Below are 55232 nucleotides of genomic sequence, written 5' to 3' on the forward strand. Positions count from 1 at the left end.
TCGAACAGCGCCCGGACGTCGTCGGCGTCGATGGCTCCGTCGCCCGCGCCGCCGCCGTCGAGGACCCGGGCGAACAGCGCCGCCTTGCGCTCCTTGAGCGCGACGACCTTCTCCTCGATCGTGTCGGTGGCCACCAGTCGGTAGACCATCACCGGCCGCTGCTGGCCGATCCGGTGGGTGCGGTCGACCGCCTGCGCCTCGACCGCGGGGTTCCACCATGGGTCGAGCACGTAGACGTAGTCGGCCTCGGTGAGGGTGAGCCCGACACCGCCGGCCTTGAGGCTGATCAGGAAGGCGGGCGCAGCGCCGGTACGGAACCCCTCGATGACCCGCTGTCGGTCCCGAGTCCTGCCGTCGAGGTAGCAGGTCTCGATGCCCTCACGGTCGAGCCGCTCGCGCACCCGCTTGAGGAACGACGTGAACTGGCTGAACACCAGGGCCCGGTGCCCTTCGGCCGCGAGCTCGGTGAGGTGCTCGACGAGCAGGTCCACCTTGGCCGAGGCGACCTTGTCATGGGCCGGGTCGAGCAGCGCGGCGTCGAGGCTGAGCTGACGCAGCCGGGTCAGCGAACGGAAGATCGCGATCCGGTGCCGGTCGAACTCCTCGACGAGTCCGAGCACGGTCTGCCGCTCGCGCTGGAGGTGGGTGTCATAGATCCGGCGGTGCCGCGGCCCCAGGGTGACCTCCAGCAGCTGTTCCTGCTTGGGCGGCATGTCGGCGGCGACCAGGTCCTTGGTGCGGCGCAGCAGGAACGGCCGGATCCGGCGACGGAACCGGTCCAGTGCCGCCGCGTCGCCGGCCTCCACGGGCCGGACCACCAGGTCGCGGAACCGCTGCGGGGACGGGTAGAGCCCGGGCGCCACCACGGACAGCAGCGCCCACAGCTCCATCAGCCTGTTCTCGAACGGAGTGCCGGTGAGCGCTACCCGGAACGGCGCGTCGATCCCGCGGACGGCTCGGTAGGTCTTCGCCTGATGGTTCTTGATCTGCTGTGCCTCGTCGAGGACCAGGCCGCCCCACGCGAGTCCGGCGTACGCCTCGGCTTCCAGCCGCAGCAGTGTGTACGACGTCAGCACCAGGTCTGCACCCTCGGCGAGCTCGGCCACCGACTCGGCGCGCCGCGCACCGGTCCCCTCGACCGTCCTGACCACCAGATCCGGGGCGTGCTGAGCGGCCTCGGCGCGCCACGCGGTCACCACGCTGGTGGGCGCGACGACCAGGAACGGTGCTGCCCCCTTGGCGCGGGCGTGCGCCACCAGTGCGAGCGCCTGCAGTGTCTTGCCCAGGCCCATGTCGTCGGCGAGGATCCCGCCGAGGCCGGCCTGCCACAGGAACGCCAGCCAGCGGAAGCCGTCGTACTGGTAGCTGCGCAGGGTGCACGTCAGACCGGTGGTGGCGACCTCGGGCAGCCGCTCAGCCGACTGCAGCGCTCGGGCGGAGGCGACCCAGGCGGCCGCCTGCTCGTCGACCACCCCGAGCTCGTCGAGCTCGGCCCACGCACCGAGGTCGTGGCTGCCCACCCGCAGCCGCTCGCTCGGCTGGTCGGCCAGCTCGCCGGCGGCGGCGACGAGCTCGGCCAGCCGGTCGAACGCAGGATGGTCGGCGCGAACGTGCAGCCCGCTGGGCAGGAAGATCCGCTCCGCCCGGCGGGTCAAGGCGGTGAGCACGCTGGCCAGCGGCACCTGCTCGCCGTCGACGCGGATCATCACCTCGAGATCGAGCCAGTCGGTACGGCGGTCAGCCTCCTGCCCGTCCGGGCCCGCCTCGGGTCCGGCCAGGCTGAAGCTGATCTCCGGTGCGCCGACCGCGGGCCGGTAGTCGGGCTGGGTGCCCGTCTCCTCGACGTCGATGGCATCGTCGGCGCGGAGTCCGGGCAGCACGTCGTCGACGAACCGGAGCAGGTCGGCGCCGGTCCAGCGATGCTCGCCCCGCAGTCGTCCTCCAGCGTCGCAGAGCAGGTCGCGCGCGGCGTCGTCCAGCGTGAGCCGGGAGAGGTGTGAATCCTCGGCGTCGGTGCGGCGGACGTCGAGCATCCCGGCGCCGGAGTCGAGCGCGTAGCGGCTCTCCGCGCCGGCCACCGGGTAGGACCAGCCGAAGCTGGCCGCCGCCTGCCCCGGCGAGAGCCACTCCAGCTCGAGCACCAGCCTCGGCTCCGGCTCCTCCGGGAGCGGCACCGAGCCATCTGTCGACGTGGTCGCGAGCTGGCGTCGCAGCCGCGGCAAGAACGCGTCCTCGAACCGCTGTCGCGCCTCGTCCGGCACCACCAGCGGCTCGGTCCGACGCAGCAGCGCCTGCACCCTCTCGGGCAGCAGCCGCACCAGCGGCGCGAGGGTCAGCATCGAGGGCGCGGCTCGGCCGCCGCCCGCCGCGGTGAGCAGTGCGACCCCGTGGGCGGGGTTGCCGATCGGCTCGATCGCGTCGGCACTCCACGACCGGTCACCGACGCCGACGCCGAGACGCACCGACAGTCCGGTCTCGGTCGAGCGCAGGTCGGCGGTCACCGCGACCGGCTCCTCGAGGAGCTCGACCTCGGCGATCCCCTCGCCGGGGACGAGCTCGATCCCGGCAGCACACACCCGCGTCAGCATCGGCCACAGCGCGGGCCCGACCCGGGCGAGATCCGCCGGACCGCCGTACGCCGGCCCCAGCACGGTGGCCAGCTCCGCGAGGATCTCGACCTGCATCGGGTCGTGCGCGCCGCCGTAGCGCAGGCCGTTGACCTGATGCCAGTCGGCGCCGGTCTTGATCCAGCGACCCAGCTTGCCGCGCTGCAGCGGGCGGAGCCGGATGGTGCGCACCGGGTGGTCGCTCCAGCGGTAGCGCGCGACCTTGAGGTCCACCTGGAGCGCGAGCGGGACGGCCCCGGTGCCCTCGGCCGAGCTGCGAGCCTCGAGCTCGAGAAGGGCGTCCTCCAGCTCGCCCGCCCACCGGTCGGGATCGGGTCCACCCTCCAGGAGGGCGAGGTCCCGGCGGGCCCCCAGGATCAGCGCGACGCCGTGCTTGCAGCCCAGCCCCACCGGGCAGTCGCAGACCGACCAGATCTCGGTGCCGTGCCGCATCGTCGCCGCCCGGACCGTGACGCGGTACGGCTCCGGCCGGGTGCCCCGGACACTGCCGATCAGCTCGACGTCCCCGCCGCGGGTGGTGGCGACGTCGAAGCCCAGCACGCGCCCCTGGGCGACGTACGCCTGCGCACGCCGAACGGTCTCGCGACCGAACTCCTTGTCCAGAGCCGACTCCGGGATGTCGAGCATTCGGCGAGGCTATCCCCGGCCGCCGACAGCCCCGCATGCCGCCACCCCATGGGACCGACCGTTGCCGACAGTCCTCGGCGTCTGGCTGGAACACTGGGTTGGCTGGCACGCTGGGTCGGTGCCGTCCCCGAGCATCACCCACCTGGCCTGGCCGCTGCTGGATCGGCTCGCGCTGCGCGACCGACTCGTGTCGGCCTACGCCACCGACCGTGGCTACCACGACCTGCGCCACCTCGCCGAGGTGCTGGCCCGGCTCGACGAGCTCGGCGTCCGCTCGGGGGCGGACCCGCAGCGCGACGACCTCGTCGTCCTGCTCGCTGCCTGGTTCCACGACGCCGTCTACGCCGGGGCGGCAGACGACGAGGAGCGTTCCGCACGGCTCGCCGAGGAGACCCTCGCCGACGTCGGGCCACCGGTCACCGGGGACGACGTCGAGGAGGTGGCTCGGCTCGTCCGCCTCACCGCCGGCCACGACCCGGCTCCCGGCGACCGCAACGGCGAGCTGCTCTGCGACGCCGACCTGGCGATCCTGGCGGCCACCCCGGACCGGTACGCCGAGTACGTCGCCGACGTCCGCCGTGACTTCGCCGACATCGACGACACCGCCTTCCGAGCCGGTCGTGCCGCGGTGCTGTCCGAGCTGGCCGGACGAACCACGATCTTCCGTACCGCCCACGCGCGACGGCATTGGGAGCAGCGAGCGCAGACGAACCTCGCCGCCGAGCTGTCCTCGCTGGGCGGGCAGCTCTGAGGCTCTCAAGCAGGAGAGCTCAGACGGGCGGCTGCTTGCGTCGACGCAGGCCGGCAGCGTCGAGCCGGCGGACCAGCTCTCGACTCCGCACCGGGCGGGCACCGGCGTCGAGGGCCGCCTGATAGTGCTCCGACGGCAGGTCGTAGTGGTCCCGGTCGAAGCCGCACGCAGGCAGTCCGAGCGCGCCCGCGAACGCGTGCAGCTCGTCGTACGACGTGTCCGAGGCCAGATGCGACCACAGCCGGCCGCGCCACGGAACCGACGGCGGGTCGATGAGGATGGTCACGGCTCCATTGTGCCGACTCCGAGCGCTGCCCGGATCCGGGCGGCTCAGGCGGCTCAGGCGGCTCAGGCGGTCTGGGAGGCCTCGGGGAGGGTGACCACGAAGGCCGAGCCTGTCGGCTCCACGTCGCGATAGCCGACGTCGCCGCCGTTCGCACGAGCCAGCTCTCGGGTGATGAACAGCCCGAGCCCGGTGCCCATCACCCGCTGGGCGGTGTCGGCGTCCCGGGCGAACCGCTGGAAGAGGTGCTCCCGGAAGGCACCGTGCACGCCCGGGCCGGCGTCCTCCACGATGATCTGCACCAGGCCGTCGCTGGTCGCCGAGGCGGACAGCCCGGTCGCGCCGCCGGCGTACTTCTCGGCGTTGTTCACCAGGTTGGCCAGGATCTGGTCGAGGTGGCCGGGCTGCACCACCGCGGTGAGCGTCTCCGCGCACGCGATCGGCGGCCGGGACTCCTCGGGCACGGACGCGACAGCCGCGTGCAGCCGCGGAGCGAGCCGGCACGGCTGCGGTACGGCGGTGAGTGCGCCGCGGTCGCTGCTCACCATGGTGAGGATGTCGTGCAGGACGGCCCTGATCTGCAGCGCGTTGCGCTCGACGACTGCCAGGGCGTTGCGTGCCACCTCGACCTCGTCGCCTGCCAGCCCGTCGAGGGAGTCCGCGCCGACCTCGGCGTACCCCTGGATCGCGGTCATCGGATTGCCGATCTCGTGTCCGAGCATCCCGATCACGTCGATCTTGAACTGGTTCGCCAGCTCGAGCTCGTCGTTCTTCTCGGCGAGCCTGGCCGCGGCGGCGGCGCGCTCCCGCAGTGGTTCGTGCAGGGCGGCGCGCTGGGCCAGGCCATAGATCGGCACCAGCAGCAGCGAGAACCATGCACCGCCGGTCCACACCGCCGCCAACAGGCCTCCGATCAGCAGGACCGCTGCCTCGGTGCCGTAGAACGACCAGGTCCGCAACGTGGCCCGCAGCCAGACCTCGTCGGCGGCGTCGTTGAGCAGCGCCGTTCCGGTGAACAGCACGGTCTCGGTGGCGAGGAAGGCACCTGCGGCGGCCACGACGCCGACCAGTCCGCGGCCTCCGTCACCGGCCATCCAGTTCGCCTGGGTGCCGACGACGGCGGCGCGTACCGCCACGGCTGCGAGTCCGCTCAGGACCAGGAACCCGGCCGACCCGACCCATTTCCACAGCGGGATGCGCAGACCGCGCCAGCCGGCGTGCAGGTAGGTGACCACGACGATGAGCAGCAGCCACGGCGACGGGAGCAACAGCGCGGTGGCGAACGCCCAGGCCGACAGCGCCTTGTGCGGCTGCTGGGTGCGGGAAAGACCGCCTGCGAGGATCCGGCTGAATTCGACGTTGAGCACCGACACGATCACCAGCGCGAGCGCTGTCATCCATGCAGGCCGGCTGGCGTGCACCGGGCCATGCACCACGAAGGGCAGCGCGAGGGCCGCAACGATCACGGCCAGGATGTAGGCCCGCTCGATGGCAGGCACCCGCCAGAACTGCCGCCACGCAGCACCGATCGGCGAGGGCGGAATGATCGGCCGCAGCCCGACCTTCCCGGCCCTCCCGGCCCGCGGCATCGGACCCGCGCCGTCAGCAGCCATCACTCGTCCCTTCCCCCGCATCCTCTCCCGTCCCCACGAGCTCTGTACATCGGGATGCCGTGACCAACCGTAGGTGGCGGACGCGACGGGCCGCAGACAAAGCCCGAAACCGCTCGAAGCGTCGTACCGTCGGCGGATGGACGTCGAACCGATCAGCGACCACTGCCTCGCCGCGACCCGCGCCTGGCCCGCGTGCTGTCCCGACCACGAGCTGCCGAAGGAGCGCCGGCCATGGTTCCGGCCGGCCGGATCCCGGCCGGCCGGAACCATGGCACGGTGAGACAACGCAGGCTGGTCGTGGGCGGCATCATCGTGGACGACCTGAGCGCGCCGACCTCGGTCCTGGGCGCGAGACGCTCCGCGCCCGAGGAGCTCCGCGGGCTGTGGGAGTTTCCCGGCGGCAAGGTCGAGGAGGACGAGTCCGCTCGACACGCGCTTGCCCGTGAGCTCCGCGAGGAGCTCGCGGTCTCGGTGACCGTCGGCGCGGAGCTCCGGCACCCCGACGGCGCCTGGCCGATCTCGGACACCCACGAGCTGCGGCTGTTCTGGGTCGAGGTCAGTGACGGCGTACCCGTAGCGGGCGTCGCGCACGACGAGCTGCGCAGGTTGGACTCCGCCACCTTGACGTCGGTGCCGTGGCTGCCCGCCGACGCGGCCGCGGTGGATGCGGTCGCCGATGTCCTGCGGGGCGGAGCACGGAACCTCATCGACTGACCGGCACTGACCGGCACCCTCACCATCGCCGCATAGCGGTCGTCGTCAGCACCAGCTCACCGAGTTCATCGGAGGCGTCGAGGTCGACCTCGGCATCGATCATCCAGTCGTGGTGCCCGGCCGGGTCGGCGAGGGTCTGGCGCACCGGCCACCGCCGTCCGACCCGTTCGACCACGAACAGGTCCGGGCCGCGGGCGTCCCCGCTGGTCCCGATCGCACCGTGCTCGGCGTAGTACTCCTCGAGCGCGGCGTCCCAGGCCTCGCGCGTCATCACGACCTCGCGCGGCGGATCGCATCGGGAGGCCTCATCCTCCGACAGCGCTGCCAGGCCGCCGACATCGTCGCGGGCCGCCAGCTCCACCCTTCTCCACATCGCATTGCGAATCATCACGGTGAACGCACGCTCCTGCTGCGACAGCGGGCGCGGCGGAGGTGCAGCCGCGTCGACGAGGGTGCGCGGCTTGTGGTCCGGGTCCGACAACGCCTCCCACTCGTCGAGCAGTGAGGAGTCCACCTGCCGCACGGTCTCCCCCAGCCACTCGACGAGGTCCTCGAGCTCGGCCGGCCGGTGCGCGTCGGGGACGGTCTGCCGCAGGGTTCGGTAGGCGTCGGAGAGGTAGCGCAGCAGCAGCCCCTCGGACCTGGCGATCCGGTAGCGCCCGACGAAGTCGGTGAAGCTCATCCCCTGCTCGAACATCTCCCGGACCACCGACTTCGGATCGAGCGCGTCTACCGGCAGCCACGGGTGCGTCTCCCGGTAGATCTCGAACACCGGCACCAGCAGGTCGGCAAGCGGGCGCGGCCAGGTCACCTCGTCGAGCAGCGCCATCCGCTCGTCGTACTCCAGGCCGTCGGCCTTCATCTCGGCGATCGCCTCACCGCGCGCCGCGTGCTGCTGGGCGAGAAGGATCTGTCTCGGCGGGTCGAGCACGGCCTCGACCACCGACACGATGTCGAGGGCGTACGACGGGGCCTCGGGGTCGAGCAGGTCCAGTGCCGCGATCGCGAACAGCGAAAGCGGCTGGTTGAGCGCGAAGTCCGGCGGCAGCTCGACGGTGAGCACGTACCGCCGGCCGAGCTCGTCGGGCTCGTCCAGCCGGGTCAACACCCCCGAGTGCACGAGGCTCCTGGCCAGTCGCAGCGCCCGGCGCGCCAGTGCCAGCTGGGTACGCCGATCCTCGTGGTTGTCGGTCATCAGCCGCCGCATCACCGAGAACGCGTCCTCGTCACGGGCCGCGACGTTGACCAGCATCGCGTTGTCGACCTTCATGCGTGACCGCAGCTGCTCCGGGGTGCCGGCGACCAGCTTGTCGAAGGTCGCCTCGGTCCACACCACGGTGCCCTCGAGCGGCTTCTTCAGCTGGGCCTTGGACCTCCGCTTCGCCAGCTTGGCCTCGCTCATCGCGGCGTTCTTCGCGGCCGCCTTGGCTTTGGCCCTCTCGTTCGCGATGACGTGCTCGGGCGCCTGGACGACGACATATCCGGAGGTGTCGAAGCCCGGGCGCCCGGCCCGACCGGCGATCTGCTGGAACTCTCGGACCCGAAGCACTCGCTGGCGCCGGCCGTCGTACTTCGCGAGCGCGGAGAACAGCACGGTGCGGATCGGCACGTTGATGCCCACGCCGAGCGTGTCAGTGCCGCAGATGACGGTGAGCAGGCCCTCCTGGGCGAGCTGCTCCACCAGCCGGCGGTAGCGCGGCAGCATGCCGGCGTGGTGGACGCCGATGCCACGACGCAGCAACTTCGACAGCGACTTTCCGAAGCCGGCCCCGAACCTGACCTCGGCCAGCCGCTCCTTGATCAGCTCACGGTTCGGGCCTCGCGTGAGCTTGTCGAAGGCGGGATTGAGCAGCGAGGTCGCCTGCTCGACGGCCGCCGCCTGGGTGAAGTGCACGACGTAGACCGGCGCCTGGCCGGTCTCCACCAGCTCCTGCAGCGTGTCGGCCAACGGCTCCAGCGACCAGTTGAAGTGCAACGGCACCGGCCGCTCGGCCTTGTCGATGGTCGCGGTCTCACGACCGTTGCGCAGAGTCAGGTCGGCCGCGATCTCGCTGACGTCGCCCAGCGTGGCCGACATCAGCACGAACTGCGCCTGGGGAACCTCGAGCAGCGGCACCTGCCACGCCCAGCCGCGCTGGGGATCGGCGTAGTAGTGGAACTCGTCCATGATCACCAGGCCGACGTCCGCGCTCGCCCCCTCGCGGAGCGCGATGTTGGCCAGCACCTCCGCCGTGCAGCAGATGATCGGCGCCTCCGGGTTCACCGAGGCGTCGCCGGTCAGCAGCCCGACGTCCGCGGCCCCGAAGACGTCGCAGAGGGCGAAGAACTTCTCGCTCACCAGCGCCTTGATCGGTGCGGTGTAGAAGGACACCCGCCCGTCGGCGATCGCCGCCATGTGCGCCGCGGTCGCGACCAGGGACTTCCCCGAGCCCGTCGGCGTGGCGAGCACGACGTTGTTGCCCGCGAGCAGCTCGATGATCGCCTCCTCCTGGTGCGGGTAGAGCTCGAGGCCCTGTTCCTCTGCGAACCCGAGGATCCGCTCGTACGCCACCTCGCTCACCGCGCTGCTGTCCCGACACGGCTCCCTGCCATTCCCCCATCCTCACGCACTCGGGCACGACGACCGACCGGCACCCGCCCGGAACTCACCTGTGAAGGTGCGACCGCTCGCCATCGGGGTCGAGCATGGCGATGATCTCGGCGGGCCCCCGATCAGCGCCGAACGCGTGCGGCACCATCGTGGAGAACTCGGCCGCCTGCCCGGCCTCGACCCTGATGGTGCGCTCCCCCAGCAGCAGGATCACCGTGCCGGTCAGCACGGTGAACCAGTCGCGCCCCGGATGTACCGGCAGCTCGCCGTCCCTACGCCGCGGCGGCGGTTGGGTGAGCCGGATCTTGGCGACCTTGATGCCATGGGGAGCAGGATCGCGGGACAGCAACCAGGTGGTCATCCCGCGGGCCTCGTCCCGGTGCGGTCGGATCACCACGTCCTGGTCGTCCTCGGCCTCGACAAGATGGTCGATGGAGGTGTCGAGCACGCGCGCGATCGCGGTCAGCTGGTCGAGGCCGATCCGCCGTTGACCCGTCTCGATCCGGCTCAACGTCGAGGCGCTGAGGAAGCAACGGGCAGCCAGGTCGTCGAGCGACCACCCGCGGGCGACCCGCAGGCCGCGGATGCGCTGGCGGACCAGTGCATCGAGATCCCGATCTTGCGTCATACGCAAGATCGTATGCCTCTAACGCAATCCGCGCCTACCCTGGACCTCATGAGCCACGCACACTCCGACCACCAGGCCTCTCACCACCAGGCCTCTCACCACCAGGCCTCTCACCACCAGGCATCCCAGGGCGGGGTCGACCTGCTCGACCTCGATGCCGAGGTCATCGCCGAACAGCTCCACGCGGTGCGGACCGACCTCGGCAGGCTGGTCGACGAGCCGGTGCGCCGGATCGTCGACCTCGGCGCGGGAACCGGCACCGGCACCTTCGGGCTCCTGGAGCACTTCCCCGACGCCCAGGTCGTGGCGATCGACTCCTCTGAGGAGGCCCTCGACCGACTACGCCGCCGCGCCGAGCAGCTCGGACTGTCCGATCGGGTCAGCAGCTTGTGCGCCGATCTTGACGAAGGGGTCCCCCCGCTGGAGCCGGTCGATCTGGCCTGGGCGTCAGCCTCCCTGCACCACCTCTCCGATCCAGACCGCACGCTGGCCGGGGTGGCCGCCGCCATCCGCCCGCGAGGCCTCCTCTCGGTCGTCGAGCTGGCAGGGTTCCCCCGCTTCCTGCCGGACGGCACCCCCGGCAGCGCAGCAGAGGCGCGCGCCCACGAGCTCCTCGCTGCCGACCGCGCCATCGACGCACCCACCATGGGCAGCGACTGGGGACCGCGGCTGGTCCGAGCCGGACTCGTCCTCGAGATCGACCGGGCGATCGCCATCGACCTCACCCCGCCACAGCCGCCCGTGGTCGGCGAGTACGCCGCCGGCGCACTCGAGCGCATCCGCGGCGCGGTCGCCGATCGGCTCGGGGCCGACGACCTCGGCGCGCTCGACGAGCTGCTCACCGGCGGGCCCAACGACGTACGACGCCGCAACGACCTGCAGGTCCGCACCGAGCGATGGCTGTGGATCGCTCGCCGACCTGCCGACCCGGCCGCGTAGCCGCGGCTCAGCGGATGCAGGTCAGGCAGGTGGTCGCCGTCGGCCGCGCCTCGAGCCGCGCCGGGTCGATGGACCCACCGCAGCGGCTGCAGACGCCGTACCTGCCCGCGTCCCACCGCTCGAGCGCGCGGTCGACCTCCCGCAGACGCTCCTGTGCCTGCCTGATCAGCGCCTCCAGCTGGGACCGCTCGAACGCGATCGTGGCGCCCTCGGGATCGTGCTCGTCGTCAGCGTTCGACCCGCGCGACGCGGCCACCATGCCGGCGAAGTCGCCCTGGAGCGCCGCGAGGCGCTCGGCGGTCCGCCGTCGCTCGGCGAGCAGCCGGTCGGCATCGGCAGACCTCTTCGCGGCACGCGCGTTTGCAGGGGGCTCGGTCATCGGGTGCCGGCGCTGTACTGACACTCGTCGTAGCCCGCGTCGTACTGCGCCCGGGTCACCGGGATGACGAGGTCGAAGGTGTGGCTGCGGGCATGGCGGCCGAAGGTGAGGACGGTGGAGACGTACCCGGGCAGGACGTCGTCGAGACTGCCCCGCTGAACGTAGAACGACAGGTCGAGCACGCCATTCGACGTCGATGCGACGGTGAGACCCCGATAGACCAGCCCACCACGTGCCTGGTCGAAGGTGCAGCCGTCACGAGCGGCATGGATCGAGAAGCTCGTCACCTTCGCCAGGCCGCCCACCGCTTCCGCCGCCGGGTCGCTCGCACCATCGTTGCGTGCCGAGAGGACCAGGACGGCGGCAATGATCACGAGAACTGCAGCCGCCGAGGCCGCCCCCATCACCACCCGCTGAGCCATGACAGAACGCTACGGGACCAGCGCAGCGCCGGACGTGGAATGGCGATCCGGGACGGCGCGATCGTGAGACGCCGCCCGGAGGGCATATCCGCACATCCGCGATGGTTGACCTGACAACTACATCTTCTCCAGGAGGCACCATGTCCCAGCTCGTCATCTTCGGCGGAACGGGCTATGCCGGTTCCCACATCGCCCGCGAAGCGGTCCGGCGCGGCCACGTGGTCGTCTCCTACTCGCGGCACGAGCCGGCCCGACCGGACGAGGGCGTGGACTACCGCATCAGTTCGATCACCGACCCGACATCGGTGCGCGCGGCCGCCGACGAAGCCGACGAGCTGGTGGTGGCGGTGCACGGCGCGGACGTGGACGGCCAGCCGCTGCTCGCCGTACTCCCGTCGCTGGTCGAGGCGGCACGGGCCGCTGGCACCCGGCTGTCGTTCGTCGGCGGTGCCGGGAGCTCGTACGTCGCGGAGGGCGGTCCGCTGCTGCTCGACACCCCCGACTTCAACGAGGAGTGGAAGCCCGAGGCGAGGGCACACGCCGCCGTGCTCGACGCCTTGCGTGAGGCGCCCGAGGACCTCGACTGGTTCTACGTCAGCCCGGCGGCGCTGTTCGGCGCCTGGGCACCCGGCGACGACACCGGCAGCTACCGCACCGGCGGAGACCTGCTGGTCACCAAGGACGACGGGTCGTCGGAGATCTCCGGGGTGGACTTCGCCCGGGCGTACGTCGACGAGATCGAGCAGCGCAACCACCTGCGCCGTCGCTTCACCGTCGGCCACTGAGCCGCGACGCGACGACTCGGCACCATGGGTCGTTCGTGGCGATGTCACAGATCGGTGCGGGCCGGCGTCTTCATGTCGTGGCCACTCACCACGGACTCACCATGGAGGACGACATGACCGGAACGACCCGTATCCCCGCAGCCGAGGTCTCCGGACCCAAGGGCTGGCTCGTGGAGCGGTTCGCCAGGAGGACCCTGGGTCAGGTGCCGAGCTCGATCGGCGTCTACTGGCACAACCAGAAGGTGCTGATGGACATGGCCTCGGTCGGGGGCAAGGTCAAGAAGTGGGACGCCTGCGACGAACAGCTCAAGTCGTTCGCGCACATGGCGGTTGCCTCGAGGGTCGGCTGCACCTGGTGCCTGGACTTCAACTACTTCGAAGCCCACAACGTGGGCCTCGATCTGACCAAGGCGCGAGAGATCCCGCGGTGGCGCGAATCCGAGGTCTTCACGGCACTGGAGCGCGAGGTATTGACCTATGCCGAGGCCATGACCGAGACCGAGCCCACCGTGACCGACGAGATGGTCAGCTCACTGCGGTCCCAGCTCGGCGACTCCGCATTGGTCGAGCTCACGGCGGTGATCGCGTTCGCGAACTTCACGACCCGTCCGAACGTCGCGCTCGGCATCGAGTCCGACGGCTTCGCCGCGGCGTGCGGCCTCAAACCGCTCGCGGACCGCGTTGCCGCAGCGTCGTGACCAGACCGACAACCTGCCTTAGGACAACGTCGTCGGATCTGTGTTCGCGCCGCAGACGACGACCGCGACCCGTTCGCCCGCAGCAGGGGCGTATCGGCCGGAGAGCAGCGCTGCGTACGCCGTGGCGGCGCCGAACTCGGACGCGATGCGATACTCGGTCCACAGCTCCTGCCGGGCCTGCACGATCTCGTCGTCGGTGACCAGGACCGAGATGGGCTTCTCAGCCTTCTGCGCGGCGAATGCCAGGCCGCCGATCCGGCGAGCTCCGAGAGAATCGGCGGCGACACCGGAGACGCTGACGTCGACGGGCTGATCCGCCGCCATGGCGTTGTGCAGGGTGGGAATCCTCTCCGGCTCCACCGCGACCACACGGACCCGTCCCAGCGCCGATGCGGCGATGCCGGCGTAAAGGCCGCCTCCCCCTACCGCGACGACGATGGTGTCGATGGAGGGCTCGTCCTCCATGATCTCCTCGGCGATCGTGCCCGCACCCGCAGCGATCTCCGCTTGGTCGTAGGCGTGGACGAGACTGGCGCCGCTGGAGTCGGCGAAGGCGACGGCGGCCTCGTAGGCCTCGGCGTACTCGGCGCCGCCGCGGACCACCTCGGCTCCGTAGCGTCGGATCCGGGCGACCTTGACCTCGGGCGCGGCCTGCGGAACGAACACGGTGGCCCTGATCCCGAGCCGGCCGGCGGCGTACGCGTGGGCAAGGCCCGCGTTCCCTCCGGACGCGACCACGATGCCCGCCGCGCCGAGCTCTCCGGTCTCGGAGGCAGCCAGCTGGCGGTTGAACGCCCCGCGGGTCTTGAAGACGCCGCAGTGCTGCAGGAACTCGCACTTGAGCCACATCCCATCCTGCGGTGCGGGTGCCAGCAGCGGGGTGCGCCTGATCCGGCCCTCGATACGTCGGGCTGCGGCCAACACGTCCTCACGAGTGATGCTCACGAGTTCAGTATCGGTCTCCATGGGGCGACCACCGGGGATCGGGTGTCAGGTGCGCCGGACGAAGCGGACGTCGCCGTTGGGCAGTCGACAGGCGGTGAAGCGAGGATCGTGGGCGAGGTGGTGATGGTGGCTGCACAACAGCACCCCGTCCTCGAGATTGGTGCTGCCTCCGGCCGCCCACGGCTTGTCGTGGTGGGCCTCGGTCCAGGCGGCCGGGATCGTGCAGTCCTCGGCACGGCAGCCGCGGTCGCGAAGCCGCAGCGCCTTGTGTTGGGACCGTGTGAACAGGCGGCTGCTGCGGCCGAGGTCGAGCACCTCGGACCTGCTGCCGAGGACGACCGGGACGAGTCGGGCGTTGCAGGCGAGCCGGCGTACCTCGCCGGCACTGAGCCGGTCGCTGTCGCCGTCGCCGGCGCCGAGCAGGTCGGCTGCCGCCAGCTCGGCGCGCAGCTGGTCGAGGGACAGGGTGATCAGCACCGTGGTGGCATCACCACCGTGGTCGGGGAGCTTCTCCGGGTCGAGGTGCTCGAGCAGGGAACAGAACGCCTCGCCGAGTCGACGCGGGTAGGGAACCCGGTCGATCGGCGGCTGGGGGTTGTCGGCCTCGCTGCCCAGGTGTCGAGGTGAGGCGAACGACTCGAGGTAGGTACACAGCCGCCTCGCCGCAGACTCCGGGAGGCGCCCGGAGATGCGAGTGGTGCCGTCGCCGAGGGGTCGGAGGCTCATCTGGGTCTTCTCCCGAGCATGCCGCTCCTCGTCGGCCAGCCGGCGACCTTCCTCCTCCTCGGCGACCTCGGGGGCAACGAGGTCGAGGATCCGACGTCCCACTCGGCGCAGCTGGCCGGGAGTCAGCTCCGCGGCGTAGCCGACGAGGGTCGCCTCGGCTCGCTCGAGGAGCTCGCGGCCGAGGCGGTCCGGCAGGGCGTCGAGCGCGCGGTCGATCACGCGGGCCTGGGCCACGTTGCAGCGACCACCAGCCAGCGCGTCGGCAAGTGTGAGTCGGTCTCGATCGAGGCTGCGCGCCAGCCGGGCGTCGGCGCGGGAGCTGTCGGCCTCGTTGCGGGTGTGGTGGGCGTACCAGGCGCCCACGTCCCGAGCGGCGTCGATCTCGGCCACGTCGGCTGCGGCGGCCATCACCTTCAACCGAAGCCCGGCCACCCGAGACTCGACCACGGCCAGCTCACGCAGCGCTGCCGCCTTCTCCTCGGTCGACAGGTACGTCGCCTGGACGTCGACCACCTCATCGAGCCCGTTCCTGAGCCGGCTGACGCAAGCGAGGATCGGATGCTTCGGGAGTGGCGGTGCGGTCATCTGCTGCTCCGGTGTCGACGTCATCCGCCCGGCCGGGCGGATGCTGCGTCGTCTCGCCGGAGGCACCAGCGACGGTGCAATTACTGACCGCTTCGCGAGACTCTACCACCGGACCTTCGCGACCACCTTGTTTCCACTGGAGCTCCTCGATCCGATGAGGTGCCCTCAGCCTACCATTACTCGAACGTATGTGCTAGCGCCTTTTTCCACCCATTGTCGGGCTCGTCGTGCCGCACTGCCGCCTCTGCCGACGCCTCACTCAGATCCCCAACCGTGCCGCGACGTGCGGCCCGGCGATCTCTCGTACGACGTCGGGCTGACCGACCACGATCAGCTGGTCGGTCGCGCGCGACATGCCGACGTACAGCTTCTCCCTCGATCGGTCGCGAGCGGTCGTCTCGTTGACGCAGAGCACGACGGCCGGACGCTCGAGGCCCTTGCACCCGAGCACGTGCCCGTAGAACACGTCGTCCTCCCAGAAGGTGCGCCAATAGCCGTGCTGGCCGAGCTCCTCAGTGAGGTTCAGCTGTTCGGTGTGCCGGGATCCGGTGGTGAGCAGCGCGATGTTGGCGGGGTGCCAGCCGACCTCGAGCAGGAGCTCGACTGCGTCATCGGCGGCGTCGAGCGGGTCGTCGGCCGGTAGGAAGCTGACCTCGACGCCCTCGCCGCCGCGTGGCGTCATCTGGGTCGGTGCCAGCGGGCCGAAAGCCGCGTGGATCTGCTTGGTGTTGCGCAGGTTGTGGTCGAGAACGAGCGGCACCAGGGGCACAGGCGGCCGACCGAAGCGCGCGAAGATGCGCTGGTTCTCGTCGGAGTAGATGTAGAGCCCGCTCTCCTCCTCGTTCTGCATCGCCCGCAGCAATGGCGTCCACCAGCTCTCTGCGAAGTCTTGGGCCTCGTCGACGACGAACGCGTCGAACCGCTTGTCGGGCGGGAGCTCCCGTGCGAGCTCGGCCATCATCGACGGCAGCCGCTCCTCCCAGAACTCACTGTCCTCGCGCTCTCCCCCTGGCGCCCCCCACGACCGGCCGAGCTCCTCGTAGGTGCCGACGAATGCAGGCCTGGCGCGCTTGGGCCACCCCTCGACCTCGCGCTTGAGGAACTCGCCGAGACCGATCGAGTAGCACAGCAGCGCCACTCGCTGCGGTGGCTCACCGTCGCGACCGCGGGACAGCTCCTTGGCCTGGGCGAGCGCGAGCACCGTCTTCCCACTCCCGGCGCCGCCGCGCACCTCGACCCGGTTGAGCAGCCTTGTCACGCGCAGCAGCTGCGCCTGCTCGGCGGTCAGCCGGTCCGAGGCCGAGCGCCGTTGGGCGGCCTCCGCGTTGAGGTCCCGCTCGGTGAAGCTGCGGCCGTGCAAGACCTGCGAGAGCAGCACCAGGTCGTCGTACGACGGGGCCTTGGTGCCCCGCGCCATCCCCCGGGCGTTGTTCGCGACCCGATCGGCGAGGTCCGCCATGTCGACGCGGTCGTGCAGCGCCCAACGCGGGCAGTCCGGTGTGCCGAAGTCGCTGGAGAAGTCGGAGTACGGCGTCACGACGCCGTGTGCCCACGTGATCCTGCCGCGGCTCCATCGCGGGTCGGACTCGACGTAGTCGCGCAAGGCGTACTTCGCGTCCTTCGCCTGCTCCACCGGATGGATCCGCCGCTCCCCGCCACCGGACTGGTGCCAGTGCTCGCCGTCGTACCAGACCGACCCGCCCTTGACCTCAAGGACGACCGCCCCGACATCGGGAAGCAGTACGACGAGATCCGCCTCGTGGTCCTTATGCTCGTCGATCACCCACTGGTTCGCGATCAGGATCGCGTCCGCGGGCAGGGTGTCGCGCAGTCGCTGCCACACCTCACGTTCCGCCTCGGAGGCGAACTGTGGTTGCTCGGGACGACAGTTCGGGGTCATCTGGTCAGCAGAACACAGGTCGATCGTCATGCAGGCTCGTCGGACGGACTGAGGTCGAGATACCTGCGTCGGAAGGTGTCCCGCCATCCGTCATGCCCCTCGATCGAATCGACCACCTCCTCGATCGAGCCGAAGACCAGGTACTCCGGGTCGACCAACTCGGCCGCAACGGTGTCCACCGTCGACCTCGCCGTGACGTCGTCGGCGAGCGCCACGACGACCGACCGACCGCGCGTGTGCTCGCCCGCTCGCTCGACGAGCTGCGCGAGCAATGTGTTGTACCAGAACTGGCGAAGCCCCATCTTGTCCAGTGCCTCCGCCGCCCCTGCATGCCAGCCTCCGTCAGCCGTCGCCGTGCGGAACTTCTCCGCCGCAGGCTTGACCTGTGACTTCGCGAGGTTCTCGGCGTACTTGCACTCGATGCCGAGGAATCCGGTCCCTCTGCCGGTCCGGTACTCGATGAACGCGTCAAACGCCGATCCGGTGAATGTTCCCGTCGCCGGAGCCCACTCGAGGCGAATGCTCGAGACGCCGTCCGCGTCCGGTGCCAACGACCGAATCCAGGGCAGCGCTGCCTCAGGGTGAGCGGCCAGGTAGCCGAACAGGTTGAAGCACAGGGGTTGCGAGGACAGCAGGTTCCTGCGCACTCGGTCCATCTGGATCATCCCGGGCCGCTTGCCGGCGTCCAGATCCGCTTCGGCGGCTCCCAGGGACTCCCGCGCTTCCGGTGTCCAGAGATTCACGGCAAGGTCGACGCCGTCCGGCAGCATGCTCACCACGGGCTTCGAGCGAGTCGCGATGTTCCCTGCCGGCACACCGCAGTGCGTCTCGCGCCACCACCCCTGGTGCCGGCGAAGCCGCCGCTGCCATTTGTTGCCTGCCCGAGCAGGACAGCGGCCGCACGGTCCAGCTGGCCGACGGTGAGCCCCCGGTTCATCGGCGACCGCCCGTGCGGAGGGCCAGATCGTCCGCGACGTCGTCGAGCGTCTCCAGGAACATCGGCACGATGAGCTCAAGGTGCTCGCCGACGAAGGGCGAAGCCGGCAGGGTCATCGTCATGAGCACGTCGCGGCCGACCAACACGAACTTCGTCATCCGGCGGCGGTTGAGCACGGCCACCTCCACGGCGGTCTGGCGGCGACTGCGGACATCGTGCACCAGCGGCGCCATCACGTCGATGACCGGACGATCGCTGCGGGCGATGAAGCACACCTGGGCTTGGCCGAGTCTGATCCAACAGTCGCCGTCGTCGTCGGTCGTGACCCCGTCCTCGGACAGGGCCTCGAGAACTGGTTCGAGCATGATCAGCAGATCCTCGCGCGAGCTCGGCCGCAGCAGCGGCGGAGTGGTCGTCGACTCACTCATCACCAGGCGCGTCCACGCACCGCCGTCGTTCGCACCCTCGATCTCGAGGAACGTCGGGTCGATGACGCCGAACACCTCGCGCAGCACGCCGACGGCGACGGGCGCGACCTCTTCAGGCCCGAACTCGTCGTCGTGCAGCGCGCGGTGCCACACCGTGGTGGTCTCCTCCTCGAACGGCTCGAACACGACTGCGCTGCCCGGGGTCTCGAAGGATCGCTCGAGCAGGCGCGCCTCGAGCTCGGTGTCGAGCTGGTGAGCCGGAGCGAGCTGCTGGTTGCTCGGCGCGCAGAGCAGCACCGCCTGGTCGGCACGCACCACCTGCAACCACGGCGAACAACCCTCGTCGTCCTCCTCCCAGGTGGTCACGTCGAGCGTCAGGACGGCCGCCGCCGGCACGCTTGCGACGTACTCGCCCAGTCGCCGCTCGAACTCCGCCCATGCCTCTTCGGTGGCTGCGTCCATCTCACTGCTCTCGATCTCGTTCATCTCGACCCCTTCCTCCCGGCGCAGACCCAGGATCACCCCCACCCCCGACACAATCCGGCGTGCAAATGGTCCGTTCCAGTGCCGCGCAAGGGTCGAAGACGCGAGACTCGGCGCGTGACCAGGAGTGCGGGACGCGACCAGCGCGAGCCGATGGAGCGGCTGGTCCGGCTGGCGGTCGCACTGCAGAGCTGCGGCCGTGTCGGGATGCCGTCCGACCAGCTGGTCCGAATCGCCGGCTTCGAAAGCAGCGCCGACCCGACCAGCCAGCTCGGTCGCGAGCTCCGTCAGATGCGCGCCCTCGGCTGGCAGATCGACAACATCGCTCCACACGGCGAGGACGGCGTCTACCGGATGACCAGCGTGGACAACCGGCTACGCCTCAAGCTCACCCCCGCGCAGCAGGCCGCTTTGCAGCGCGCCGTACTTCTCGCCGACCGCGCCGACCTCGTCGAACGCCTGGGCCTGCCGGCGACCCCGCGCACCGCTGCGGTGAGCGCCGTCGTGCCGGGCGGCCCCCACGACGCCCGGCTGGCGACGGTGATCCGCGCCGTGAGGATGCGCTGCCTGCTGCACTTCTTGTACGCCGGCTCGACGCGCACCGTGCATCCGGACTCGGTCCGCGCGCAGAACGGCACCTGGTACCTCCGCGCCTTCGAGGACACCGCCAACCGGATGAAGGTCTTCGTCGTCTCGCGGATGTCCGAGGTGTCGGCGGACAGTCCCCAGACTGCGAGGACGTTCCCGCGCGAGCGCCACCCCGGACTGCACCCGATGAGCTGGCAGATCGACCCGCCGGTGGAGGTCACACTGCGTGCACCGGTCGAGTACGTGCCCGACGTCGAGCGTTGGCTCGGCAGGCCCGTGTCGTACCGCGACCTCGGTGGCGAGGTGGAGCTCATGTACGTCGTCACCCATCGTGCGGCGCTGCGAGCACGGATCTACCAGCTCGGCACCCGCGTGCAGCTGGTCGGCCCCGAGGACGTACGCAGGGAGATGCTGACCGAGCTGACCGAGATGGCGGGCGAGTGATGGCTGCGCCGCCGAAGTACGTCCAGCGGATCGCTCGCCTACCCGAGGTGTTCGAGGTCCTCGCTGCTCATCCCGACGGTCTGCCGATCGCCGACGTCGCGAGGGAGCTCGGCGTACCCGCCGAGGAGCTCCGCGAGGACCTGCTCGCCTTCTACAGCGCCGATGTCGGCACGCTGCTGCTCGGCCTCTCGCGCCCCGACGTGCTTGAGTTCCTCGGCACCGACGGCGACGACGACCCGGCGACCGCCGAGGTGGTCCGCATCGTCGACCAGCGGCCGATCGACGAGCTCGGCGTGGAGTACGTCGATGCCGCGGAGCTCGCGCTCGTCTACACCGCCGCGCGTGGGCTGCTGGAGCTCGACCCGGACGATGAGGACCTGAAGGGTGCACTCAGCGTGCTCACCGAGACCATGCTCGGCGACCCAGTCCGGCCGCGTCCGCCCGCAAGCTGGAACCGTCCGCTCGAGGCTCTGGAGGATGCAGTGACCGACCACCGCCGCGTGCGCATCGTCTACTCGCGCACCTGGCACGAGGGCGTCACCGACCGGGTGATCGAGCCCTACCTGCTCGTCCAGACCCGCCGCGGCTGGGAGGTCGACGCCGGCCCCCCCGACGCCGGTGGCCGCCTCCGCACCTTCCTGGTGTCGAACATCCGCGACTACGAGGTTCTCGACGAGGAGTTCACCGCGCCGCCCGAACTCGACCGGCTGCTGGAAGCCCAACGCGCGACCACGCGAGTGCGGGTGCGGATCCCGCACGCCGCCCGCTGGGCCACCGACTTCTACGCCGAGCGCGTCGCGATCATCGCCGACGACGAACTCAGCGCCACCCTCGACCTCGACCTACTGCCCCCGGTCGAGCAACGCATCGGCCTGCTGCTCCTCATCGCCGGAACGGACGCCGCGGTGCTCGACCCGACCCGCCTGGTGACTGCCGGCCCGAATCTCGCCGCGGAGCTGCTCGCTCACCATCGGGGCCACAGCGCTTGAGGAGGTCGCGCGGTAACCGCCTCGAAGCCTAGGACGGCACTTGAGGTGCGAGCGCCAGCGAGACCCCGTCCGCGGCCCGACTCACCGCATCAGCGCACGTTCCACTGAGCCGTCTGGCCGAACCCGCTGTCCATCGAGAACTGCACCTGCGCGATCCTCGCCCTGACCGGCACCTGGAACACCAGATATCCGAGCGCTCTGTTGCCCGGCGCCAGCTTCACCGAGGTGGGCAGCTGCTGGCCGGCGGCGACCTGGTCGAAGAACGCGTCAGCCTCGTACTGCTGCCCCGCCTTGTCGACCACCTTGGCACCATTGCTCGGCGCATCGTCGTACGCCGCCGTGCCGGTGTTCTTCAGCACGAACTGGACAGCGACGAGCCGCTTGCCCTTGTCAGGCTTGACGAACTGGTCGGACGAGCTCGTGTTGGTCACCCGCTTCGCCGTCACCTGCAGCTTCGACCCATCATCGTTGCCCTTGACGGTGACGGGCTGACCGACGCGGGCAGACGCCGCCTTACCGCCCTTGGCATTGTCGGCCTTGGTGTTGACGTCGGTCGCCGCGCATCCGCTCAGCGCGATCGCGATCGCCGCGACCGCCGTTGCCAGCGCCAGGCGCCGGCCCTTCTTCATGGTGTTCATCTCGACCCCTTCGTTGGAAGTATCCGCCCCACCTGGAGCGGTGAACGGACCGTAGGGAGACCACCCGACAGAACGGTCCGAGTCCTCACCGCGAGCCACTGGACCCGAGCGATCGCGACGTTGACGCGGTTGCGGTCGCTGTTGCGGCGGGCAGCTCGATCTCGGCTTCAGCGCCGAAGGCAAAGCCCAACGTGCCCACGTGGCCCCTCCCTCCTTCCAAACCCGAGTTCTGTCGGACCCTGTTGCCAAGGTCTCGACTCGTATCTATTTCCTCGAGCCGGGGGTCGACGTCATGTCTCCAGCCACACCGCACGGTGCCTCGCGCGCAATCGTCACAAGCCTGTTCGCGAGCCTGCGATGAGGCGCCATCGAGCAGCACGTTCAGACAGCGATCAGACCTGTAAGAACGGACACGCCGTCCCTTCCGGCGCGCGCTTCTGTGCGATCTGCGGCAGCGAGGTCACGACACCGGAGACAACAGCGGAGCCGACCACAGTTGCACCGCCGATCCTCGAGGACCCGCCCACCAGATCTCGTCGATGGTGGAGGCCGTGGGCGATCGTCGTCGTCCTCGCAGTGCTCGGCACTGCTGTCTACTGGTTCGGCCTGCGCACGACGGACGAGGAGCGGTACGTCGATGCCCTGAAGGCGCAGCACCTCTATGTCCAGTTCGGGACTCGCGAGGCAGCCGTCACCCAAGGTCGGGCCTTCTGCGCCAAGCTGGACGCTGGCCAGGAACCGGTCGGTTACCGGAGCCAGCAGGTCGCGGTGAAGGAACTGTGCCCCGCGTTCGCCAAGGGGTTCACCGTCGTGCCGACCCCGGCCGAGCTCCAGAGTCAGTTCGCCTCCGAGCTGCGCGACAAGGGGCTCGGAGGGAAGTTCGCGAGCGATGTGGCCGCGGCGGCCTTCGCGAAGCGGACCTGCAGCCGACTCGATGCAGGCGGAGCGCAGCAGGGCCCCGCAGTCGATGCGGTCGCCGTCTCGGTCTACTGCCCGAAGTACAGCAACGGCTTCACGACCCTGGAACGCATTCACGTCAAGGCGACCTTCGGGCTCAAGGACAGCGACCCCTCCTCGTACTTCCCGGACATCGTCTCCAAGGCCGGGGGCTGCTCCGGGACGAGCGGTTACAGCGACATCACCGCCGGACGTGAGGTCCTGGTCAAGGACGGCGCAGGCGACCTGCTGACCACCACCACGCTCAGGGCCGGCCACGGTAGCCCGCCGTTCTCATGCACGTTCGACTTCTCCTTCACCGTCCTCGACGGCGCGAAGGGCGGGTACTCAATCACGGTCGCCAACCGTGGCGATGTCCACTTCTCGGCAGCCCAGCTGAAGATCCCCGGCGCGGTGGGGCTGACTCTCGGTGACTGACCGGGCCTTGCCGGCAGCCCTGTTCCTGTTGGCAGCAGTGACGGCGGGGTGCGCGGCGGGCGAGTCGTCCGATCCCACGGCGTCCGAGCCGTCCGGTATAGCGATGCAGGGAGGTCAACTCGCCGGCGGCCAGATCAGCGACTCCACCTGGGCAGGCTTGATCGACCACGCCCGCAGCGCCACGGTGCGTGTGGCGACCGTAGGTTGCAGCTTCACTGCCACCGGCTCCGGCTTCACGATCACGCCGACCGAGGTGGTCACCAACCGACACGTCGCAGAACGGGCGGTCAGCATCAGTGTCCGCGGCGAGACCGGCACGACTCGGGTCACGTCGTGGGAAATCTCCACTACCGACGACCTTGCCGTGCTCGACCTGGACCACCCGGTCAACACCGCCGTACTCGCTCTCGACACGAGCACGCCGATCCCCGGGGACCTGGTCGCGGTTGTGGGCTTCCCGCTCGGCGGCCCGATGAAGGTCGCGCGAGGAAGAGTCCTCGCCGTGCGCGGGGCATCGGGACCTTCGGCGCAGCGGATCGAGACTAGCGCCGATATCCTGCCCGGTAGCTCTGGCGGCCCGGTGATCGGGACCGATGGCCGGGTCCGAGCGGTCACCGTCGCCCTGGACCTGCGATCCGACACGGCCCTGGACATTCCCGCCGCTCGTGTGGCCGTTCTTCGTTCGACCAGTGTGTTGCGCCGACCGAGTGGCTGTCCGACGGTCCAGCCGTGACCCCGAGACTACGTTGGAAGAGCGCGCCGCGCCTGCCGAAGCAGGGCGCCTGCTGGTCCTGACCGCAAAGCGTCCGCAGGATCCCAGTCCTGATCCGGATCGACCACACCGCTCGGGCCAAAGGCGAGAGCTCATCAGCCGAGGAAAATCCGGCAGCTCGCGGGGTCACCCAGCTGAGCGACCACGACGCGTACGTCTTCGAGATCGGGCCGCACGGCTGAATGATCGCGCTCCCGGAATCACGCCCCACAGCCGGTGCGACCCAACTGCGCACGATCACACACGGATCCTGACCCCATCCGACACGAGAGTTGCGGCATAGATCCGCTGCCAGATCGGTTGAACAGGCAACAACAGTTTTCAGGAGGCCCCATGTCCCAGCTCGTCATCTTCGGCGGCACCGGCTACGCCGGCTCGCATATCGCCCGCGAGGCGGTCGGTCGTGGCCACGCGGTCACGTCGTACTCCAGGAACGAGCCGACCGAGCGGTACGACGGCATCGACTACCGGACCGGCTCCGTGGCCGATCCCGAGGTGGTGGCCGCAGCCGCGCAGGACGCCGACGAGCTGGTCGTGGCAGTGCACGGCGCCGACGTGGGCGGCCAGCCGCTGCTCGACGTCCTGCCCGCGCTGGTGGGCGCTGCGCAGACGGGCCGGGCCCGACTCTCCTTCGTCGGCGGCGCCGGCAGCTCGTACGTCGCCGAAGGGGGCCCGCTCCTCCTCGACACCCCTGAGTTCAACGAGGAGTGGAAGCCGGAGGCCCGTGCGCACGCCGCCGTACTCGAGGCACTGCGTGCCGCGCCCGAAGGACTCGACTGGTTCTACGTCAGCCCCGCCGGCCTGTTCGGCGTCTGGGCACCCGGCGAGGACACCGGCAGCTACCGCACCGGTGGCGACATCCTGGTGACCAAGGACGACGGCTCCTCGGAGATCTCCGGCACCGACTTCGCCCGCGCGTACGTCGATGAGATCGAGCAGCGCAACCACGTGCGCCGCCGCTTCACCGTCGGCCACTGACTCGCACGCACACCCCCCAGCGTTGTCCGTCGCGACCCGATGACAAGGTTTTCTGTGGCATGTTGCCGGGTGCGGAACGGACAGCCGGACTCGCTGCCCGAGCAGAACCGATCCGACTGGGGCCGACTGGGCCGACTGGGGCGACTGGGGCCGTGCGCTGATCACCGAGAGACACGACGTGGTCCGCGAGTGCCCCGCGATCGACCGGCTCGGCCGCGACCAGATACTCGCCGCGATCGACGCGGTCCACACCGCCGCCCCGACCGCGTGCCAGCATCACCTCGTGCGCAACGAACACCGCCTCCCGACTCAGACGTCCGAGTCCCGCGCCTTCGCGGAGCGGGTGCAACTGGTCATGAGCCTGACTTCGCGCCTCAACCTGCTGCCGCTCGACGACCTCGATGCGCGCCGGGCGCTGCTTGCGCAGATCTTCGGCAACCCCCTACCCGACTCGCTGTCGATCCTGCCGCCGTTCTACTGCGACTACGGGCTCGGGGCGACCTTCGGGGACCGGGTGTTCATCAACCAGGGCTGCTTCTTCCTCGATCTCGGTGGCATCACCCTCGGTGACCGCGTGATGATCGGCCCCCGGGTGACCCTGAGCACCGCCGGCCATCCCGTCGAGCTCGACGAGCGGTACGACTTCATCACGCACGCGCCCATCGTCATCGCCGACGACGTCTGGATCGGCGCCGGCGCCACGATCACGCCGGGAGTGACCATCGGGCACGGCTCGGTCATCGGCGCCGGCGCCGTCGTCGCGAAGGACGTATCGCCGCTGAGTGTGGTGACTGCCACCAGCCTGGTCGAGCGCAAGCTCCTGAAGCCGCGGTCGGGCGGCACCACCTGACGGCTCGTCATCCGGGAAGGAGATCCCGCTGATGCCAGCTGCCCTGCTTCCCGCCGATGTGTGCCGGTTCGGCCCGCCCGGCCAGGCGGAAGCCGGCCTTGAGCAGCACTCGCCGAGAGGCCGCGTTGGCGTCGGCTGTGGCGGCCCGGACGGTGCTGACCCCGTGGCGCGATACGGCGAGCGCGCAGAGTTCGCGCACGGACGCGGTCGCGACGCCGCGGCCGGAGGCATGTTCCGCGACGCGGTAACCCAGCTCGGCGACCCCTTCCCCGACGAAGATCAGGTTGAACCTGCCGAGCACCGATCCGTCCTCGGCGACGCGCACGTAGTACGCGCCTTCGCCCGCCTGCTGCTCTGCGAGCCGGGCATCGTGCTGCTCGGCGAAGTGCTCGAAGTAGTCGTCGCCACGGTCGGAGATCGAGGCCGCGAAGTAGGACCGATTCTCGGACTCGAAGGCCAGGATGGCCGGGGCGTGATCGGCACGCAGGGGTTGCAGCTCAGCCATCCCCCGAGGTTAACCGGCGGCCAACTGATCGCTGCCGACTCGTTGGTCGAGTAGCAAGCGCCAGCGACGGTATCGAGGTCCGGGCACCCGGGGCTACCGTCGAGGCATGGTGGTTCCGCCGGAGCGCCGTTGCCTGCCGCTCGAGGTCGAGATGATCTCGCTGCACCGCCAGCGCCGGCCTGCAAGGCCATCGCGCCGAGCCGGCCAGCACAGGTCGTTCCTGTCACGGATCGCAGCGATGCTGCGCGCCCTCAGGAGACGCGCCTGACAAGCGGGGCCGCCGAGCCCGGCGGCGCGGCCACCGGGCATGCTGGCTGCGTGAACGACTTCGCGGACCTGACCTCGACACCACTGACGAGCGACATCGTGCGAGGTGCGCTCGAGCTCGAGCAGACCGCCCGCGGCATCCTGCCCCACCGACTGCCTGCGTGGGCGCGGCGGTACGCCGACGGCCAGCTCGCCATGGCCGAGGCACAGCCATCCGGCGTACGGCTGGCGTTCCGTTCGCGGGCGGCCCGGGTTCGGCTGGAGACCGTTCCCACCAAGCAGGTCTACACGGGTGCACCACCGCGCCCGGACGGCGTCTACGACCTGGTGGTGGACGGCCGCAGGACGGCGCAGGAGACCGCGGTCGGCGGGGACACCCTGACCATCGACATGGCGACCGGAACGGCCGACGTCACGCCTGGTGAGGCTGCGGTCGTCGAGTTCACCGGACTACCCGGCGACGACAAGGAGATCGAGATCTGGCTGCCGTGGAACGAGCGGACCGAGCTCGTCGCGCTGAGCACCGACGCCCCGGTCGAACCCTCGCGGGACGGTGGCCGCCCCGTGTGGCTGCACCACGGCAGCTCGATCAGCCACGGGTCCAACGCAGGCAGCCCGACCGGCACCTGGCCGGCACTCGCGGCCGCCTTGGGAGGATTCGACCTGGTCAATCTCGGGTTCGGTGGTAGTGCGCTACTCGATCCCTTCGTCGCGCGGGTCATCCGCGACACCACGGCCGACCTCATCAGCGTCAAGATCGGGATCAACATCGTCAACACCGATCTGATGCGCGTGCGCGCCTTCGTGCCGGCGGTGCACGGATTCCTCGACCTGATCCGCGAGGGCCACCCGCACACGCCGCTCCTGGTCGTCTCCCCGATCGCGTGCCCCATCCACGAGGACACGCCGGGCCCGAGCGAGATGGACGTGAGCGGTCTTGCCGAAGGTCGGCTCCGCTTCCGGGCCGCCGGGAGCCCGGCCGAGGTCGCGAGCGGCAAGCTCACCCTCCAGGTCATCCGCGCAGAACTGGCCCGCATCGTGCAGCAGCGCGCCACCACCGACCCGCACCTCGGCTACCTCGACGGACTCGAGCTGTACAGCGCCTCAGATGCCGCAGCGCGGCCCCTTCCCGACGACCTGCACCCGGACGCGAAGACCCAGCAGCAGATCGGTGAGCGGTTCGCGCGGCTGATGTTCGACGGCGGGTCGTTCCGGAGCACAGCACCCTGACCCGCCGAACGCGGAATGCGTCCTCGTCGCGTTAGCTCCGCGATGTGGTGGCCCGACGCGTTGCGCCGGACCACCACTGGGGAGCTGATCAGCTGCAACCGCTGGTGCTGCCGCAGCCCTCGCAGACGTAGCAGGAGCCGGCGGGGCGCATCTTGGTGCCGCAGGTCATGCAGAGCGGGGAGTCGACCGCGGTGCCGGTGATCTTCTCCAGGAGCTCGGCGCTGGTGTGCGCGCCGGAGGTGTCGACCTTGGCGCCGGGCGCCTCGGCCGGGGTCTCCTCGACGACCTCCTCCACCTTCGGCGTCGCGATCAGCTCGGCGGCGCTGCCGGTCTCCTCGACGGGCTCATAAGAGCCGGTCTCGAGGTGGCGCTGCCGCTCTTCGGCCGAGTAGATGCCCAGCATCGACCGGTCCTCGAAGGACAGGTAGTCCAGCGCCAGCCGACGGAACACGTAGTCCATCAGCGACTGCGCCATCCGGACGTCCGGGTCGTCGGTGAGACCGGCTGGCTCGAAGCGCAGGTTGGTGAACTTCGAGATGTAGGTCTCCAGCGGCACGCCGTACTGAAGGCCGATCGACACCGCGATCGAGAAGGCGTCCATCACGCCGGCCAGCGTCGAGCCCTGCTTGCCCAACTTGAGGAAGATCTCGCCGAGCTCGCCGTCGTCGTGGGCGCCGGAGATCATGTAGCCCTCGGCGCCACCGACGGTGAAGCTCGTCGTCCGCGCCGCCCGCGACTTCGGCAGCCGCTTGCGGAACGGCTTGGCGACCTCGACCACCTTGACGGCCTCGGCAGCATCGCCTGGGCCCGTGGTCAACGACTGATCGGCCTTCGCCGAGTCGGACTTGCCGTCCGACAGCGGCTGGCCGACCTTGCAGGCGTCCCGGTAGATCGCGGTCGCCTTGAGGCCGAGCTTCCATGACTGCAGGTAGATGTCCTCGACCTCCTCGACCGTCGCGCTCTCGGGGAGGTTGACGGTCTTGGAGATGGCCCCGCTCAGGAACGGCTGGGCGGCGGCCATCATCCGCACGTGGCCCATCGGCTTGAGCGCCCGGGCGCCCATCGCGCAGTCGAACACCTCGTAGTGCTCCGACTTGAGGCCGGGTGCGTCGATGACGTGGCCGTTCTCGGCGATGTACTCGACGATGGCCTCGACCTGCTCCTCCTGGTAGCCCAGGTTGCGCAGCGCCCGCGGGACCGTCTGGTTGACGATCTGCATCGAGCCGCCGCCGACCAGCTTCTTGAACTTGACCAGGGAGAAGTCCGGCTCGATCCCGGTGGTGTCGCAGTCCATCATGAAGCCGATCGTGCCGGTCGGCGCGAGCACCGAGGCCTGGGCGTTGCGGAAGCCGTTCCTCTCGCCCAGCTTGATGACCTCGGCCCACTCCTTGGTGGCCAGCTTGTGCACCTGGGCGTCGGCGACGTGCAGGGTCCGGACCACGTCGTTGGCGGCCTGGTGCTTGCGCATCACTCGCTTGTGCGCCTCGGCGTTGCGGGCGTAGCCGGCGTACGGCCCGACGATCGCGGCCAGCTCGGCACTGCGTCGGTACGACGTCCCCGTCATCAGGCTCGTGATCGTGGCAGCCATCGCGCGGCCGCCGTCGGAGTCGTAGCCCAGGCCCATCGCCATCAGCAGCGCACCGAGGTTGGCGTAGCCGATCCCCAGCTGACGGTAGTCGCGCGTGGTGGCGCCGATCGCCTCGGTCGGGAAGTCGGCGAAGCAGATCGAGATGTCCATCGCGGTGATGATCAACTCGACGGCCTTGGCGAACAGCGGCGCGTCGAAGGTGTCGTCGGGCTTGAGGAACTTGAGCAGGTTCAGCGAGGCAAGGTTGCACGAGGAGTTGTCGAGCGACATGTACTCCGAGCACGGGTTCGACGCGGTGATCCGACCGGTCTCGGGGTTGGTGTGCCAGTCGTTGATGGTGTCGTCGTACTGCAGGCCCGGGTCGGCGCACTCCCACGCGGCCTGGGCGATCTTGCGGAACAGCGAGCGGGCGTCGACGGTCTCGATGACCTCGCCGGTGCCGCGCGCCTTGAGCCCGAACTCGGTGCCGTCCTCGACAGCGCGCATGAACTCGTCGGTCACCCGGACCGAGTTGTTGGCGTTCTGGTACTGCACCGAGGTGATGTCCTTGCCGCCCAGGTCCATGTCGAACCCGGCGTCACGCAGCGCGCGGATCTTGTCCTCCTCGCGCGCCTTGGTCTCGACGAACTCCTCGATGTCGGGGTGGTCGACGTCGAGCACGACCATCTTCGCCGCGCGCCGGGTGGCGCCGCCGGACTTGATGGTGCCTGCGGAGGCGTCCGCGCCGCGCATGAAGGAGACCGGGCCGCTCGCGGTACCGCCGGAGGACAGCAGCTCCTTGGACGAGCGGATCCGGGACAGGTTCAGGCCGGCGCCGGAGCCGCCCTTGAAGATGAAGCCCTCCTCCTTGTACCAGTTCAGGATCGAGTCCATCGAGTCGTCGACGGAGAGGATGAAGCACGCGGACACCTGCTGGGGCGACTTGGTGCCGACGTTGAACCAGACCGGGGAGTTGAACGAGAAGTACTGGTGCACCAGCAGCCAGGTCAGCTCGTGCTCGAACAGCTCGGCAGACGCAGCATCGGCAAAGTACCCATTGTCCTCGCCGCCCTTGCGGTAGGCCGTGACCACGCGGTCGACCAGCTGCTTGAGGCTCCACTCGCGGGCGTCGGTGCCGACGGCGCCGCGGAAGTACTTCGTGGTGACGATCGTGGAGGCGTTCACGGACCAGAAGTCGGGGAACTCCACGCCGCGCTGCTCGAAGACCGACTCGCCGGTCTTCCAGTTGGTCTGCACGACGTCACGACGCTCCCAGGCGATCTCGTCGTAGGGGTGCACACCCTCAGTGGAGAAGACCCGCTCGATCTTCAGTCCCTTGGCTGCGCCCTTGCGCGTGCCCCGGCTGCTTGCCGTCTCGGTCATGTGCCCCTTCTTCCCTGCGATTTCGTGGTGTCGGACTTCTTCAGTTGTCGGCGCTGGTGCACCGTCGTTGGTTGCCCGGCGCGCAGCTTCCCCACTACGCACCGGGCGGCTCTTGGTCAGCCCGTGGGCTGAGCTTGTTCGGCGGCCGCACGCTCCGCGCGCAGCACCGCGATCTCGGTCTCGAAGTCCTCGGCGGACTGGAACGCCCGGTAGACGCTCGCGAACCGCAGGTAGGCGACCTCATCGAGCTCGCGCAGCGGTCCGAGGATCGCCAGCCCGATCTCGTGGGCCGGGACCTCGGCCCAGCCCCTGTCCCGCAACACGTCCTCCACCGTCTGGCCCAGTCGGGCCAGGTCGTCGGCGCCGACCGGCCGGCCCTTGCACGCCTTGGCCACACCTGCCACCGCCTTGTCGCGGTTGAACGGCTCGGAGGCGCCACTGCGCTTGAGCACGGTCAACTGCATCTGCTCGACAGTGGTGAAACGCTTCTCGCACTCCGTGCATGCCCGCCGGCGGCGAATACTTGCCCCGTCGTCGGACACCCGCGAGTCGAGGACCCGGGTGTCGGTGCTGCGGCAGAACGGGCAGTGCATCGCGGGCTCCTCTCGGACTTCGTCAAGCTGCGCGGCTGTGTGCTTCGCGGTGGGTCGAGCTGTGGAAAACTGCCATTCCCTGTGCGGAACTGCCTTTTTCTGTGGGACTAGATGTGGAAAACCACAACGGTGTAACTACTAGATGTAGTGGCTACGGTACGCCGGGGTGGGGGGCTGCGCAACAGCCCTCCCAGAAAAGTTCGGAGCACGTCGCACACACCGGAGAACCCGCAGGTCAGCGCCCTGCGGCCGGCTCCGGCCGGGCGTGTCGTGACCCGCGGAGGTGCCGCTCGAGTCCCGGATCCGGGTCGGGCGATGGCCCGCCCAAGGCCGGACTCCAGCAGAGGTGTCGTCCGGTCCTCGCGCGTCGCGGTGATAGGTCACAATGACGCTCGTGGGCAAGCACAGCGGGGGTGCACCACCTCCCCTCCCGACCGGTCGGCTGGCGTCGTACGCCGCTGCCGTCGTCGCGGCTGCGCTCGCGTGGGGCGTGCTCGTCTACTACGCCATCCAGCTGGGGCCGTCCGCGAAGGCCGGCGAGCTCGGCGCCTGGCTGCTGCTCGCGGTGGCGACCCTCGGCGCCGTGGGCTGCCTGTTCCTCGCGCTGATCTTCGGGGGCAAGTTCCTCGATACCCTCCGCGGAGAAGCGCCCGCTCCACGGCCGGTGACCGCCTCGGGGGGAAAGCACGGCCGACGGTGACCGCGCGGCACGGCACCGCCCCTGCCCAGGGCTCGCGGGCCCTCCTCGTCGTCCTGGCCTTCCTGCTGCTGAGCCTCGCCGGCTGTGGCTCCGCGGCCCCATCCATGGTTCCCGATCGCGACCTGGCTGCCTCGACCACCCAGTTCCGCAACCAGGAGGGCACCAGCGCGCTGCGCACCGGCGTGACCAACAACAGCCACCGGACCATCCAGGTCGGCACCGCGACCTTCCGCTGGCCGGGATTCGCCTGGCCCGCCGTACGCGTGTCGCAGGTGGTGCCGCCCGGCCAGACCGCCGCCTTCGACATGGAGTACGGCGCCGCCCACTGCGATCGTCGACCCCAGAGAGCTGCGTCGATGCTGGTCGGGATCGACGGCAGCACCCGGACGCTGCCGCTGCTGGTGCAGGACCGTGACCTGCTGCTGCGGCTCTGGCAGCGCGCGTGCGGGCTGCAGCGACTTGCCCAGGTGGCCTCGGTGCGGCTGGCCCACGGCCGCTTGGACGGCGCGCGCTACCGCACGTCGATCAAGGTCGACCGCCTCAGCGGCAGCGCACCGGTGCGGATCGTCGACGTCGGCGGAAGCGTGATCATCGACATGCTCGCGCCGGCCCGGCCGCGGGTGCTCGAGGATCACGACCACTCACTGCGGCTTCCCGTCACCTTCCGACCCTCCGACCGCTGTGACCCGCACTCGCTGAGCCAGTCCCAGCAGACCTTCCTGCTCTCGGCCTACCTCCGGGTGGGACGGGCGCCCGTGGTCCGACTGATCCTGCCGCTCTCCGCACGAGTGCAGGCGGACCTGCAGCAGATGATCGATCGCTTCTGCCACTGACGCCCGGCTGCTCGCTGCAGAACGGCTGTCCACAAGACGATCTCGTGGTGTAGCGCTGATGCTCGGTGGGTAGTGAAATGGGCACCTCTCTCGGGACAGGGGACCTGATGGTGCGAGTTCGACCCCGGCCGTTGGTGCCGGTGCCGCTGCGTGGGCTGTTGTGCGGGCTGACCTGCGGGCTGGCGTGCGCCCTGGCCCTGGTCGGCTGCGGTGGCTCCGCCACGCACTCGCCGTCCCCGTCGAACAGCCCGTCCGCCAGCCCCTCGGCTGTCCGATCCCCGGCGATCCCGCCGATGCCCTCGGCCGCCAAGGCGCACAGCAAGGCGGGTGCGGTCGCCTTCGCCCGCCACTACGTCGACCTGATCAACTACGCCCAGGCCACCGGCGACGTGAAGGCGCTGCGGGCCGTCGAGGCTGCGGGCTGCGAGTCGTGCACGCGGGTGAGGCATGAGCTCGAACGCATCTACGGAGCTGGGGGGTGGATCAAGGGCGGCGCATGGCGGATCGCCGACGTTGCCGATGCCCTGCCCAACACAGACACCGATGGATTCAACGTCGACATCGTGATCAAGACCACCCGTCAACGCGTGAAGAGCAGCCGCGAAGGGTCCGTGAATACAGTCAGTGGTGGCGCCAACGCAATCACCGTCTTCGTCTCGCCTAGCCACGGAATCGCTTGGAAGGTGTCGGAGTGGACCCGCGCAAAATAGTTCCGCTCGTCGGCATCCTGGCGCTCCTCGCCGCGCTCCTCGCCAGCGCACCAGCGATCGCCAGCAGCTGCAGCACGTCCGCCGATGGCGCAGCCGGCCAACTGCTCGTCCTCGGGTCGTGCAACTCCGATGGTCAACGGTCCGACAGTCATGGGACGACGAAGAACACATCGACCGCTCCGCCAGCGGAGGTGTGGGTTTGGCAGCCCATCTGCCGCCAGGATCAGCTTCACGTACCCGGCGGACAGGGACTGTGCACGAACTTGATGCGCTGCCCGAAGGGGCAGGAACTGATGCGGCACTACCGTGTGAGGCCGCTTCCCCACACGACTGCGGAGATGACCTGCATGCCCGCCGCGGTGGCCAACAAGCCCCAGATCACCCCCGGCCTGGTCGCCCGAGCCTTCCAACGCATCCCACTGCCCCACCCGAGAGCACTGGTACAACCCAGCAACACCACCCTGGTCAACCTCGAGACCATCTTCTCCACCCAGGCGACCCCGTTCACCCGCACCGTCACCCTGCTCGGACAACACGTACAGCTGGCGATCCGGCCGACCACCTTCACCTGGACCCACGGCGACGGCACCACCGCCGCCACCACCACACCCGGCGCGCCCTACCCCGCCAAGACCATCACCTACCGCTACCCCACCACCGCCCACCACCTCGACATCCACGTCACCATCACCTGGGCCGCCCACTACCGCGTCAACAACGGACCCACCCGACCCGTCCCCACCACCGTCACCACCACCGGACCCACCACCACCCTCGACGTCGTCGAGGCCACCCCAGCACTCTCCGGCACCGGACACTGACCCACGACCGCCGCTCTGCTTGGATGCATCCGTGTCCCGCCTCACCCTCAGTACCCGGCTGACCTTCGCCTACCTCGGCCTTGCTGCAGCCGACAGCTGGCTCGCTGGCTCCAGCCGCCCGCTCGCCGCGACGTCACGACGGCTCACCAAGCCGCTGCTGATGCCGACCCTGGCCGCCTCGCTGGCCACAGATCGGCGGGCGATGGGCTCTCCGCTGCGGTCCAGCACGTTGGTCGCGCAGGCGTGCGGCTGGGGCGGCGACCTGATGCTCCTACGCCACGGCACCGCGGCGTTCGCCGCCGGAGCCGGGTCCTTCGGCGTCGGCCACGACGCGTACGTCACCGGCTTCCGTCGGCACCGCGACCGCGGCACGCGCCTGCGCGACACGACCACGGCCAAGGTCGCGGCGGGTCTCGTCGCGCTCGGCGGACCGACCATGGCGATCGGGGCGTTCAATCAGGAGAAGGCGCTCGGGCCGGCCGTGCTCGGCTACACCGCGCTGCTCGCCGGCATGCTCGCGCACGCCGGCCATCTCGACCCGACCCTGCCGGCTCGCTCGAGGCGGCTGACGTTGGCGGGCGCGGCGCTGTTCGTCGGCTCCGACACCGTTCTCGGCGCGGGCAGGTTCCTGGTCAAGAACCCACCGCCTCGCCTCGAGTCGGTGGTGATGGCGACCTACACGGCCGGACAGCTGCTGCTCAGCAAGGGCGCGGCGCTCGCTGGCTGACCTCCACCGATCCGGCCCACCAGGGCGTCTCGACAAGCGTCGGGGGCGAACCGAGCGCATCGGTTCGCCCCCGCCTTCCCCAAGGACCAGCCTGCCGGGGGGTCGAAGTCCCGTGGCCGGTACGTCTCCTCAGCCAGCCGTGGCCGGCGTCAGTTCGTGGCGCCCGAGTCCAGCGGGAGCGCCAGCCGCTGACCGACCTGGAGCTCCGGACCGGACAGCGAGTTGAGCTGCTCGATGTGCGACACCATGTCCCGCACGTGCCCCGGGGCTGCGATCGACCCGGCCAGCCCGTAGAGGGTGTCGCCCGGACCGATCTCGACGATCCGCACCGGGTCGGGCGTCCCGGAGTCATGGGTGGCGGTGGCCAGCCCGCCGAAGGCGACCATCAGGGTCACCAGCAGAGCGAGGAACGCGACCAGGAACACCGCCCGACCGCGGCGGGTCAGCCGCAGCGCCGACCGGGTCTCGACGCGAGCCACCGGTCGCCGCACCGGCGCATCGGTGATCACGTGCAGCGGCCGCACCGGCCTCACCGTACGGATCGGGGAAATCGTCATCGTGCTCATTCGGTCCACCTCCAGGGAAGTGCCCGGCCCTCGTGGCCGGACGGAGTTCGCGACCCCTCTTCTGTGTTCTGGTCGATGTCTATCGGCGGCAACCGACAGTTTCGCCGGGCCCAGTCGATCAGACGTTCGATCGAACACATGTACGAGGTTAGATCACCTGTTCGAACCGGGCAAGAACATATGTTCGAACGGCGTGTCGCGAATCTTTTCTCCAAGACCACTGGTGGCAAACTGGGGAGATGAGCCGTCCCACGACCGGCGGCGCCCACCGGGGCCAGCGTGGCACCAGCCGCGCGGAGGTGCTGGCCGCGCTCCGCGACGCGCCCGACGCCTTGGACGTGCAGGCGATCTCGAGGATGCTCGACCTGCACGCCAACACCGTGCGGTTCCACCTCGACCACCTCGTTGCGGACGAGCTCGTCGAGCGGTCGGTCCGCACGGAGGGCCGGCGCGGCCGGCCGCGGGCGACGTACGCCGCGCTTCCCACAACCGACATCGACGAGGATCAGCGCAACTACCGACTGCTCGCCGAGATCCTGGCCGGGTTCGTCGCGAACACCCACGCCGATCCGTCCGCGGCATCCCGGGACGCAGGCAGGGCCTGGGGAAGCTACCTCGCGGAGGAACCACCGCCCCATCGTGAGACTGCCGCCGAGGATGCGGTCAACCAGCTGACCGCGCTCCTCGACGACGTCGGCTTCGCTCCACGGCGCAGCGACGGCAACCAGATCCGACTGGAGCACTGTCCCTTCCGGGAGGTCGCCGCCGACCGGCCCGACGTCGTCTGCTCGGTCCATCTCGGCCTGATGCAGGGCGCGCTGGAGAAGATGCGGGCACCGATGCGGACCGGCCGGCTGCTCCCGTTCGTCGAGCCCTCACTGTGCATCGCCGAGATCGAGCCGGAGATCGAGCCGGGGTGAGGACGAAGGTCCCTTTCTTTTCCACTACCAGCCTTGTAGAAAAGAAGGGGAAGGGAACGCGGACATGATGATCGTCTCGATCGCACAGCACCATCGACTCAGGAGCGGCGAGCGCGTGGTGCGTCAGACGAAGGCCGGCCTTCGATGAGCAGGCTCGCCCGCCGCTGGAGGCACGACCGCGCCGCGCAGCCCGGCGTCACCGAGGACCTGGTCGCCCGCGTCGACGAAGCGCTGGTTCGCGTCGAGCGGTGCCGGGCCGAGCTGGACCTCCTTGTCCGCCTGGAGGCCCCACTGCCGGTACGCCAGACGGCGTACCACCACCTCGAGCTCGCCTTCGACGCAGCCGACGGGCTGTTCCGCGAGGCGACTCGGGTCGCCAGAGCGCGCTCGTTCTCCGAGTGGTCGCAGTGGCGCCGCCGACTCTCCCGGCTCGACCGGAGCCGCCAGGAGAACCTCTTCGCCGGTTCCGACGCGCTGTCGGTCCTGGCGCAGGGCGAGGTCCGCGCCGTCGACACCGGGATGTCCGGTCCCTCGATCGGGGAGATGCAGCACGGGGAGTCCCGCCCCGGGGGCACCACGACGTACGGACTGGACATGGGGGTCGTGCTCGGCGGCCGCGCCGAACCCGCGGAGCCTGTCTCCACCGACCGTCCCGAGCACGCGCCGTCCGACCCGCACGCGTCCGTGGTCGCAGTGAGCCGCCGGCCGGCGACCGGTCCAGCAGCAGCCTGACCGACCGCAGGAGCCGCGTCGACGCATGGCTCGGTGCCCACGGCCCCGAGCGTGACCCGACACGCCGTTCGAACACATGTTTGAACCCCGCCCGGAATCGGTCTACGGTCTGACCCATGGCCACCAAGAGCACCACGAAGCGCCCCGCACGCAGCGCCAAGGGCGACAAGGACGCCACCAAGGAGCGACACGCAACCGTCACCGCGCTGCCCGACGCGGCGCCCGACGCGACCGGACTCACCCCTCGGCAGCAACGCATCCTGAACACGCTTCGCGAGTCGATCGAGCGCCGCGGCTACCCGCCGAGCATCCGCGAGATCGGCGACACGGTGGGCCTGGCCAGCTCCTCCAGCGTCGCTCACCAGCTGCGCGTGCTGGAGAAGAAGGGCTTCATCAAGCGCGACCCCAACCGTCCGCGGGCGCTGGAGGTGTTCATCCCCGAGCTGATGGCCGCCCGTCGCGCGATCTCCCACGCCGACTCCGGCGACGAGAGCTTCGACCCGACCGGGATCGGCGACGCGGTGCCCGGCGCTCAGTACGTCCCGCTGGTCGGCCGGATCGCCGCGGGTGTGCCGATCCTCGCCGAGGAGCAGGTCGAGGAGGTCTTCCCGCTGCCCAAGTCACTGGTCGGCGAGGGCACCCTCTTCCTGCTCGAGGTCTCCGGCGACTCGATGGTCGGCGCAGCGATCTGCCACGGCGACTACGTGGTGGTCCGCCAGGCCCAGACGGCGGAGAACGGCGACATCGTGGCCGCGATGCTCGATGGCGAGGCCACCGTGAAGACCTTCCAGCGCAAGTCCGGCAAGGTCTGGCTGCTCCCCCACAACGACGCCTATGATCCGATCGACGGCACCCACGCCACCATTCTCGGCAAGGTGACCGCCGTACTCCGCCGGGTCTAGGTGCCCTCCTGGCCGGCCTCCAGCGACGCGTGCCCCGCTACGGCGTCACGTCCGCGACCGGCTGAAGTCCTCCTGAGAACTCGATCGCGGCGAGGGGATGTGCTCGGGGTCACATAGGGGTAGTTTTTCCTGTGGCCGTTGCTCGGACGGCCACATTTCTCGGAAAGGGAGAACCCCTGTGACAAGAATTGCCCCGTCCGTCGCCGCGATCGCGGCGGCGGCAGCTCTCGCAGCCGCCACTACCGGCCTGCTCAGCCCGGCCCAGGCCGCCAGCAACGGCCGAAGCACCCTGCCCGGCAGCACCCCGGCCTGGGCGAAGGCCCAGCACAGGGTCGGCAGCACGCCCGGCTCGCAGCCTGTCGACTTCCGCGTCTACCTCGACTGGCGTGGCGGTGACGCCGCCCAGAAGCTCGCCGAGTCGGTCTCCACCCCCGGCAGTCCCGACTACGGCAAGTTCCTCACGCCCGCCCAGTTCCACCAGCAGTTCTCGCCCAACACCAGCACCGTGAACGCGGTGGAGTCCTGGCTGAAGGGTCAGGGCTTCAAGGTGACCTCGGTCCCCGGCAACCGCAAGTACGTCGAGGCGACCGGCACCGCCAGCCAGGCGGCCTCGGCGTTCAAGACCTCCTTCGCGGAGTACAAGGTGCAGGGCCAGACAGTGCGCAGCAACACCACCGCGCTGAGCATCCCGTCCACGCTCACCCACGTCGAGGCGGTGATCGGTCTCGACGAGTCGCAGACGCTTGCGATCCAGCACAAGGCGGCTCCCCCGCCGCCGGTGTTCGTGAACGCGCAGCCATGCTCGTCCTACTGGGGCGAGAAGACGGTCGACAACACGCCGACCCCGGACGGCACCGTGCTGCCGGCGACGCCCGACTACGCGTTCGCGCCGTGCGGCTATGCCGGCAAGCAGTTGCAGGGCGCCTACGGCATGAGCGGCGCGATCAGCAGCGGCAACGACGGCTCGGGTGTCACGATCGGTGTCATCGACGCCTACGCATCGCCGACCATCGTGTCCGACGTGGAGACCTACAGCGCGAAGCACGGCCTGCCGAGCATCAAGGGCCACTTCAGCCAGATCGTCCCGCCGGGCACCTACAACCGGGCTACCAACAAGCAGCAGGACCCGGGCGGCTGGTCCGGTGAGGAGACCCTCGACATCGAGGCCGCGCACACCATGGCTCCCGGTGCCGACATCGTCTACATCGGCGCTCCGAACAACTACCGCGACCTCGACGCGATCATGAACAAGGTCGTCGACAACCACCTGGCCGACATCGTCACCAACTCCTACGGGTACGGCGGCGAGGCACTGCCCACCGGCTACATCAAGCCGCAGCTGGACACCCAGGCTCAGGCGGCCGCGGAGGGCATCAGCCTGCTGTTCTCCTCCGGTGACAACGGTGACGAGACCGGCGGCGTCGACGGCGCCACCCCGACCCCTGACTGGCCGGCCTCGAGCCCGCTGGTGACCGCGGTCGGTGGCACCGCGCTGGGCGTGGACCAGGGCGACAGCCGACAGTTCGAGCTGGGCTGGGAGACCGAGAAGCAGACCCTGAACGCCGACGGCACCTGGAGCACTCCGTTCTACCTGTACGGCGCCGGCGGCGGCACCAGCAGGCTGTTCGCGCAGCCGTCCTACCAGGCCGGCGTGGTGCCGAGCTCCATCAGCCAGACCTACGGTGGTGCGCCGATGCGCGCCGTTCCCGACGTGTCGGCGCTGGCCGACCCGACGACCGGCATGCTGGTGGGGCAGACCCAGTCCTTCCCCGACGGTCACGCGGCCTACTCGGAGTACCGGATCGGAGGCACCAGCCTGGCGTCTCCGCTGTACGCCGGCATGCTGGCGCTGGCGATGCAGCAGGCAGGTCACCCGTTCGGTCTGGCCAACCCGGTGCTGTACAACGCGCGGAGCGCGTCGTACGACATCACCACTGCCGACAAGGCGACCTACCCGGGCGCAGTGCGTGCTGACTACGTCAACGGGGTGGACGGCAGTGCCGGGTACGTCTACTCGGTGCGTGGGTTCGGCGACGACGGCGACCTGACCATCCACGTCCGCAACGGCTACGACGACGTCACCGGCGTCGGCTCGCCCAACGGGCAGGCGTGGCTGGACGCGGTCGCCGGCCAGTAGGCAACACCGGATCGACGAGCATCACCCACGACGGAGGGGCCGGGTCTGATCCCGGCCCCTTCGTCGTGCACGGCTCCGCCTTTTCGAGCCACTCGTTTCCGAAATCGTGTCGCATCATCGTTTTCGCAGGTCAGCGCGCAAAAAACGGCTGTGCCGGGCACCGCCGTACCCGCTATCTTTCACTGTTGTGACCCTGGAGATGCAGGAGACCCCGGTGCCGGTGGCGGTGGCCGCCCGACGCCGGTTCCATTGGCGTCACGGCATCGCTGAGCTGGCCCTGATCGGCTTCCTCTACGTCGCCTACTCCGCATCCCGTCTGCTCGCCAGCAACGACCTGGCCCCGGCGCGGGAGCGGGCCGCCAAGCTGCTCGACGTCGAGCAGGTGCTCGGCATCGCCTGGGAGAACGCGCTGAACCAGTGGTTCGTGCTCGACCACGCTCTCGCGGTGTTCGGCAGCTACTGGTACGCCACGACCCACTACATCGTCACGGCCGGTGTGCTGGTGTGGCTCTTCGGCCAGGGCCCGCGCCGCTACCTCCCGGCGCGCCGAGCGCTGGTGATCGCCACCGTGCTCGGTCTGGCCGCCTACCTCACGATGCCGACCGCCCCGCCGCGACTCTTCGGCGGCTACGTCGACGTCCTCCAGCTCACCTCGGGCGACGGCTGGTGGAGCGGAGACGCGTCTGCGCCCAAGGGCCTCGGCGACCTGACCAACCAGCTCGCCGCCTTCCCCTCGCTGCATGCGGGCTGGGCACTCTGGGTGGCCGTCGTACTGCAGCGATACGGCCGCTGGCGCGGCCTCCGGATCGCCGGCTGGGCGTACGCCGCCACCACGTCGCTGGTGATCATCGGCACCGCCAACCACTGGGTCCTTGACGCGGTCACCGGCTGGGTCGTGGTGCTGATCGGCTTCGTCGTGGTCAGGTGGTGGCCAGCCGGGCAAGCGCTTGGCGGACCAGCGCGGGATCCGTCGTCGTCCACATCGGCGGCAGGCTAGCCCGCAGGAAGTCGGCGTACCGCGCCGTCGCCAGCCGCGGGTCGAGCACGGAGACCACACCCCGGTCGGTGCTGGTGCGGATCAGCCGGCCGCTGCCCTGAGCCAGCAGCAGCGCGGCATGGGTGGCCGCGACAGCCATGAAGCCGTTGCCCCCCGACCTCTCGACGGCACGCTGGCGGGCCGAGAGCAGCGGATCGTCGGGCCGCGGGAACGGGATCCGGTCGATGATGACCTGCTGACAGGTCTCCCCCGGCACGTCCAGGCCCTGCCACAGGCTCAGCGTCCCGAACAGACAGGTGTGCGGGTCCTCGGTGAACTGCCGGGCCAGCTCGGGCAGCTGTGCTTCCCCCTGGGCCAGCGTCGTGAGGTGCGGCAGCCGGCGGCGTACCTCCTCGGCGGCGGCCTCGGCGGCCCGTCGGCTCGAGAACAGCCCCAGAGTGCGGCCCTCGAGCGCGTCGACCAACGCGACGATCTCGTCGAGCGTGGCCTGCGCCATCCCGTCGCGACCCGGCTGCGGCAGATGCTTGGCCAGGTAGAGGATCGCCTGCTGGCCGTAGTCGAACGGCGACCCGACGTCGATGCCCTGCCAGGACTCGCCGCGGGAGGACAGCTCGAGCCCGAAGGACGTCGCCACCCGGTCGAAGTCACCGCCGAGCTTGAGTGTCGCGGAGGTGAAGACCACGGTCTTCTCGGCGAGCAGCTTCTCGCGCATCGGCCCGGCGACCTCCAGCGGCGCGACGCACAGCTGGTTGCCGCCCCGACGCTCGTCGCGCTCGCTCACCCACAGCACGTCGCGCTCGCTGCCGGCGGCCATCCTCTCGGCAGTGGCGAAGATGTCCTGGGTCCACCCGCGCGCCTGGGTGGCGCCCGCGTCGTCGGTGTCCTTCGGCAGCGCGGAGACCAGTGCCCGGGCAGCGTCGCGCACCAGTGCCAGAGCGTCGGTCAGCTCGACGGGCAGCTGGTCGACACGGCCGGGCGCGGCGCCGTCGATCGCATTGCGCAGCGCGTCGGCGGCGTCGGCGAGGTCGTCGGCCTCGTGCTCCTCGACGTGCCGCTGACCACGCCGGGCGGCGCGCTCGACGTCGGCCGGCGAGAGCTCGTCGGTGGCCGCCTGGGTCACCCGCGCGACCAGCTCATGCGCCTCGTCGATCACCACCGCGTCGTACTCCGGGATCATCGGGATGCCCTCGATCGCATCGATCGCGAGCAGGGAGTGGTTGGTCACCACCAGGTGTGAACGGGCCGCCTTCTCCTTGGCTCGTTCGGCGAAGCACTCGGTGGCGTAGGGGCACTTGGCCGCGCCGAGGCACTCCCGGTGGCTGACGCTGACCTGTCGCCACACGCGGTCGGTGTGCCGGGGCGCGCGGTCCTTCTCGCCGGTGCCGCCCGCCTCGGCCTCTTCCTCGATCCACTCGCGCAGCGCCACGACCTCGGCCCCGATCGAGCCCGTCGGAAGGTCGACCAGCGTTCCCTGGTCGTCGGGCACGCCCTCACGCACGCGGTGCAGGCAGGCGTAGTTGGATCGACCCTTGAGGACGGCGTACGTCGGAGTCTGCGGCAGCAGGTCCGCCACCGCATCGGTCAGCGCGGGCAGGTCGCGTTCGACCAGCTGGTGCTGGAGCGCAAGCGTCGCGGTGGCGACGACCACGCGTTCGCGGTGCAGCAACGCGGGCACCAGGTACCCCAGCGACTTGCCGGTGCCGGTGCCGGCCTGGACGAGCAGGTGCTGTCCGGACTCCATCGCCCGGGCCACCCCCTCCGCCATCTGCACCTGGCCGGCCCGCGTCTCACCACCCAGCGCCTCCACCGCCGCCGCGAGCAGCTCCCGCACTCCCTCCGCCTCGTTCGGCCGAGGCTCCTGGGCCGGCGCTGCAGCGGACATGGCGGACACCCGAGCACCCTACGACGCCCCACCCCCATCCCGCCGAGACGTCACCCATGGCGGTCAGGAGCCAGCAGGCGCAGCAGGAGGCGGCGGGGTCGTCGTACCGGTGCCGAAGTCGACCTGGGGCTGGGCCTGCTGACCAACGGGCGCCTCATAGAAGTCACGCTTGTGCACGCCCGCGACACCGGTGAAGAACATCCACGGCAGTGTCTGCACGGCCTTGTTCAGCGTCGCGACGGCGTCGTTGTAGTACTGCCGCGCGAAGGAGAGCTGGTCCTCGGTGCCGGCCAACTGCTTCTGCAGCTCCAGGAAGTTGGTGTTCGCCTTGAGGTCGGGGTAGTTCTCCGCGACCGCGTTCACCCGGACCAGCGCGCCCTGCAGCGCAGCGTCTGCAGCCGCCTTGGCCGCTACGTCGTCGCCCTTGGCCGCGGTCGCGACCTGGGTGCGGGCGGCGGTGACCTCCTCGAACACCCCCTTCTCGTGCGCCGCGTAGCCCTTCACGGTCTCGACGAGGTTCGGAATCAGCTCTGCCCGGCGGGTGAGCTGCACGTCGATCCCGCCGAGCGCCTCCTGCGCGCCGATGTCGGACTTGCGGAGCTTGTTGAAGCCGACGACGGCGAAGGCCGCCAGCAGCAGGACGATGATGACGATGATGATCACGGCGACCACGGGTAGGTCCTCTCGATCGGTTCGTGCAGGGACTGGACTTGCTCAGTTGCTGGGCCGGTGGCGAGCGGTCACCAGGAGCCACCGCCCCCTCCACCACCTCCGCCGCCACCGGAGAAGCCGCCACCGGACGACGACGAGGACTGGGTGGCCTCATAGGAGGAGATCGCCGCGTCGACGGTGCTGCTGAAGCTGCTCACCATCGAGTCGACGAAGTTGCCGGTGTGGTCGCCCGAGTACATCCCCACGAAGTACGCCGGCAGCGGCGGCTCGGCGCCGACCTCCGTCCGATACTTCTTGGCCCACTCGTCGGCGCATCCGAACGCCACCGCCCAGGGCAGGTAGGCGGTGTAGAGCTCCTTGCGCCCGGAGAAGTCGAAGCGGGCCTCGGCCGACGGCGTGGACAGCACCCGGTGGAAGCCACCGACCCGGGACCACAGCTGGCGTCCGATCGCCGTACGTCGGGTGGACGCGCCTGGCGCCAGCAGCGCCAGTGCGCCGATCGCGAAGAGGCCGGGCACCAGCGACAACACGGTCAGGTCGAACGGGTCGAAGAACACGTTGAGCACCGCGAGCACCAGCCCGGCCAGCACGAGGAACCCGCCGAAGCCTCCCAACCCCGCCTTGACCAGGTTGCCGGACTGCAGCGCCCACTGGGGCACCGCCGTCTCGAAGCTGCCGATGACGCTCTTCAGTCGCTGTCCGTCCGCGACGCTGCTGCTGGACGCGGTGAACGATCCGTGCGGGCCCCCGACCAGCGCGGACACCTGGGCGGTGGCCTCGTCGATGCGGTCCCAGCCCTTGCCGGTGTCGGCGATCGTCCAGCTGCCGTCATCCCGGCTCAGCGCGACGGCACCGCGCTCGGCGGCGTACATCACCGAGGCCACGAAGGCGGTCTGGTCGATGCGCTCCGTGCGGAGGTAGTTGCCCTGGGCGGGCCCGATGCCATCGGGCGGGGCGTACTGCAAGGGGAAGCCCGGGTCGTCCTCGCGACTCCGGCTCGCGGCCAGCAGCCCGAGGGCCGCAGCCAGGGCAGCCAGCACCGCGATCGCGATCAGCGTCGGGACGCTCTGTCCGAGGACCCCGTCCCAGCGGCCGGTCCACGGCAGCTCGTGACCAACCGGTGGGGTCGGTACGTCGAGGCCCGCGGTCACCGTCACCGGGGTGTACGGCGCCAGCGGCCCGGTCCGCACGATCAGACGCGGGGTGCCTGCGCCGGCGGCAGCACAGCCCGCGACAGCACCGTTGCCCAACGCACAGCGCACTCCGGTGGCGTCCGCCGGCAGGAAGACCCTCAGGGTGGCCTTGTCGATCGGCTGCGCCCATCCCCCCGGGATCAGGTTCCAGTAGAACTGGGTCCGCGCGCCGCCGCTGCCGGGCTCGAGCACCCCGGGGATGCGGTAGCTGATCCGGTAGGTGTGCCGCCCGGAGTCGACGTAGCGGTCCGCATCCCCGATGCGCAGCACCCGTTCGCGACGGTTGTTGCGCCACGAGAGGTCGACGCTCGCAGGGCTCCCATCCTGTTGGACCCGGATGTCCTCGGGGATGCGTCGAGCGTGGGGAGCCGACGGGTCGTGGGTGTCGAAGAACCGGAAGATCCCGTGCTTGGCCACCCCCACCGGGAAGAACACGGAGATGTCCTCGACCACGTCGAGATCACCGTTGCGCGCCACATGGAAGTCCGCCACATAGTTCGTGATCTCGGTGTCCTCGCTCGACCCGGACCCGCTCGAGGTGTCGAGCCCCCAGGCCGGCACCGACACCAGCAGCGCGAGAACCACCAGTGCGACTGCCCGCACGACCAGTCGCTTCATGCGCGGAGCCTAGTGGGGCGCGAGCCTCGCCCGGAGCACAATCGGAGTCTTCGCCGGCAGCGCGCCCGTCTCGATGTGCAGCACACGGGTGTGCCGACCGTGCACGGAGCAGGTCACCCTCCCTGCGGTGCACCGCGCTGCGGTCGCGGCTGCGGGCAGGAACACGCGCAGCCGGGTCCGGTCGATCCGCTGCTGCCAACCCGCGGGCACCAGCGGCCAGTGCAGCCGCTGGATCGCGTCGTCGTCCCCGCTGAGCACGCCGTCGTAGCGGTAGCTGATCAGGTAGGTGTGCTGTCCCGGCCGCAGCACGGTGTCGGCCGCACCGATCCACAGCACCCGCGAGTGCCGATGCCGCTGTACCTCGGTGGCCGCCGGTCGGCCGTCCTGCAGCACGGACACGTCGGCGGGGAACCGTTGCACGTGGCCCGGCGCCTCTCGGAAGGTACGCCGGATGCCGTGTCGGATCACGTCCTCGGGGAAGCTCACGGTGAGGCCCTCGGTGACATCCATCCGACCGCTCTCAACGATGTGGAAGTCCGCGTCGTAGCGGGTGATCGTGGTCGGCTCACCGTCCGGATCGGCAGGATCGAGTGGCGTCACGGAGGCCGCCGGCGTACCCACCCGTGCCGTGCTCCCGGCGCGGCCCGGAGCCGACCCGCAGCCCGCCAGCAGGGCCAGCGTCGCGACCAGAAGCAGCGCCGGCCACCTCCCCCGAAGTCGCCTCATGTGGCGCAGCCTATCGACGCCCGTCGCCACGGTCGCGCCGAGGATGACTACCCGTCGGTACCTGTGCTCCCGGCCGCGGTGTACGGCGAGAGCTCGCCGGCCAGCGCCTCCCCGACCCGCGCTGTGACCCGGGTGCCGTCGGCGGTGTGCTCGACGGCGAGCACGTCGCCCCGGTCGTGGACCCGGCTGAGCAGGTCGCCACGGTCGTAGGGAAGCAGCGCGGTGACCTCGATCTCCGGACGGGGCAGCTCGGACTCGATGGCGGCGAGCGCAGCGGGGATGCCCTCACCTGTGCGGGCGCTGACCGCGACCGCGTGCGGCTCGCGGGCGAGCACGCGCTGCACGGCGAGCGGGTCGGCTGCGTCGATCTTGTTGACCACGACGAGCTCAGGGAGCCTGTCGGCACCGATCTCGGCGAGCACCTCCCGCACGGCGGCGAGCTGACCCTCGGGGTCGGGGTGGGCGCCGTCCACGACATGCACGATCAGATCCGCGTCCGCGACCTCCTCCAGCGTGCTGCGGAAGGCCTCGACGAGCTGGTGCGGTAGGTGCCGGACGAACCCGACGGTGTCGCTCATCGTGTAGACCCGGCCGTCCTCGGCCGTCGTACGACGTGTGGTCGGGTCCAGCGTGGCGAAGAGTGCGTCCTCCACCAGGACGCCTGCGTCGGTGAGCCGGTTGAGCAGGCTGGACTTGCCGGCGTTCGTGTAGCCGGCGATCGCGACGCTCGGGATCTCGTTGCGTCGCCGGCTGCCGCGCTTGGTGTCGCGGGTGGTCTTCATGTGCGCCAGCTCGCGGCGCAGCTTGGCGATCCGCGTGTTGATCCGGCGCCGGTCGGTCTCGATCTTGGTCTCGCCCGGGCCACGCCCGCCGATGCCGGCACCGCCGGCCACCCGGCCACCTGCCTGGCGCGACAGGTTGCCGCCCCAGCCGCGCAGCCGCTGCTTGAGGTAGGTGAGCTGGGCCAGCTCGACCTGCGCCATGCCCTCCTTGCTCTTCGCGTGCTGGGCGAAGATGTCGAGGATGAGCGCGGTCCGGTCGACGACCTTGACCTTGATCTTGTCCTCGAGGTTGCGCAGCTGGCTGGGAGCGAGCTCGCCATCACAGATCACCGTGTCGGCGCCGGTCGCGCGGACGATCTCGGCGACCCCCTCGACTTTGCCGCGGCCGATGTAGGTCGCCGGGTCGGGCTTGTCGCGCCGCTGGTAGAGCGCGTCCAGGACCTGTGAGCCGGCGGTCTCGGCGAGCAGGGCCAGCTCGGCCATCGAGTTCTCGGCGTCCTCGACGGAGCCCTCGGTCCACACGCCGACGAGGACCACCCGCTCGAGCCGGAGCTGGCGGTACTCGACCTCGCTGATGTCCTCGAGTTCGGTGGACAGCCCCGCAACGCGCCGCAGTGCGTGCCGCGCAGCGAGGTCCATCTCACCGGTGGTCTCGTCGTCGGCGACGTCGACACCGCGTGAATCGGTGGCTGGGAGCTCGTCGAGGTCCCAGCCCGCGGTCTGGGCCAGCTCCTCGTCAAGAGTGAAGTTCTCTTCGGATGCGTTCGTCATACGACCTCCAGCCTAGGTCGCCGCGACCACCACGGCGAACGACTTTGCCGTGAGCGTGGTCTCCGACCGATCGGGTACGTCGCATCCATGGAGACCGAGCAGCCGAAGACCGGCCCCGCGAACCCTGCCGCGGAGGGGCCTGACGCCCCGACTCCGCCGGGTGGTCCGCAGCGGGTCGACACGCCCGACACCGCGCGCATCCCCCAGCCGCAGGAGCACGACATCCGGCCGTCCGAGCGGGTGGACCCTGATCTGGCCGAGGAGCAGCTGAACGAGGAGAACGCCGCAACGTCGATGGACCAGCCGTCGGAGAACGTCGAGTGAACGAGCCTGACCGTTCGGCGGGTTCTGCCGAGCCCGAGCCCGGCGCCGAGCCGACGCAGCAGGTGACCGACAACGATCTCGGCCAGGACCGCGACGCGCTGCGCGACCTCGACCCGTCCTCCGGCGTCTTGGAATCCGATGCGGCAGGAAACAACCCGGACGGGCTGGCCGGCGAGATGGGACTGAGCAGCGAGCGGGTCGGCAAGGTGCGCGGCTCGGTCCGTCCTGCAACCCACGGCGCGGAGGCGACCGTGTCCCCGGAGGTCGAGGATCCGCCACCGGAGCAGTCAGCCGACCCGGCCAGCGGTCCCGAGCCGCATCCGGACAACGACCTGTCGCCGCATTCGTTCGACCGCGACCGCTGGCACGGCCACTCCCACGGCTGAGCCGCCGCGAACGAGCGGCCCACCGTGGCGAGGGGCTACTTCGGTGGCATCCGGATCCCGCCGTCGACGCGGACCGTCTCGGCATTCATGTAGGAGTTCGTGACGAGCTCGACCACCATGCTCGCGAGCTCGTCGGCGACACCGAGACGCTTGGGGAACAGCACGCTCTGGCCGAGGTGGGCCTTGAACTGCTCCGAAGCCTCCCCCTCGCCGTAGATCGGCGTGTCGATCAGGCCCGGCGCCACGGTGTTGACCCGGATCGCCGCGGCCGAGAGGTCACGCGCGACCGGCAGGGTCATCCCCACGACACCGCCCTTGGAGGAGGAGTACGCCGCCTGGCCGATCTGGCCGTCGAAGGCGGCCACGCTGGCCATGTTCACGATCGCGCCACGCTCTCCCGACTCAAGCAGGTCGTGGCGACTCATCGCGGTAGCGGCGAGCCGGATGGCGTCGAAGGTGCCGATCAGGTTGATCGCGATGACCTTCTTGTAGGCCTCGAGGTCGTGGGCCGAGCCGAACTCGCCGTCCTTGCCGATGGTCCGTTGCGCCCAGCCGATGCCGGCGGAGTTGACCAGAACGCGAAGCGGCGCCAGGCCCTCTGCGGTCTCGACCGCGGCCTCGATCTCGTCGGTCTGGGTCACGTCGACGCTGGCGAACGCGCCGCCGATCTCCTTGGCGAGGGCTTCGCCCTTCTCCGCGTTCAGGTCCGCGACGACGACCCGCGCACCCTTGGCCGCGAGCTGACGGGCGGCGGCGGCTCCGATGCCGGAGGCGCCACCGGTGACGATTGCACTGGCTCCGTTGATGTCCATGCAGCGGAGTCTAGGCAGTGCCGGACGGCCAAGGTTCTGCAGGTCCATCGTGCAAAGTTGCGCCGCCTGGAGGCCCTCAGCTCGCAAAGTTGCGCCGCCTCGACGTACTCGCCGCGGCTACAGGTCGGTGACGCCCTCGGCGACCAGGACCGCGGGGCCGGTCATGAGCACCCGGTCGTCCTCGGTCCAGACGATGTCGAGGCGGCCGCCGGGCAGATCGACGGCGTACGACGTGCCGCGCTCGGCGCCATCGGCCAGCGCCGCCGCGACCATCACCGCGCAGGCGCCGGTGCCGCAGGACTCGGTCTCGCCGGAGCCGCGCTCGTGCACCCGCATCGCCAGCTGCTGCTCGCCGACCCGGCGGACGAACTCGACATTGACCCCGTCGGGGTAGATCGCGGCGTCGACCACCGGGGCCTCGAGCAGCGGTCCGGCGTCGGCGAGGTCCTCGACGAAGGCGACCGCATGGGGGTTGCCCATATCGACGCGCGACGCGGCCCACGAGCGGTCCCCGACCGACACCTTGGTCTCGCCGAGGAGCGTCGGGGTGCCCATGTCCACCGTGATCCGGCCGCCATCGAAGGTGAGCACCTTGACGCCGGAGCGGGTCGCGATCGGCAGCGGGTTGCGCGGATCGACGTCAGCGTGGGTGGCCAGGTAGAGGCCGAGCACGCGGATGCCGTTGCCGCACATCTCGCTGAGCGAGCCGTCGGCGTTGCGGTAGTCCATGAACCACATCGCCTCGTCGCGGGCGCCGACCGCGGCCGGGTCGTCGGTCGCGTCGGTGCGGACCACCCGGATCACGCCGTCGGCGCCGATCCCGGCCCGGCGGTCGCACAGCCGCACCACCTGCTCGGGCGTCAGCTCGTGCCGGCCTCCTGCGTCGGGCACCAGCACGAAGTCGTTCCGCGTGCCGTGCCCCTTGACGAATGCGTAGTCCACCCGGCAAGTCTACGGATCCCCGTGTCCTCACCGGTTCTGTCGGTCCTCGGTGCGATGGTCGATCCATGGACGAACTGATGATGCTCCGCGGCGAGGGTCGTCACTGCCCCGACTGCGCGACCGTGACGATCTTCCTGCCCGTCGGAGACCACTCCGAGCGGCCGGATTGCGACGAGTGGGTCTGCACGGCCTGCGACGGTGCGCTGATCCTGGTCCCGCTGGCGGCCTGAACCGTCGCGCCCGGGCGCGAGCGGGAGTCGGCGATCTGTCATCCTGCCGGGGTGAGCAAGGAGCGCGCCAAGTCCCCCGCCGAGCCGCCAGTGCTGCGGGTCCGCGGCCTCACCCGGCGGTACGGCGAGCACTCCATCGTCACCGACCTGGACCTCGACGTTGCCGCCGGTGAGGCCGTCGCGCTGGTCGGTCGCAACGGCGCCGGCAAGTCCACCGTGCTGCGCTGCATCACCGGCGTCGACAAGCCGACCGAAGGCACCGTCGAGCTCGACGGCGCCACCCTCGACGAGCGCTCCCCCGCGGTGCGTGCCGGCCTGTCGGTGGTGATGGACGATCTGGACTTCTTTCCCGACCTGAGCGTCGTCGAGCATCTCGACCTGTTCGCCCGTGCACACCGGGTGCCCGATGCCGAGACGGTCGTCGACGACGTCCTCCACGAGGTCGGGCTCATCGACCAGTCCGGGCAGCTCCCCGGAACGCTGTCCTCGGGCCAGCGCCGCCGACTGGCGCTCGCGAGCGCCTTCGTGCGGCCCCGACGACTGCTGGTGCTCGACGAACCCGAGCAGCGGCTGGACTCCGCCGGCCTCGACTGGCTGGCCGGCAGACTGCAACGGGAGAAGGCCGAGGGTCTCGCCGTACTCCTGGCCAGCCACGCCGACCAGCTGGTCGCCGCGGTGGCCGACCGCGTCGTGACCCTGGGCGAGCACGAGCAGGAGGTCCCGAGCTGAGCGCCGGTCGGGAGGTCCGCGAGCTGAGGGCCGAGGTTCGGCACTGGCGACGCGGCCGCGCGAACGCCAAGCTCGTCGACGTCCTCGGTGACGTCTACATCGGGATCTTCGCGGCGCTGATGCTCGGCTCGATGGTCGCCAACGTGGTCATCAACGTCGGCCGGGTCTCCGGCCAGCTGTGCACCTCGGCCGGCTGCCGGGAAGGGCGCACCGCACTGCCCTGGCTGGTCGCCCTCGCGGCGCTGTTGCTGGTGGTGGCGGTGGCCCGGCTCTTCGGGCCGGTGTTCGTGTCGCCCGCGACCGCGTCGTGGCTGCTGCCGGCCCCGATCGACCGACCCTCGGTGCTCCGACCACGCCTGGTCTGGGCGCTCCTGGTGGCCCTCCCCGCCGCGGCCCTGCTCGCGGCGGTGGGCAGCACGCTCGCCGGGTTCGCGGCCGGACCGGTCGCTGCCTTCGCCGTCAGCGCCGGTGGTCTCGCCGTGGCCGGCGTCGGCATCGCGGCGCTCGCCCAGTCCCGGCGGGGCATCGCGTCCCGGGTGCTGGTCTGGCTGCTCGCCGCATTGCTGTGGGCGGCTCTGCTGGTGCTCGCTCTCGGTGTCGCACCGCGGCTGGAGTCGCCGCGACACCTGACGGCCACATGGTGGGCGGTGCTGGCGGCTGCGGCGGCGCTGGCCGTGGCCCTGGGGGTGCTCTCGGTGACCCGGCTGGGGCGGCTGCGTGACCGCGACGTCGCCCCCGGGGGCTCGCTCGCGCCCGGCCTGTCCGGAGCGCTGGCCACCCTCGACCTCGCCCTGCTCTATGACGTCCTGGTCGAGCACCGGTGGCGGGGCCACGCCACGGTGCGGTCCCGCCGCGGGCTGCCGGCAGGCCCGGAGGCGCTGGTCCGCACCGAGGTCACCCGGATGCTCCGCAGTCCGCAGACCGTCGTGGTGCTGGCCGCCGCCGTGGTCGCGCCGTACGCCGTGGCCGCGACCGGCGCAGGCCGACTGACGCTGCTGGTGGCCGCGCTCGCCGGCTTCCTCGCGGGCCTGCCGCTGCTGGTCGCCCTGCGGGTGCTCACCCGAACCCCCAGCCTGCTGCGGATGCTGCCGTTCCCGGTCGCCGAGACGCGACGGCTCGTGCTCCGGCTGCCCGGCCTGCTGCTCATCGCCTTCGGTCTTGCCTGCGTGCCCGCGGTCCATGCCGCGGTCGGCGGGACGCCCACCGGTGCGGTGGGCATCGGCTTCGCAATCGGGCTGTCCGCGCTCGCCTCCGCCGTCCGCTGGGTGACCGGGCGACCGCCGGACTACTCCCGGCCGCTCGTGTCCACGCCGGCCGGCGGCGTACCGACGAACCTCTATGGCAGTGCCCTGCGCGGGTTCGACATGCTGCTGGTCACCACGGCCCCGCTGCTGCTCTCCCCGACGGGCAACGGCGCATTCTTCTCCCTGGTCCTGTCGCTGGTGGTGCTCGGCTACCTCACTGCCCGTCAGTAGCCGACTCGCGGACGACGTCGTACCGTGCGCAGGCGAAGTCGCGGTTCTGCGCAAGGTCGGTGAGCCTCAGCTCGATCCGTCGCGGCAGCATCGGTGCGCCACCGCCGAGCGTCACGGGGGCGTACTGCACCCACACCTCATCGAGCAGACCGGCGTCGTGGAACTGTCCGACCAGGTCGCCACCGCCGACGACCCAGACGTTCTTCCCGCCGGCCGCGGCGACCATCTCCGCGTGCACGTCTGCGATCGGCGCGGAGGTGAACCGGATGTCGCCGTCCCGCGGCGGGAAGTCTCGGTGGGTGAACACCCAGCACGGCATCGAGTAGGGCCAGCCGTCGTCGTGGTTGTCCACGATCCACTGGTACGTCGTCGCGCCCATGCACATCGCCCCCCAGCCGGCCCGGACCCCGGCATAGCCCATCGGGCCGTGCTCGTCGATGTCACGGGACAGCAGCCAGGACAGGGAGTTGTCCGGGTCGGCGATGAAGCCGTCGACACTGGAGGCGGTGTAGTACTGAGTCACCATCGGTCCACCCTCGCACGGAGCACCGACACCCTGATCGCGCTTGCTCCGTCAGAGCGTCGCGGCCACCGCGGATCCGACGAGATCGGGGTCGTCGTGGGCCACCCACCGAACCCGGTCGTCCTTGCGGAACCAGCCCTCCTGACGGCGGGCGAACCGGCGGGTGGCCACGACCGTGCGCTCTCGGGCCTCGTCCTCGGTGATCTCCCCGGCGAGGTGGTCCAACACCTGCTGGTAGCCCAGCGCTCGGCTCGCGGTGAGTGACTCACGCAGGCCGTGCCCGCAGAGCTCGCGCACCTCGTCGACCAGCCCGCGCTGCCACATCAGGTCGACCCGGCGGGCGATCCGCTCGTCGAGCGTGGCCCGGTCGACGTCCACCCCGACCTGCCGTGCATCCCGGTAGTGGTAGCGACGCTCGGGCAGGGCCGCGGTGAAGGGCCCGCCGGTCAGCTCGATGACCTCCAGTGCTCGGACGATCCGACGGCCGTTGCTCGGCAGGATCGCGGCTGCAGCAGCCGGGTCCTGCGCGGCCAGTCGCCGGTGCATCGACTCGGACCCCTCGACCACGAGTTCCTCCTCGAGACGGGCCCGGACCGTTGGGTCGGTGCCAGGGAAGTCGAACTCGTCCAGCACCGCTCGGGTGTAGAGCGCGGAGCCGCCCACCAGCACCGGCACGACGTCGCGGCGGTGACAGTCGGCGATCACGTCGCGCGCCAGCCGCTGGAACTCTGCGACGCTGGCGCTCTGGCTGACGTCGAGGAGGTCGAGCAGGTGGTGCCGGATCCCGCGCCGCTCGGCCACCGGCAGCTTCGCCGTACCGATGTCCATGCCGCGGTAGACCTGCATCGCGTCGGTGTTGACCACCTCACCACCGAGGCGCTCGGCGAGCTCGAGAGCCAGGTCGCTCTTGCCGGCCGCGGTGCTGCCGACGACGGCCAGCACCCTGCTCTGCGCACCTCCCATGTGATAAGTCTGTCAGGCTGGCGACAGTCGCCGGCAGATCATCTCGGAGGTACTCATGGGATTTCTCGACGACGCCAAGGACAAGGCTGCCGGCCTGCTCGGCGACAACAAGGACAAGGTCGGTGAGGGCGTGGACAAGGTGGCCGGCATCGCCGACGAGAAGACCGGTGGCACGTTCACCGACCAGATCGACCAGGGTGCCGACCAGGCCAAGGACGCTCTCGGCAACCTCGACGGCTGATTGAGATGAGCCGCTTCACCGTCGTGCCGGCGGCGTACGTCTATCTCCGGCGCGATGGTGAGGTGCTCCTCCAGCTGCGACAGGACACCGGCTACATGGACGGGCATTGGGCCGCCGCGGCTGCCGGACATGTCGAGCGCGGTGAGACGGCGTACGACGCCGCACGGCGCGAGGCCGCCGAGGAGCTCGGGCTGACCGACCTCGTCCTCGCCTTCGAGCTCACCATGCAGCGCACCCAGGGACCCGGCCCAGACGCGGCCTTCGACCCGATCGAGGAGCGGGTCGACTTCTTCTTCAGCTGCACCTCCTGGTCCGGCGACCCGCGGATCATGGAGCCGGACAAGTGTGCCGAGCTGCGCTGGTTCGGGCTCGATGACCTGCCCGACACCGTGGTCCCCCACGAGCGGCTCGCGCTCCAGCGGCTCGGCTCCGGCGGCGGCTACGCGACCTTCGGTTTCGATCGCGCCGGATCGGGCACGCGGACCTGATGAGCCTGCCCGAGCCACGTGTCGACCCCGCGCCCGACGAGTTCCCCGGTGGCGCAGACGCCGTCGACGACTACGTCGAGGAGTTTCCGCACCTCACCCCCGACCCGCCGTTCTCGGCCCAGATCGAGGACGAGGTGGTCCCAAACGCGGTCCGTGCACCGGACGACAAGCAGCAGGAGGGCGACTCCTCCG

General features: G+C 70.3%; 57 protein-coding genes (2 of these 57 running past the window's edge). 31 read left to right on the plus strand and 26 right to left on the minus strand.

What is annotated here, in order from left to right:
• Positions 1-3254: the 5' portion of a DEAD/DEAH box helicase gene (locus Q9R13_RS07870; protein WP_310964528.1), read on the minus strand. It extends 34 nt beyond the left edge of the window; only the first 3254 of its 3288 coding nucleotides appear in the window; the start codon lies at positions 3252-3254; its stop codon lies off the left edge, out of view.
• 118 nt (positions 3255-3372) lie between these two features.
• Between Q9R13_RS07870 and Q9R13_RS07875 the strand changes: the two genes are divergently transcribed.
• Positions 3373-4005, plus strand: coding sequence for an HD domain-containing protein (locus tag Q9R13_RS07875; RefSeq protein WP_310964529.1), 633 nt, complete (start codon positions 3373-3375; stop codon positions 4003-4005).
• Positions 4006-4024: 19 nt separating this feature from the next.
• Here Q9R13_RS07875 and Q9R13_RS07880 read toward each other — a convergent pair whose 3' ends face one another.
• Complete coding sequence (locus Q9R13_RS07880) at positions 4025-4291, minus strand: DUF4031 domain-containing protein (protein WP_310964530.1); 267 nt, start codon at positions 4289-4291, stop codon at positions 4025-4027.
• 62 nt (positions 4292-4353) lie between these two features.
• Positions 4354-5901 (minus strand): sensor histidine kinase, encoded by a 1548-nt coding sequence (locus tag Q9R13_RS07885; protein ID WP_310964532.1) that lies wholly within the window; start codon positions 5899-5901, stop codon positions 4354-4356.
• 136 nt (positions 5902-6037) lie between these two features.
• On the opposite strand from Q9R13_RS07885, the gene Q9R13_RS07890 reads away from it, so the two are divergent.
• Both Q9R13_RS07890 and Q9R13_RS07895 read left to right on the plus strand, forming a co-directional pair.
• The gene (locus Q9R13_RS07890; RefSeq protein ID WP_310964533.1) at positions 6038-6181 is read left to right on the plus strand and encodes a hypothetical protein; all 144 of its coding nucleotides are present in this window, start codon (positions 6038-6040) and stop codon (positions 6179-6181) included.
• Positions 6178-6615 (plus strand): NUDIX domain-containing protein, encoded by a 438-nt coding sequence (locus tag Q9R13_RS07895; RefSeq protein WP_310964534.1) that lies wholly within the window; start codon positions 6178-6180, stop codon positions 6613-6615. Before Q9R13_RS07890 ends, Q9R13_RS07895 begins: the two co-directional genes overlap by 4 nt.
• Before the next feature lie 19 nt (positions 6616-6634).
• On the opposite strand, the gene Q9R13_RS07900 is transcribed toward Q9R13_RS07895, so the two are convergent.
• Both Q9R13_RS07900 and Q9R13_RS07905 read right to left on the minus strand, forming a co-directional pair.
• Positions 6635-9175, minus strand: coding sequence for a DEAD/DEAH box helicase (locus Q9R13_RS07900; RefSeq protein WP_310964536.1), 2541 nt, complete (start codon positions 9173-9175; stop codon positions 6635-6637).
• Between the two features lie 85 nt (positions 9176-9260).
• The gene (locus tag Q9R13_RS07905; RefSeq protein WP_310964537.1) at positions 9261-9833 is read right to left on the minus strand and encodes a helix-turn-helix domain-containing protein; all 573 of its coding nucleotides are present in this window, start codon (positions 9831-9833) and stop codon (positions 9261-9263) included.
• 48 nt (positions 9834-9881) lie between these two features.
• On the opposite strand from Q9R13_RS07905, the gene Q9R13_RS07910 reads away from it, so the two are divergent.
• A complete protein-coding gene (locus Q9R13_RS07910) occupies positions 9882-10772 on the plus strand; it encodes a methyltransferase (RefSeq protein WP_310964538.1) in 891 nt (296 codons plus the stop codon).
• 7 nt (positions 10773-10779) lie between these two features.
• On the opposite strand, the gene Q9R13_RS07915 is transcribed toward Q9R13_RS07910, so the two are convergent.
• Together Q9R13_RS07915 and Q9R13_RS07920 are read right to left on the minus strand one after the other, a co-directional pair.
• Positions 10780-11151, minus strand: a complete 372-nt coding sequence (locus tag Q9R13_RS07915) for a TraR/DksA family transcriptional regulator (RefSeq protein WP_310964539.1) — start codon at positions 11149-11151, stop codon at positions 10780-10782.
• Positions 11148-11573, minus strand: a complete 426-nt coding sequence (locus Q9R13_RS07920; protein ID WP_310964540.1) for a hypothetical protein — start codon at positions 11571-11573, stop codon at positions 11148-11150. The genes Q9R13_RS07915 and Q9R13_RS07920 overlap by 4 nt, the downstream gene beginning before the upstream one ends.
• Positions 11574-11713: 140 nt before the next feature.
• Here Q9R13_RS07920 and Q9R13_RS07925 point away from each other — a divergent pair, with 140 nt between their 5' ends.
• Both Q9R13_RS07925 and Q9R13_RS07930 read left to right on the plus strand, forming a co-directional pair.
• Positions 11714-12358, plus strand: coding sequence for an NAD(P)-dependent oxidoreductase (locus tag Q9R13_RS07925; RefSeq protein WP_310964541.1), 645 nt, complete (start codon positions 11714-11716; stop codon positions 12356-12358).
• A gap of 113 nt (positions 12359-12471) precedes the next feature.
• A complete protein-coding gene (locus tag Q9R13_RS07930; RefSeq protein WP_310964542.1) occupies positions 12472-13056 on the plus strand; it encodes a carboxymuconolactone decarboxylase family protein in 585 nt (194 codons plus the stop codon).
• Positions 13057-13074: 18 nt separating this feature from the next.
• On the opposite strand, the gene Q9R13_RS07935 is transcribed toward Q9R13_RS07930, so the two are convergent.
• The 5 genes from Q9R13_RS07935 to Q9R13_RS07955 all read right to left on the minus strand — a co-directional run bounded on the left by Q9R13_RS07935 (position 13075) and on the right by Q9R13_RS07955 (position 19063).
• A complete protein-coding gene (locus Q9R13_RS07935; protein WP_310964544.1) occupies positions 13075-14001 on the minus strand; it encodes a threonine/serine dehydratase in 927 nt (308 codons plus the stop codon).
• A 45-nt stretch (positions 14002-14046) separates the two neighbouring features.
• Complete coding sequence (locus Q9R13_RS07940; RefSeq protein ID WP_310964545.1) at positions 14047-15312, minus strand: HNH endonuclease signature motif containing protein; 1266 nt, start codon at positions 15310-15312, stop codon at positions 14047-14049.
• Between the two features lie 259 nt (positions 15313-15571).
• A complete protein-coding gene (locus tag Q9R13_RS07945; RefSeq protein ID WP_310964546.1) occupies positions 15572-17242 on the minus strand; it encodes a nuclease-related domain-containing DEAD/DEAH box helicase in 1671 nt (556 codons plus the stop codon).
• Entirely contained in the window at positions 17239-18228 is a 990-nt protein-coding gene (locus tag Q9R13_RS07950) for a PGN_0703 family putative restriction endonuclease (protein WP_458295167.1), read from the minus strand. The genes Q9R13_RS07945 and Q9R13_RS07950 overlap by 4 nt, the downstream gene beginning before the upstream one ends.
• Positions 18146-19063, minus strand: coding sequence for a T3SS (YopN, CesT) and YbjN peptide-binding chaperone 1 (locus Q9R13_RS07955; RefSeq protein WP_310964548.1), 918 nt, complete (start codon positions 19061-19063; stop codon positions 18146-18148). Before Q9R13_RS07955 ends, Q9R13_RS07950 begins: the two co-directional genes overlap by 83 nt.
• 114 nt (positions 19064-19177) lie before the next feature.
• Between Q9R13_RS07955 and Q9R13_RS07960 the strand changes: the two genes are divergently transcribed.
• Positions 19178-20092: a helix-turn-helix transcriptional regulator gene (locus Q9R13_RS07960; protein WP_310964549.1), complete on the plus strand. Its 915-nt coding sequence runs from the start codon at positions 19178-19180 to the stop codon at positions 20090-20092.
• Positions 20092-21081 (plus strand): helix-turn-helix transcriptional regulator, encoded by a 990-nt coding sequence (locus tag Q9R13_RS07965; RefSeq protein WP_310964550.1) that lies wholly within the window; start codon positions 20092-20094, stop codon positions 21079-21081. Before Q9R13_RS07960 ends, Q9R13_RS07965 begins: the two co-directional genes overlap by 1 nt.
• Positions 21082-21170: 89 nt before the next feature.
• Here Q9R13_RS07965 and Q9R13_RS07970 read toward each other — a convergent pair whose 3' ends face one another.
• A complete protein-coding gene (locus Q9R13_RS07970) occupies positions 21171-21719 on the minus strand; it encodes a DUF4352 domain-containing protein (RefSeq protein ID WP_310964552.1) in 549 nt (182 codons plus the stop codon).
• 576 nt (positions 21720-22295) lie between these two features.
• Between Q9R13_RS07970 and Q9R13_RS07975 the strand changes: the two genes are divergently transcribed.
• The 4 genes from Q9R13_RS07975 to Q9R13_RS07990 all read left to right on the plus strand — a co-directional run bounded on the left by Q9R13_RS07975 (position 22296) and on the right by Q9R13_RS07990 (position 25693).
• Positions 22296-23093 carry a hypothetical protein gene (locus tag Q9R13_RS07975; protein WP_310964553.1) on the plus strand — a complete coding sequence of 266 codons (798 nt, stop codon included), beginning with the start codon at positions 22296-22298 and terminating at the stop codon, positions 23091-23093.
• Between the two features lie 103 nt (positions 23094-23196).
• Entirely contained in the window at positions 23197-23826 is a 630-nt protein-coding gene (locus Q9R13_RS07980; RefSeq protein WP_310964554.1) for a serine protease, read from the plus strand.
• A 372-nt stretch (positions 23827-24198) separates the two neighbouring features.
• A complete protein-coding gene (locus Q9R13_RS07985) occupies positions 24199-24843 on the plus strand; it encodes an NAD(P)-dependent oxidoreductase (protein WP_310964555.1) in 645 nt (214 codons plus the stop codon).
• A gap of 355 nt (positions 24844-25198) precedes the next feature.
• Positions 25199-25693 (plus strand): sugar O-acetyltransferase, encoded by a 495-nt coding sequence (locus Q9R13_RS07990; RefSeq protein WP_310964556.1) that lies wholly within the window; start codon positions 25199-25201, stop codon positions 25691-25693.
• 7 nt (positions 25694-25700) lie between these two features.
• Here the strand turns inward: Q9R13_RS07990 and Q9R13_RS07995 are convergent, their stop codons facing one another.
• A complete protein-coding gene (locus Q9R13_RS07995) occupies positions 25701-26198 on the minus strand; it encodes a GNAT family N-acetyltransferase (RefSeq protein ID WP_310964558.1) in 498 nt (165 codons plus the stop codon).
• A 318-nt stretch (positions 26199-26516) separates the two neighbouring features.
• Between Q9R13_RS07995 and Q9R13_RS08000 the strand changes: the two genes are divergently transcribed.
• Positions 26517-27695, plus strand: coding sequence for a GDSL-type esterase/lipase family protein (locus Q9R13_RS08000; protein WP_310964561.1), 1179 nt, complete (start codon positions 26517-26519; stop codon positions 27693-27695).
• Positions 27696-27783: 88 nt separating this feature from the next.
• Here the strand turns inward: Q9R13_RS08000 and Q9R13_RS08005 are convergent, their stop codons facing one another.
• Together Q9R13_RS08005 and nrdR are read right to left on the minus strand one after the other, a co-directional pair.
• Positions 27784-30645, minus strand: a complete 2862-nt coding sequence (locus Q9R13_RS08005) for a vitamin B12-dependent ribonucleotide reductase (RefSeq protein WP_310964562.1) — start codon at positions 30643-30645, stop codon at positions 27784-27786.
• A 116-nt stretch (positions 30646-30761) separates the two neighbouring features.
• A complete protein-coding gene (gene nrdR / locus Q9R13_RS08010; protein ID WP_310964563.1) occupies positions 30762-31238 on the minus strand; it encodes a transcriptional regulator NrdR in 477 nt (158 codons plus the stop codon).
• Between the two features lie 394 nt (positions 31239-31632).
• Here nrdR and Q9R13_RS08015 point away from each other — a divergent pair, with 394 nt between their 5' ends.
• The 5 genes from Q9R13_RS08015 to Q9R13_RS08035 all read left to right on the plus strand — a co-directional run bounded on the left by Q9R13_RS08015 (position 31633) and on the right by Q9R13_RS08035 (position 35029).
• The gene (locus Q9R13_RS08015) at positions 31633-31938 is read left to right on the plus strand and encodes a hypothetical protein (protein WP_310964564.1); all 306 of its coding nucleotides are present in this window, start codon (positions 31633-31635) and stop codon (positions 31936-31938) included.
• Positions 31935-32771, plus strand: coding sequence for a hypothetical protein (locus tag Q9R13_RS08020; RefSeq protein WP_310964565.1), 837 nt, complete (start codon positions 31935-31937; stop codon positions 32769-32771). Before Q9R13_RS08015 ends, Q9R13_RS08020 begins: the two co-directional genes overlap by 4 nt.
• 107 nt (positions 32772-32878) lie before the next feature.
• Complete coding sequence (locus Q9R13_RS08025) at positions 32879-33481, plus strand: DUF6318 family protein (protein WP_310964566.1); 603 nt, start codon at positions 32879-32881, stop codon at positions 33479-33481.
• Positions 33482-33819: 338 nt separating this feature from the next.
• Complete coding sequence (locus Q9R13_RS08030) at positions 33820-34302, plus strand: hypothetical protein (protein WP_310964567.1); 483 nt, start codon at positions 33820-33822, stop codon at positions 34300-34302.
• A 31-nt stretch (positions 34303-34333) separates the two neighbouring features.
• On the plus strand, positions 34334-35029 hold the full coding sequence (locus Q9R13_RS08035) for a lysoplasmalogenase (RefSeq protein WP_310964568.1): 696 nt from the start codon (positions 34334-34336) through the stop codon (positions 35027-35029).
• Between the two features lie 149 nt (positions 35030-35178).
• Here Q9R13_RS08035 and Q9R13_RS08040 read toward each other — a convergent pair whose 3' ends face one another.
• Positions 35179-35595 carry a LysM peptidoglycan-binding domain-containing protein gene (locus Q9R13_RS08040; protein ID WP_310964569.1) on the minus strand — a complete coding sequence of 139 codons (417 nt, stop codon included), beginning with the start codon at positions 35593-35595 and terminating at the stop codon, positions 35179-35181.
• A 239-nt stretch (positions 35596-35834) separates the two neighbouring features.
• On the opposite strand from Q9R13_RS08040, the gene Q9R13_RS08045 reads away from it, so the two are divergent.
• The 5 genes from Q9R13_RS08045 to Q9R13_RS08065 all read left to right on the plus strand — a co-directional run bounded on the left by Q9R13_RS08045 (position 35835) and on the right by Q9R13_RS08065 (position 41283).
• Positions 35835-36515 (plus strand): helix-turn-helix transcriptional regulator, encoded by a 681-nt coding sequence (locus Q9R13_RS08045; protein WP_310964570.1) that lies wholly within the window; start codon positions 35835-35837, stop codon positions 36513-36515.
• Positions 36516-36659: 144 nt separating this feature from the next.
• Positions 36660-37247, plus strand: coding sequence for a hypothetical protein (locus Q9R13_RS08050; protein WP_310964571.1), 588 nt, complete (start codon positions 36660-36662; stop codon positions 37245-37247).
• A gap of 116 nt (positions 37248-37363) precedes the next feature.
• Entirely contained in the window at positions 37364-38149 is a 786-nt protein-coding gene (gene lexA, locus Q9R13_RS08055; protein ID WP_310964572.1) for a transcriptional repressor LexA, read from the plus strand.
• Positions 38150-38327: 178 nt separating this feature from the next.
• Positions 38328-40286 (plus strand): S53 family peptidase, encoded by a 1959-nt coding sequence (locus tag Q9R13_RS08060; protein ID WP_310964574.1) that lies wholly within the window; start codon positions 38328-38330, stop codon positions 40284-40286.
• A 187-nt stretch (positions 40287-40473) separates the two neighbouring features.
• Positions 40474-41283 carry a phosphatase PAP2 family protein gene (locus tag Q9R13_RS08065; RefSeq protein ID WP_310964575.1) on the plus strand — a complete coding sequence of 270 codons (810 nt, stop codon included), beginning with the start codon at positions 40474-40476 and terminating at the stop codon, positions 41281-41283.
• Here Q9R13_RS08065 and Q9R13_RS08070 read toward each other — a convergent pair.
• From Q9R13_RS08070 to hflX, 5 genes are all read right to left on the minus strand, one after another.
• On the minus strand, positions 41207-43165 hold the full coding sequence (locus tag Q9R13_RS08070) for an ATP-dependent DNA helicase (protein ID WP_310965059.1): 1959 nt from the start codon (positions 43163-43165) through the stop codon (positions 41207-41209). The genes Q9R13_RS08065 and Q9R13_RS08070 overlap by 77 nt on opposite strands.
• Positions 43166-43228: 63 nt before the next feature.
• Positions 43229-43837 (minus strand): LemA family protein, encoded by a 609-nt coding sequence (locus Q9R13_RS08075; protein ID WP_310964576.1) that lies wholly within the window; start codon positions 43835-43837, stop codon positions 43229-43231.
• A gap of 68 nt (positions 43838-43905) precedes the next feature.
• The gene (locus tag Q9R13_RS08080) at positions 43906-45648 is read right to left on the minus strand and encodes a DUF2207 domain-containing protein (protein ID WP_310964577.1); all 1743 of its coding nucleotides are present in this window, start codon (positions 45646-45648) and stop codon (positions 43906-43908) included.
• Between the two features lie 9 nt (positions 45649-45657).
• Positions 45658-46374: a DUF2207 domain-containing protein gene (locus Q9R13_RS08085; protein WP_310964578.1), complete on the minus strand. Its 717-nt coding sequence runs from the start codon at positions 46372-46374 to the stop codon at positions 45658-45660.
• 47 nt (positions 46375-46421) lie between these two features.
• Complete coding sequence (hflX, locus tag Q9R13_RS08090; protein WP_310964579.1) at positions 46422-47927, minus strand: GTPase HflX; 1506 nt, start codon at positions 47925-47927, stop codon at positions 46422-46424.
• Positions 47928-48014: 87 nt separating this feature from the next.
• Here hflX and Q9R13_RS08095 point away from each other — a divergent pair, with 87 nt between their 5' ends.
• Positions 48015-48251, plus strand: coding sequence for a hypothetical protein (locus Q9R13_RS08095; RefSeq protein ID WP_310964580.1), 237 nt, complete (start codon positions 48015-48017; stop codon positions 48249-48251).
• A complete protein-coding gene (locus Q9R13_RS08100; protein ID WP_310964581.1) occupies positions 48248-48637 on the plus strand; it encodes a hypothetical protein in 390 nt (129 codons plus the stop codon). Before Q9R13_RS08095 ends, Q9R13_RS08100 begins: the two co-directional genes overlap by 4 nt.
• A 35-nt stretch (positions 48638-48672) precedes the next feature.
• Here Q9R13_RS08100 and Q9R13_RS08105 read toward each other — a convergent pair whose 3' ends face one another.
• Complete coding sequence (locus Q9R13_RS08105; protein WP_310964582.1) at positions 48673-49449, minus strand: SDR family NAD(P)-dependent oxidoreductase; 777 nt, start codon at positions 49447-49449, stop codon at positions 48673-48675.
• Positions 49450-49566: 117 nt separating this feature from the next.
• Positions 49567-50391 carry a diaminopimelate epimerase gene (gene dapF, locus Q9R13_RS08110; protein ID WP_310964583.1) on the minus strand — a complete coding sequence of 275 codons (825 nt, stop codon included), beginning with the start codon at positions 50389-50391 and terminating at the stop codon, positions 49567-49569.
• A gap of 65 nt (positions 50392-50456) precedes the next feature.
• Here dapF and Q9R13_RS08115 point away from each other — a divergent pair, with 65 nt between their 5' ends.
• From Q9R13_RS08115 to Q9R13_RS08125, 3 genes are all read left to right on the plus strand, one after another.
• Positions 50457-50621, plus strand: coding sequence for a hypothetical protein (locus tag Q9R13_RS08115; RefSeq protein ID WP_310964585.1), 165 nt, complete (start codon positions 50457-50459; stop codon positions 50619-50621).
• A gap of 51 nt (positions 50622-50672) precedes the next feature.
• Positions 50673-51350: a heme ABC exporter ATP-binding protein CcmA gene (gene ccmA / locus Q9R13_RS08120; protein WP_310964586.1), complete on the plus strand. Its 678-nt coding sequence runs from the start codon at positions 50673-50675 to the stop codon at positions 51348-51350.
• Between the two features lie 131 nt (positions 51351-51481).
• A complete protein-coding gene (locus Q9R13_RS08125) occupies positions 51482-52825 on the plus strand; it encodes a DUF6297 family protein (RefSeq protein ID WP_310964587.1) in 1344 nt (447 codons plus the stop codon).
• Here the strand turns inward: Q9R13_RS08125 and Q9R13_RS08130 are convergent.
• Both Q9R13_RS08130 and miaA read right to left on the minus strand, forming a co-directional pair.
• The gene (locus tag Q9R13_RS08130) at positions 52809-53351 is read right to left on the minus strand and encodes a dihydrofolate reductase family protein (RefSeq protein WP_310964588.1); all 543 of its coding nucleotides are present in this window, start codon (positions 53349-53351) and stop codon (positions 52809-52811) included. The two genes, Q9R13_RS08125 and Q9R13_RS08130, sit on opposite strands and share 17 nt — an antisense overlap.
• A 48-nt stretch (positions 53352-53399) precedes the next feature.
• Positions 53400-54311 (minus strand): tRNA (adenosine(37)-N6)-dimethylallyltransferase MiaA, encoded by a 912-nt coding sequence (gene miaA, locus Q9R13_RS08135; protein ID WP_310964590.1) that lies wholly within the window; start codon positions 54309-54311, stop codon positions 53400-53402.
• Between the two features lie 55 nt (positions 54312-54366).
• Between miaA and Q9R13_RS08140 the strand changes: the two genes are divergently transcribed.
• The 3 genes in view from Q9R13_RS08140 to Q9R13_RS08150 are tightly spaced (at most 5 nt apart) and all read left to right on the plus strand, a layout consistent with a single transcriptional unit that may run on beyond the window.
• On the plus strand, positions 54367-54552 hold the full coding sequence (locus Q9R13_RS08140; RefSeq protein ID WP_310964591.1) for an antitoxin: 186 nt from the start codon (positions 54367-54369) through the stop codon (positions 54550-54552).
• Between the two features lie 5 nt (positions 54553-54557).
• On the plus strand, positions 54558-55040 hold the full coding sequence (locus tag Q9R13_RS08145) for an NUDIX hydrolase (RefSeq protein WP_310964592.1): 483 nt from the start codon (positions 54558-54560) through the stop codon (positions 55038-55040).
• Positions 55040-55232, plus strand: the 5' portion of a protein-coding gene (locus Q9R13_RS08150) for a hypothetical protein (protein WP_310964593.1). It continues 38 nt past the right edge of the window; 193 of the gene's 231 nt are visible here — the first part of the coding sequence; the start codon lies at positions 55040-55042; the stop codon falls past the right edge of the window. The genes Q9R13_RS08145 and Q9R13_RS08150 overlap by 1 nt, the downstream gene beginning before the upstream one ends.

This window comes from Nocardioides marmorisolisilvae (genome assembly GCF_031656915.1).
Classification (GTDB): domain Bacteria; phylum Actinomycetota; class Actinomycetes; order Propionibacteriales; family Nocardioidaceae; genus Marmoricola; species Marmoricola terrisoli.

Coding starts and splice junctions, on each gene's coding strand:
- Q9R13_RS07885 (WP_310964532.1), bottom strand. CDS start 5,901: ATGGCTGCTGACGGCGCGGGTCCGATGCCGCGGGCCGGGAGGGCCGGG.
- Q9R13_RS07890 (WP_310964533.1), top strand. CDS start 6,038: ATGGACGTCGAACCGATCAGCGACCACTGCCTCGCCGCGACCCGCGCC.
- Q9R13_RS07905 (WP_310964537.1), bottom strand. CDS start 9,833: ATGACGCAAGATCGGGATCTCGATGCACTGGTCCGCCAGCGCATCCGC.
- Q9R13_RS07910 (WP_310964538.1), top strand. CDS start 9,882: ATGAGCCACGCACACTCCGACCACCAGGCCTCTCACCACCAGGCCTCT.
- Q9R13_RS07915 (WP_310964539.1), bottom strand. CDS start 11,151: ATGACCGAGCCCCCTGCAAACGCGCGTGCCGCGAAGAGGTCTGCCGAT.
- Q9R13_RS07920 (WP_310964540.1), bottom strand. CDS start 11,573: ATGGCTCAGCGGGTGGTGATGGGGGCGGCCTCGGCGGCTGCAGTTCTC.
- Q9R13_RS07925 (WP_310964541.1), top strand. CDS start 11,714: ATGTCCCAGCTCGTCATCTTCGGCGGAACGGGCTATGCCGGTTCCCAC.
- Q9R13_RS07930 (WP_310964542.1), top strand. CDS start 12,472: ATGACCGGAACGACCCGTATCCCCGCAGCCGAGGTCTCCGGACCCAAG.
- Q9R13_RS07940 (WP_310964545.1), bottom strand. CDS start 15,312: ATGACCGCACCGCCACTCCCGAAGCATCCGATCCTCGCTTGCGTCAGC.
- Q9R13_RS07945 (WP_310964546.1), bottom strand. CDS start 17,242: ATGACGATCGACCTGTGTTCTGCTGACCAGATGACCCCGAACTGTCGT.
- Q9R13_RS07955 (WP_310964548.1), bottom strand. CDS start 19,063: ATGAACGAGATCGAGAGCAGTGAGATGGACGCAGCCACCGAAGAGGCA.
- Q9R13_RS07965 (WP_310964550.1), top strand. CDS start 20,092: ATGGCTGCGCCGCCGAAGTACGTCCAGCGGATCGCTCGCCTACCCGAG.
- Q9R13_RS07970 (WP_310964552.1), bottom strand. CDS start 21,719: ATGAACACCATGAAGAAGGGCCGGCGCCTGGCGCTGGCAACGGCGGTC.
- Q9R13_RS07980 (WP_310964554.1), top strand. CDS start 23,197: ATGCAGGGAGGTCAACTCGCCGGCGGCCAGATCAGCGACTCCACCTGG.
- Q9R13_RS07985 (WP_310964555.1), top strand. CDS start 24,199: ATGTCCCAGCTCGTCATCTTCGGCGGCACCGGCTACGCCGGCTCGCAT.
- Q9R13_RS07990 (WP_310964556.1), top strand. CDS start 25,199: ATGAGCCTGACTTCGCGCCTCAACCTGCTGCCGCTCGACGACCTCGAT.
- Q9R13_RS07995 (WP_310964558.1), bottom strand. CDS start 26,198: ATGGCTGAGCTGCAACCCCTGCGTGCCGATCACGCCCCGGCCATCCTG.
- Q9R13_RS08005 (WP_310964562.1), bottom strand. CDS start 30,645: ATGACCGAGACGGCAAGCAGCCGGGGCACGCGCAAGGGCGCAGCCAAG.
- nrdR (WP_310964563.1), bottom strand. CDS start 31,238: ATGCACTGCCCGTTCTGCCGCAGCACCGACACCCGGGTCCTCGACTCG.
- Q9R13_RS08025 (WP_310964566.1), top strand. CDS start 32,879: ATGGTGCGAGTTCGACCCCGGCCGTTGGTGCCGGTGCCGCTGCGTGGG.
- Q9R13_RS08030 (WP_310964567.1), top strand. CDS start 33,820: ATGACCTGCATGCCCGCCGCGGTGGCCAACAAGCCCCAGATCACCCCC.
- Q9R13_RS08040 (WP_310964569.1), bottom strand. CDS start 35,595: ATGAGCACGATGACGATTTCCCCGATCCGTACGGTGAGGCCGGTGCGG.
- Q9R13_RS08045 (WP_310964570.1), top strand. CDS start 35,835: ATGAGCCGTCCCACGACCGGCGGCGCCCACCGGGGCCAGCGTGGCACC.
- Q9R13_RS08050 (WP_310964571.1), top strand. CDS start 36,660: ATGAGCAGGCTCGCCCGCCGCTGGAGGCACGACCGCGCCGCGCAGCCC.
- lexA (WP_310964572.1), top strand. CDS start 37,364: ATGGCCACCAAGAGCACCACGAAGCGCCCCGCACGCAGCGCCAAGGGC.
- Q9R13_RS08070 (WP_310965059.1), bottom strand. CDS start 43,165: ATGTCCGCTGCAGCGCCGGCCCAGGAGCCTCGGCCGAACGAGGCGGAG.
- Q9R13_RS08080 (WP_310964577.1), bottom strand. CDS start 45,648: ATGAAGCGACTGGTCGTGCGGGCAGTCGCACTGGTGGTTCTCGCGCTG.
- Q9R13_RS08085 (WP_310964578.1), bottom strand. CDS start 46,374: ATGAGGCGACTTCGGGGGAGGTGGCCGGCGCTGCTTCTGGTCGCGACG.
- hflX (WP_310964579.1), bottom strand. CDS start 47,927: ATGACGAACGCATCCGAAGAGAACTTCACTCTTGACGAGGAGCTGGCC.
- Q9R13_RS08095 (WP_310964580.1), top strand. CDS start 48,015: ATGGAGACCGAGCAGCCGAAGACCGGCCCCGCGAACCCTGCCGCGGAG.
- Q9R13_RS08105 (WP_310964582.1), bottom strand. CDS start 49,449: ATGGACATCAACGGAGCCAGTGCAATCGTCACCGGTGGCGCCTCCGGC.
- Q9R13_RS08115 (WP_310964585.1), top strand. CDS start 50,457: ATGGACGAACTGATGATGCTCCGCGGCGAGGGTCGTCACTGCCCCGAC.
- Q9R13_RS08125 (WP_310964587.1), top strand. CDS start 51,482: ATGGTCGCCAACGTGGTCATCAACGTCGGCCGGGTCTCCGGCCAGCTG.
- Q9R13_RS08130 (WP_310964588.1), bottom strand. CDS start 53,351: ATGGTGACTCAGTACTACACCGCCTCCAGTGTCGACGGCTTCATCGCC.
- miaA (WP_310964590.1), bottom strand. CDS start 54,311: ATGGGAGGTGCGCAGAGCAGGGTGCTGGCCGTCGTCGGCAGCACCGCG.
- Q9R13_RS08140 (WP_310964591.1), top strand. CDS start 54,367: ATGGGATTTCTCGACGACGCCAAGGACAAGGCTGCCGGCCTGCTCGGC.
- Q9R13_RS08145 (WP_310964592.1), top strand. CDS start 54,558: ATGAGCCGCTTCACCGTCGTGCCGGCGGCGTACGTCTATCTCCGGCGC.